This is a genomic window from Colwellia piezophila ATCC BAA-637 (assembly GCF_000378625.1).
Taxonomy (GTDB): domain Bacteria; phylum Pseudomonadota; class Gammaproteobacteria; order Enterobacterales; family Alteromonadaceae; genus Colwellia; species Colwellia piezophila.
In genome coordinates, this window is record NZ_KB905176.1 from 2,887 (window position 1) to 60,557 (window position 57,671).

The 57,671-nt window shown below is 39.5% G+C and carries 56 protein-coding genes and 2 tRNA genes (1 of these 58 running past the window's edge); 28 read left to right on the top strand and 30 right to left on the bottom strand.

The features are described from left to right. Window positions 1-19: 19 nt before the first annotated feature. The 13 genes from F580_RS0121415 to F580_RS0121475 all read right to left on the bottom strand — a co-directional run bounded on the left by F580_RS0121415 (window position 20) and on the right by F580_RS0121475 (window position 12,076). A tRNA-Lys gene (locus F580_RS0121415) sits at window positions 20-95 on the bottom strand. 95 nt (window positions 96-190) lie between these two features. Then, window positions 191-266: transfer RNA gene (locus F580_RS0121420), tRNA-Lys, on the bottom strand. A 181-nt stretch (window positions 267-447) separates the two neighbouring features. Then, window positions 448-1,245 carry a tol-pal system protein YbgF gene (gene ybgF / locus F580_RS0121425; protein WP_019029813.1) on the bottom strand — a complete coding sequence of 266 codons (798 nt, stop codon included), beginning with the start codon at window positions 1,243-1,245 and terminating at the stop codon, window positions 448-450. Between the two features lie 36 nt (window positions 1,246-1,281). Then, complete coding sequence (pal, locus tag F580_RS0121430) at window positions 1,282-1,842, bottom strand: peptidoglycan-associated lipoprotein Pal (protein WP_019029814.1); 561 nt, start codon at window positions 1,840-1,842, stop codon at window positions 1,282-1,284. Window positions 1,843-1,904: 62 nt separating this feature from the next. Next, window positions 1,905-3,254 (bottom strand): Tol-Pal system beta propeller repeat protein TolB, encoded by a 1,350-nt coding sequence (tolB, locus tag F580_RS0121435; RefSeq protein WP_019029815.1) that lies wholly within the window; start codon window positions 3,252-3,254, stop codon window positions 1,905-1,907. Window positions 3,255-3,355: 101 nt separating this feature from the next. Then, the gene (gene tolA / locus F580_RS0121440; RefSeq protein ID WP_019029816.1) at window positions 3,356-4,294 is read right to left on the bottom strand and encodes a cell envelope integrity protein TolA; all 939 of its coding nucleotides are present in this window, start codon (window positions 4,292-4,294) and stop codon (window positions 3,356-3,358) included. Between the two features lies 1 nt (window position 4,295). Next, window positions 4,296-4,721 (bottom strand): protein TolR, encoded by a 426-nt coding sequence (tolR, locus tag F580_RS0121445; protein ID WP_019029817.1) that lies wholly within the window; start codon window positions 4,719-4,721, stop codon window positions 4,296-4,298. A gap of 2 nt (window positions 4,722-4,723) precedes the next feature. Then, window positions 4,724-5,416, bottom strand: a complete 693-nt coding sequence (gene tolQ / locus F580_RS0121450) for a protein TolQ (protein WP_019029818.1) — start codon at window positions 5,414-5,416, stop codon at window positions 4,724-4,726. Then, window positions 5,406-5,840 carry a tol-pal system-associated acyl-CoA thioesterase gene (gene ybgC, locus F580_RS0121455; protein ID WP_019029819.1) on the bottom strand — a complete coding sequence of 145 codons (435 nt, stop codon included), beginning with the start codon at window positions 5,838-5,840 and terminating at the stop codon, window positions 5,406-5,408. The genes tolQ and ybgC overlap by 11 nt, the downstream gene beginning before the upstream one ends. A 197-nt stretch (window positions 5,841-6,037) precedes the next feature. Next, the gene (locus F580_RS0121460; protein WP_019029820.1) at window positions 6,038-7,852 is read right to left on the bottom strand and encodes a DEAD/DEAH box helicase; all 1,815 of its coding nucleotides are present in this window, start codon (window positions 7,850-7,852) and stop codon (window positions 6,038-6,040) included. Between the two features lie 421 nt (window positions 7,853-8,273). After that, on the bottom strand, window positions 8,274-8,879 hold the full coding sequence (locus tag F580_RS0121465) for a hypothetical protein (RefSeq protein WP_019029821.1): 606 nt from the start codon (window positions 8,877-8,879) through the stop codon (window positions 8,274-8,276). Between the two features lie 115 nt (window positions 8,880-8,994). Next, entirely contained in the window at window positions 8,995-11,412 is a 2,418-nt protein-coding gene (locus F580_RS0121470) for a Lon protease family protein (protein ID WP_019029822.1), read from the bottom strand. Window positions 11,413-11,590: 178 nt separating this feature from the next. After that, window positions 11,591-12,076: a zinc ribbon-containing protein gene (locus F580_RS0121475; protein WP_019029823.1), complete on the bottom strand. Its 486-nt coding sequence runs from the start codon at window positions 12,074-12,076 to the stop codon at window positions 11,591-11,593. A gap of 389 nt (window positions 12,077-12,465) precedes the next feature. Between F580_RS0121475 and leuS the strand changes: the two genes are divergently transcribed. From leuS to lipA, 13 genes are all read left to right on the top strand, one after another. Continuing rightward, window positions 12,466-15,060 (top strand): leucine--tRNA ligase, encoded by a 2,595-nt coding sequence (gene leuS / locus F580_RS0121480; RefSeq protein ID WP_019029824.1) that lies wholly within the window; start codon window positions 12,466-12,468, stop codon window positions 15,058-15,060. 30 nt (window positions 15,061-15,090) lie between these two features. Continuing rightward, complete coding sequence (locus tag F580_RS0121485) at window positions 15,091-15,609, top strand: LPS-assembly lipoprotein LptE (RefSeq protein ID WP_019029825.1); 519 nt, start codon at window positions 15,091-15,093, stop codon at window positions 15,607-15,609. Window positions 15,610-15,669: 60 nt separating this feature from the next. Beyond that, on the top strand, window positions 15,670-16,734 hold the full coding sequence (gene holA, locus F580_RS0121490; RefSeq protein ID WP_019029826.1) for a DNA polymerase III subunit delta: 1,065 nt from the start codon (window positions 15,670-15,672) through the stop codon (window positions 16,732-16,734). Continuing rightward, a complete protein-coding gene (gene nadD, locus F580_RS0121495; protein ID WP_019029827.1) occupies window positions 16,727-17,452 on the top strand; it encodes a nicotinate-nucleotide adenylyltransferase in 726 nt (241 codons plus the stop codon). The genes holA and nadD overlap by 8 nt, the downstream gene beginning before the upstream one ends. Window positions 17,453-17,546: 94 nt before the next feature. Then, a complete protein-coding gene (gene rsfS / locus F580_RS0121500) occupies window positions 17,547-17,867 on the top strand; it encodes a ribosome silencing factor (protein WP_019029828.1) in 321 nt (106 codons plus the stop codon). 190 nt (window positions 17,868-18,057) lie between these two features. Beyond that, entirely contained in the window at window positions 18,058-18,528 is a 471-nt protein-coding gene (gene rlmH / locus F580_RS0121505; RefSeq protein ID WP_019029829.1) for a 23S rRNA (pseudouridine(1915)-N(3))-methyltransferase RlmH, read from the top strand. A 63-nt stretch (window positions 18,529-18,591) separates the two neighbouring features. Continuing rightward, window positions 18,592-20,550: a penicillin-binding protein 2 gene (gene mrdA / locus F580_RS0121510; protein WP_019029830.1), complete on the top strand. Its 1,959-nt coding sequence runs from the start codon at window positions 18,592-18,594 to the stop codon at window positions 20,548-20,550. After that, the gene (gene rodA / locus F580_RS0121515) at window positions 20,550-21,665 is read left to right on the top strand and encodes a rod shape-determining protein RodA (RefSeq protein ID WP_019029831.1); all 1,116 of its coding nucleotides are present in this window, start codon (window positions 20,550-20,552) and stop codon (window positions 21,663-21,665) included. The genes mrdA and rodA overlap by 1 nt, the downstream gene beginning before the upstream one ends. Before the next feature lie 35 nt (window positions 21,666-21,700). Continuing rightward, window positions 21,701-22,561, top strand: coding sequence for a septal ring lytic transglycosylase RlpA family protein (locus F580_RS0121520; protein ID WP_019029832.1), 861 nt, complete (start codon window positions 21,701-21,703; stop codon window positions 22,559-22,561). Between the two features lie 168 nt (window positions 22,562-22,729). Then, window positions 22,730-23,929 (top strand): serine hydrolase, encoded by a 1,200-nt coding sequence (locus F580_RS0121525; protein WP_019029833.1) that lies wholly within the window; start codon window positions 22,730-22,732, stop codon window positions 23,927-23,929. A 205-nt stretch (window positions 23,930-24,134) separates the two neighbouring features. Continuing rightward, complete coding sequence (gene ybeD, locus F580_RS0121530) at window positions 24,135-24,398, top strand: DUF493 family protein YbeD (protein ID WP_019029834.1); 264 nt, start codon at window positions 24,135-24,137, stop codon at window positions 24,396-24,398. 52 nt (window positions 24,399-24,450) lie between these two features. Beyond that, entirely contained in the window at window positions 24,451-25,158 is a 708-nt protein-coding gene (gene lipB / locus F580_RS0121535; RefSeq protein WP_019029835.1) for a lipoyl(octanoyl) transferase LipB, read from the top strand. After that, window positions 25,151-26,137 (top strand): lipoyl synthase, encoded by a 987-nt coding sequence (gene lipA, locus F580_RS0121540; protein WP_019029836.1) that lies wholly within the window; start codon window positions 25,151-25,153, stop codon window positions 26,135-26,137. The genes lipB and lipA overlap by 8 nt, the downstream gene beginning before the upstream one ends. A gap of 98 nt (window positions 26,138-26,235) precedes the next feature. On the opposite strand, the gene F580_RS0121545 is transcribed toward lipA, so the two are convergent. The 5 genes from F580_RS0121545 to F580_RS0121565 form a co-directional block, all read right to left on the bottom strand. Further along, a complete protein-coding gene (locus tag F580_RS0121545) occupies window positions 26,236-28,893 on the bottom strand; it encodes a DUF5011 domain-containing protein (RefSeq protein WP_019029837.1) in 2,658 nt (885 codons plus the stop codon). A gap of 137 nt (window positions 28,894-29,030) precedes the next feature. Next, window positions 29,031-29,225, bottom strand: a complete 195-nt coding sequence (locus tag F580_RS0121550) for a VOC family protein (protein ID WP_026301600.1) — start codon at window positions 29,223-29,225, stop codon at window positions 29,031-29,033. After that, window positions 29,215-29,466 (bottom strand): VOC family protein, encoded by a 252-nt coding sequence (locus F580_RS0121555; protein ID WP_157443211.1) that lies wholly within the window; start codon window positions 29,464-29,466, stop codon window positions 29,215-29,217. Before F580_RS0121555 ends, F580_RS0121550 begins: the two co-directional genes overlap by 11 nt. Before the next feature lie 80 nt (window positions 29,467-29,546). Next, complete coding sequence (locus F580_RS0121560; RefSeq protein ID WP_019029838.1) at window positions 29,547-31,412, bottom strand: protein kinase domain-containing protein; 1,866 nt, start codon at window positions 31,410-31,412, stop codon at window positions 29,547-29,549. Window positions 31,413-31,472: 60 nt separating this feature from the next. Next, window positions 31,473-33,083: a sigma 54-interacting transcriptional regulator gene (locus F580_RS0121565; RefSeq protein ID WP_019029839.1), complete on the bottom strand. Its 1,611-nt coding sequence runs from the start codon at window positions 33,081-33,083 to the stop codon at window positions 31,473-31,475. Window positions 33,084-33,401: 318 nt separating this feature from the next. Between F580_RS0121565 and megL the strand changes: the two genes are divergently transcribed. After that, on the top strand, window positions 33,402-34,643 hold the full coding sequence (gene megL / locus F580_RS0121570) for a methionine gamma-lyase (RefSeq protein ID WP_040357833.1): 1,242 nt from the start codon (window positions 33,402-33,404) through the stop codon (window positions 34,641-34,643). 271 nt (window positions 34,644-34,914) lie between these two features. On the opposite strand, the gene F580_RS0121575 is transcribed toward megL, so the two are convergent. The 3 genes from F580_RS0121575 to F580_RS0121585 form a co-directional block, all read right to left on the bottom strand. Next, the gene (locus tag F580_RS0121575; RefSeq protein WP_019029841.1) at window positions 34,915-35,349 is read right to left on the bottom strand and encodes an HIT domain-containing protein; all 435 of its coding nucleotides are present in this window, start codon (window positions 35,347-35,349) and stop codon (window positions 34,915-34,917) included. A 66-nt stretch (window positions 35,350-35,415) separates the two neighbouring features. Beyond that, on the bottom strand, window positions 35,416-36,348 hold the full coding sequence (gene ylqF / locus F580_RS0121580) for a ribosome biogenesis GTPase YlqF (RefSeq protein ID WP_019029842.1): 933 nt from the start codon (window positions 36,346-36,348) through the stop codon (window positions 35,416-35,418). Between the two features lie 99 nt (window positions 36,349-36,447). Continuing rightward, a complete protein-coding gene (locus tag F580_RS0121585) occupies window positions 36,448-37,365 on the bottom strand; it encodes a helix-turn-helix domain-containing protein (protein WP_019029843.1) in 918 nt (305 codons plus the stop codon). 152 nt (window positions 37,366-37,517) lie between these two features. Between F580_RS0121585 and exaC the strand changes: the two genes are divergently transcribed. The 6 genes from exaC to F580_RS0121610 all read left to right on the top strand — a co-directional run bounded on the left by exaC (window position 37,518) and on the right by F580_RS0121610 (window position 42,372). Then, on the top strand, window positions 37,518-39,038 hold the full coding sequence (exaC, locus tag F580_RS0121590) for an acetaldehyde dehydrogenase ExaC (protein WP_019029844.1): 1,521 nt from the start codon (window positions 37,518-37,520) through the stop codon (window positions 39,036-39,038). Between the two features lie 171 nt (window positions 39,039-39,209). Next, on the top strand, window positions 39,210-40,028 hold the full coding sequence (locus F580_RS0121595) for a ribonuclease H family protein (RefSeq protein ID WP_019029845.1): 819 nt from the start codon (window positions 39,210-39,212) through the stop codon (window positions 40,026-40,028). Between the two features lie 85 nt (window positions 40,029-40,113). After that, window positions 40,114-41,382, top strand: a complete 1,269-nt coding sequence (locus F580_RS0121600; RefSeq protein ID WP_019029846.1) for an MFS transporter — start codon at window positions 40,114-40,116, stop codon at window positions 41,380-41,382. A gap of 245 nt (window positions 41,383-41,627) precedes the next feature. Next, entirely contained in the window at window positions 41,628-41,804 is a 177-nt protein-coding gene (locus tag F580_RS26150) for an amidohydrolase family protein (RefSeq protein WP_245560671.1), read from the top strand. Window positions 41,805-41,900: 96 nt separating this feature from the next. After that, entirely contained in the window at window positions 41,901-42,137 is a 237-nt protein-coding gene (locus tag F580_RS0121605) for a hypothetical protein (protein ID WP_019029847.1), read from the top strand. 43 nt (window positions 42,138-42,180) lie between these two features. Continuing rightward, window positions 42,181-42,372: a hypothetical protein gene (locus F580_RS0121610; protein WP_245560669.1), complete on the top strand. Its 192-nt coding sequence runs from the start codon at window positions 42,181-42,183 to the stop codon at window positions 42,370-42,372. 10 nt (window positions 42,373-42,382) lie between these two features. Here F580_RS0121610 and F580_RS0121615 read toward each other — a convergent pair whose 3' ends face one another. Together F580_RS0121615 and F580_RS0121620 are read right to left on the bottom strand one after the other, a co-directional pair. Then, window positions 42,383-42,727, bottom strand: coding sequence for a YajD family HNH nuclease (locus F580_RS0121615; protein ID WP_019029849.1), 345 nt, complete (start codon window positions 42,725-42,727; stop codon window positions 42,383-42,385). A gap of 100 nt (window positions 42,728-42,827) precedes the next feature. Beyond that, window positions 42,828-43,238, bottom strand: coding sequence for an acyl-CoA thioesterase (locus F580_RS0121620; protein ID WP_019029850.1), 411 nt, complete (start codon window positions 43,236-43,238; stop codon window positions 42,828-42,830). Window positions 43,239-43,529: 291 nt separating this feature from the next. Between F580_RS0121620 and F580_RS0121625 the strand changes: the two genes are divergently transcribed. The 6 genes from F580_RS0121625 to F580_RS0121645 all read left to right on the top strand — a co-directional run bounded on the left by F580_RS0121625 (window position 43,530) and on the right by F580_RS0121645 (window position 46,248). Beyond that, the gene (locus F580_RS0121625; protein WP_019029851.1) at window positions 43,530-44,021 is read left to right on the top strand and encodes a hypothetical protein; all 492 of its coding nucleotides are present in this window, start codon (window positions 43,530-43,532) and stop codon (window positions 44,019-44,021) included. Between the two features lie 10 nt (window positions 44,022-44,031). Beyond that, window positions 44,032-44,289 (top strand): uracil-DNA glycosylase family protein, encoded by a 258-nt coding sequence (locus F580_RS26155; protein ID WP_281167236.1) that lies wholly within the window; start codon window positions 44,032-44,034, stop codon window positions 44,287-44,289. Window positions 44,290-44,426: 137 nt separating this feature from the next. Then, complete coding sequence (locus F580_RS0121630; protein ID WP_019029852.1) at window positions 44,427-44,906, top strand: helix-turn-helix domain-containing protein; 480 nt, start codon at window positions 44,427-44,429, stop codon at window positions 44,904-44,906. Window positions 44,907-44,925: 19 nt separating this feature from the next. Next, window positions 44,926-45,324: a hypothetical protein gene (locus F580_RS0121635; RefSeq protein ID WP_019029853.1), complete on the top strand. Its 399-nt coding sequence runs from the start codon at window positions 44,926-44,928 to the stop codon at window positions 45,322-45,324. Continuing rightward, window positions 45,314-45,883, top strand: a complete 570-nt coding sequence (locus F580_RS0121640) for a nucleoside/nucleotide kinase family protein (protein ID WP_019029854.1) — start codon at window positions 45,314-45,316, stop codon at window positions 45,881-45,883. Before F580_RS0121635 ends, F580_RS0121640 begins: the two co-directional genes overlap by 11 nt. A gap of 59 nt (window positions 45,884-45,942) precedes the next feature. Then, window positions 45,943-46,248, top strand: coding sequence for a DUF1330 domain-containing protein (locus F580_RS0121645; protein ID WP_019029855.1), 306 nt, complete (start codon window positions 45,943-45,945; stop codon window positions 46,246-46,248). 159 nt (window positions 46,249-46,407) lie between these two features. Here F580_RS0121645 and F580_RS0121650 read toward each other — a convergent pair whose 3' ends face one another. From F580_RS0121650 to F580_RS0121660, 3 genes are all read right to left on the bottom strand, one after another. Next, window positions 46,408-47,061, bottom strand: a complete 654-nt coding sequence (locus F580_RS0121650; protein WP_019029856.1) for a LiaF domain-containing protein — start codon at window positions 47,059-47,061, stop codon at window positions 46,408-46,410. 541 nt (window positions 47,062-47,602) lie between these two features. Then, window positions 47,603-48,175: a tRNA-(ms[2]io[6]A)-hydroxylase gene (locus tag F580_RS0121655; protein WP_019029857.1), complete on the bottom strand. Its 573-nt coding sequence runs from the start codon at window positions 48,173-48,175 to the stop codon at window positions 47,603-47,605. A 139-nt stretch (window positions 48,176-48,314) separates the two neighbouring features. Next, the gene (locus F580_RS0121660; protein ID WP_019029858.1) at window positions 48,315-48,950 is read right to left on the bottom strand and encodes a sulfotransferase; all 636 of its coding nucleotides are present in this window, start codon (window positions 48,948-48,950) and stop codon (window positions 48,315-48,317) included. Window positions 48,951-49,178: 228 nt separating this feature from the next. Between F580_RS0121660 and F580_RS0121665 the strand changes: the two genes are divergently transcribed. Then, complete coding sequence (locus tag F580_RS0121665) at window positions 49,179-51,035, top strand: GNAT family N-acetyltransferase (protein WP_019029859.1); 1,857 nt, start codon at window positions 49,179-49,181, stop codon at window positions 51,033-51,035. A 183-nt stretch (window positions 51,036-51,218) separates the two neighbouring features. Then, window positions 51,219-52,178 carry a histone deacetylase family protein gene (locus tag F580_RS0121670; RefSeq protein ID WP_019029860.1) on the top strand — a complete coding sequence of 320 codons (960 nt, stop codon included), beginning with the start codon at window positions 51,219-51,221 and terminating at the stop codon, window positions 52,176-52,178. A 144-nt stretch (window positions 52,179-52,322) separates the two neighbouring features. Here the strand turns inward: F580_RS0121670 and F580_RS0121675 are convergent, their stop codons facing one another. The 4 genes from F580_RS0121675 to F580_RS0121690 all read right to left on the bottom strand — a co-directional run. Then, window positions 52,323-53,591, bottom strand: coding sequence for a hypothetical protein (locus F580_RS0121675; protein ID WP_019029861.1), 1,269 nt, complete (start codon window positions 53,589-53,591; stop codon window positions 52,323-52,325). A gap of 4 nt (window positions 53,592-53,595) precedes the next feature. Continuing rightward, window positions 53,596-54,405, bottom strand: coding sequence for an outer membrane lipoprotein-sorting protein (locus F580_RS0121680; RefSeq protein ID WP_019029862.1), 810 nt, complete (start codon window positions 54,403-54,405; stop codon window positions 53,596-53,598). Window positions 54,406-54,514: 109 nt separating this feature from the next. Continuing rightward, entirely contained in the window at window positions 54,515-56,857 is a 2,343-nt protein-coding gene (locus tag F580_RS0121685; RefSeq protein WP_019029863.1) for an efflux RND transporter permease subunit, read from the bottom strand. 176 nt (window positions 56,858-57,033) lie between these two features. Then, window positions 57,034-57,671, bottom strand: partial view of a TetR/AcrR family transcriptional regulator gene (locus F580_RS0121690; RefSeq protein ID WP_019029864.1) — the 3' portion only. The gene runs 130 nt beyond the window's last position; only the last 638 of its 768 coding nucleotides appear in the window; its start codon lies beyond the right edge, outside the window; the stop codon is at window positions 57,034-57,036.

Consider the following 57,671-nt stretch of genomic DNA (forward strand, 5'->3'; position numbering starts at 1 on the left):
ACGATAAATAGTCTTGAATTGGTCGGCCGTGAAGGATTTGAACCTTCGACAAATTGGTTAAAAGCCAACTGCTCTACCAACTGAGCTAACGGCCGATTCAAGCTTTCTATTTCTCTATTTACTTGCTCCACTATCGATTACGATAAGAAGACTTTTATTCAAACTCAAAGTTATACTTTAAGTTAGAAAGTGGTCGGCCGTGAAGGATTTGAACCTTCGACAAATTGGTTAAAAGCCAACTGCTCTACCAACTGAGCTAACGGCCGACATTGCATTGAGTCACTGCCTCAACGCGGGGCATATATTACTCATTATATTTTTAAGTGCAACAATAAACTTAATTTATTTGGCTTTTATTTAGCTTTTATTTACTGTTCGAGCGAATTGTCAGCAAAACGCTAGTTTTATCAGCAATAAATCCTAAAACCAAGCTAATTGATAAAGATTTTACTTAGTTAAACTGTCTAAGCGTGGCTTGGCTAATTTGGCCGCCGTTGATTCTGGATACTCTTTTAATAACTGCTGATAGCTAGCTATCGCTTTTTTATTATCATTTAACTTTTGAGCAACCATGGCAATTTTTAATAAAGCATCAGGCCGCTTAGTTGAGTTTTTATGTTTGTTCACTACAATTAAAAACTCTTGATTAGCTTGAGCAAGTTCACCTTGATTAAAAAGTAACTGACCTAACCAATAGTGGGCATTAGGTGCATAGCTAGAACTTGGGAAACTTTTATTAAACGCTTTAAACTCAAGTATAGCCTGCTGATAACGTTTATCTTTAAGAACAAGGTTTAATGCTCGGTCATATGCTTCGTTTTCAGTTAAATTGTCACTATACCCCGTAGCAGTAACAGCAACAGCTCTGCTTGGGCTAGGGCCTGCAACCTCAGGAACCGCTTTCGCTGTCATTTCTAGCACTTCATTGACTCGTCTATCAATTTCTTTATAGAGCTCTCGTTGGCGGTCTAGTACTTGGCTTAATTGGTGAGTATGTAATTCTGTTACACCACGAAGTTCATTCACTTCGTCTTGTAATTGTTCCAACTGGCGTTGAATCTTTATTTGAGCCTTATTACGTGAGTCTAATTTACGTGACAAGGTATTTAATTGCTGTGTTAACACGCTAGTATCGAATGTATTACTATTCGCGTTAACATCAATGACTGGCGCTTTAGCTACAGCTAACGCAGTGACTGCGCTAGCTGTAAACATCATGCCAAATAAAACTTTATTTAGTTTCATTCAGTTTCCTGCTTAGAAGAGACGTATTAGTAAGTCTTAGTAAACTAAAACGGCACGACGGTTTTTAGCGAAAGCATCTTCGCTACGGTCTCTAACCATTGGCTTTTCTTCACCATAGCTAACGACAGTAAGTTGGTCAGAAGAAACGCCCATATTTTCTAAATAAGTCACTACTGATTTAGCACGACGTTCGCCTAAGGCTATATTGTATTCTGGAGTGCCATATTCATCAGTATGACCTTCAATCAAGACTTTAACATCCGCATTAGCGCTTAAGAATGCAGCATGAGCGTCTAAGATAGTCGTATTTTCTTCCGATACATTTGAAACATCAAAATCGAAGTAGACAATGTGTTCTGCACGTAATTTGTCTATTTCTTGACGTTTTTGTTCTTCAATTTCAGCAGCACGTTTTGCAGCTGTTACTTGAACTGCCGCTGCTTCTTCTGCTCTTTTAGCCGCTTCTGCATTTTGAGTAACTTGAGCGTTAGTATCTACTTGGCTTTGCTCGTCTGAATCTGACACTGAGCTACAAGCTGATAAAACAGTTAGAGGTAAAGCAATTGCTAGGCATTTTACTATGTTATTAAAGCGCATTTTATTTCCTTTGATCAAAAAATTATAAGTTAAATATTTATAGGTTGTTTTGTATGTTTTTATTATAAAAATGGTGACCAAGCTGGTGCTTTCACTTGGCCATCAAGTGCAGGCAACCGTGCTTTAAAGCGACCATCTACCGACACTAACCCCAACACTTGTCGATTATTATGCAAGGTACTGTATATGATCATACCACCGTTAGGTGACACACTTGGCGACTCATCTAGACGAGTATTTGTTAACACTTGAAATAAACCCGTGGCTAACTCTTGCTTCGCTAAACGGTATTTACCCCCAGTTCTATTAACCATAATCAGTTGTTTACCATCGGGAGTGACCGAACCTCCAAGGTTCATTTCACCATCAAAGGTTAAACGTCTTACTTTCCCCCCGGCTAAATCTACGCGATATAGCTGCGGTTTTCCACCCCGTTCTGAACTAAATATCAATGATTTACCATCAGGGGTCCAACTTGGTTCGGTATCAATGGCCCTATTTCGTGTTATGCGTCGTACTTTCATGGTCGTTAAATTCATAACATATATGTCAGGATTACCATCTTTTGATAATACCATGACCATACTTTTACCATCAGGTGAGAAGCGCGGCGCACTATTTATGCCTTTAAAAGAACTGATGAGCTTTCTTTCACCACTGTAAATATCAATAGTATGAATTTGCGCTTGACGATTCTCAAAAGAAACATAGGCTAACTGCTCGCCATTTGGGCGCCAAGATGGCGACATTAACGGCTCTTTAGAACTTAACAACACATGTTCGTTAAAACCATCATAATCGGCAAAAGCTAGCTGATACGGGTACTTTCCTTGATCGCGAACAATAATATAAGCAATTTTACTTAAAAATGCGCCTTTACTGCCGGTCAATTTTTCATAAATAACATTACTGATACTATGTGCATAACGCCTGGCTTGGTTAAGTTGAATATTGGCACTACTCTGCGCCAATATATGATCTTGGGTCTTTACCAGTTTGCCATTACTGAGCATTGACGTTTCACCGCCGGTGATTTGTCCACGAATAACATCTACCAATTGATAGCTCACTTTAAAGCGACCAGGGGCTATCTCATCAATTTTCCCTATAACGACGGCTTCAGCCCCTAAACTTGCCCAAGCGCTGTAGTCAATACTTTTAGTATCGGTAATAGTTTGCGGGAATTTATCATGGTCAATAGGGCTAAATTTCCCACTACGCAACAAGTCATCACTGATCACTTTTGATAATGACTCTGGGCGTTCACCTGCGCCATTCCACTGAAAAGGTACAATAGCAATGGGCCGAGCACTATCAACGCCTCCTGTAATGACAATTTCTAATGCTGCCATGACTTTCGTTGAACTTAGCGCAATAACGGCACTCAATAAGACGCTTGATAATAATTTCATATTTTTGTTATTTTCCTGTAAATAGCATTATTTTTCGCTATTAAAATTTACTGTTTAACTTTTGTAAACTCAAACCAGATAGGTGAAGAGTTACTGCTACATTAAAACTCTGGTATTACTGTTACCGCCAACTTACGCATTTCCTTAAACACTTCAGGGTCTTTAGAGACAGGTAAGTTACCTGCTTTGCCAACCGCTATTTTAGCGGCGTCACAGACGACTTTATCACCTTGAGCGACGTTTACGTCAATAACAAAACCAGAAGGTGCAAGCGTGATATTTAATTTACAAGATTTTCCCGCCATCGTGCTTCTATCGCTAAGCATACGCTGGGTAATGCTTTGCTTAATTAATGCAGCATAACGTTCAACTTCTGTCATCACTTGTTGGTGTCTGGCTTGATTACGACTGGCCATCTCATTAGCCATTTGCTCAGCTAACAACGCATCCTGCATAGCCTGCTCTTTCGCCGCAATATCTAAACGCTTACGTTCTTTTTCAAGGCGTACTTGTTCCGCTTTCTTCTCTGCTGCTTCTTCTTTTAAGCGCTTACTTCTTGCGGTGGCTGCTGCTTTTTCAGCGGCCTGCTTTTCTTGTTGCTTTTGCTTACGTACTTTTTCAGCTTTAGCCGCTTTTGCCTTAGCTGATTTTGCCGCGTTATCGGCTATAATTTTTTCTTGTGCTTTTTTCTTGCGCTGATTTTCTAGCTTTTTAATACGTGCTGCTTCTCTCACTCGACGTTTCTTAGCATCATTAGCACGCTTTTCGGCGGCTTTAATGCGTTTTTTCTCAGCATCCGCTTGTTGACTCTTTTGTCGCTTTATTTTATTGATTGCTTGTTCATATTTTGCTTTATCTACCATCACTGCCTTAATAGGCTCGCCGGCTTGTTTAGCCGGGGTTGGCTTTGGTTTAGGTAAAGGAGAAGAATATCCGGCAAATAAGCCGACAAGCAAAACAAGATGCAAGGCGACACTTATCCACAAAGCTTTAATAAACGGTGATTTCATATTAAAACGAGAAATAAATTGCGGGTTCACACTATTCCTCCACCGAATCTGTCATTAAACCTACCGATGGCACACCTGCGACGGTTTGTAGTAAAACCATTAATTGTATGACCGTATCATATGACACTGCACCATCACCATTAATCAAAACTGGTGTGCCCGGTTCAACCGCTAGGTGTGCTTTAACTAATACAGCAAGTTCTTCAGCTGACATAGGCTCTTTATCATTGGCCCCTACCGTTAAGTAATAACGGCCTTGCGCATCGACACTGGCAACAAGGGGGAGTTTACTATCATCATCAAGCGGTTGAGATTCTGCTTGAGGCAAATCAACTTTTACCCCTTGGGTAATTAATGGCGTGGTAATCATAAAAATGATCAGCAATACCAACATTACATCGATATAAGGTACAACATTAATTTCAGCCACTTTGCGGCGTCTAACTCTTTTGTACATAGTTATGCCTTACTTGCAGATTGCTCAGCAGCAGATTGACGCTGTAAAATGCTTGAAAATTCATCCATAAAGTTGCCATAGCTGTTCTCAAGTTTTTCTACTTTATGACTAAAGCGGTTAAATGCTATAACCGCAGGAATGGCGGCGAATAAGCCCATTGCAGTAGCGATTAGGGCTTCAGCAATGCCTGGGGCGACCATAGCAAGTGTCGCCTGTTTTACCGCACCGATAGCAATAAATGAAGTCATGATGCCCCAAACTGTACCGAATAAGCCAATGTATGGACTAATAGAACCAACTGTAGCCATAAAGGGCAAGTGTGTTTCTAAGCTATCTACTTCCCTTGATAATTCCACACGCATAGCTCGATGAGTTCCGTCGACAATAATTTGTGGATTATCGATATGACTTTTTCTTAAGCGTGCAAATTCTTTAAAACCGGCAACAAATAAGCGTTCAACGCCTTGGACCTGAGGTTTTGCACACGTTTCACTGTAGAGTTTACTTAAGTCAGCACCACTCCAAAATTTATCTTCAAAAACCTTTAATTCTGAAGCTGCGGTGTTCAGTACTTTGCTGCGCTGAAAGATCATCGCCCAACACATAATTGAGAAAATGAGTAAGATAAGCATAACAAATTGCACTAATATACTTGCATCCATGACTAAGTGGAAAAAAGAAATTTCAGTTGACACGTTTAAACGCTCCTAGAATTGATTCGGGAATTGCACAGGGTTTATGTTGGTTAAAGTCCACGCAAGCAATACGTACTTTTGCAGTACATAGTATTTGTTTGGCTTGATTAGTTATTTGCTGTTGAAACACTAAACTGGCGCGTTTCAAGGTGATAATTGTTGAGCTTACCTCAAGTAAATCATCAAGTTTTGCCGAAGCAAGGTTATCCATTTCAACCCTTCTGACCACGAAACCTAAGTTTTGTTGCAAAAAGAATGCTTGATTAATGCCTATTTCTCTAAGCCACTCCGTTCGAGCACGCTCAAAAAATTTCAAATAGTTCGCATAATAAACAATTCCGCCCGCATCAGTATCTTCGTAATAAACACGAATAGCAAAATTATGCACTGTCGCTGCGGTTGATTCAGGTAGTTCTTTAGACATGACTATTAGTATTTTATGAAATTGAATGATTACTTAAGTTAGGTAGCCCTATAGTAATAGATAAAGTGATAGGCAAACAAGGTGGCGACGGTAATATTTTACAATTTTAACTAGAAAAGCCACTAAAAACGCTTTTCTTATAACAAAAAACAAAAAAAGCGCCCTAAGGCGCTTTTTAATTAGTGCTTACACATCAATTAACTATGACGTGGTGCACGTTCAGTACGACGAGGCGCACGCTTTTGGCTAACTACTGCTTCATCTGAAGTGGTAATAGCAAGCGGTTGACGACGAACACGCACGCTTTTCAACTTGTCAAACAAGTCAGCAGGGATACCTTTAGGTAACTGCACGAAACTATGTTTCTCGTGCAAGTTAATCGCACCGATATAGCTGCTATCAAGTGAAATTTCATTAGCGATAGCGCCAACGATATCACCAGGACGTGCACCATGCTCTTTACCTACTTCAAGACGGTAAGTCTGCCAATCAACATCGTTACGGTTTACTTTTTCTTTACGAGGTCTTTCTTCACGTGTACCGCGGCTATTTCGATCATTACCACGACTATTACGGTCATTACCACGACTGTTACGGTCATTGCCACGGCTATTACGATCACCACGGTCATTGCGGTCGTTACGCTCACGTGCATCACGACGTGGCTTAGGATCTTCTTTTGGTTGCAGTGGCTGCTTCATTTGTTTTTGGAAAAGTAAGGCAGCAGCAAGGTCAACCATAGAAACTTCAGACTCTGCAGCCATCGCTTCAACAATTTCGCGCATGCTTGAGATATCTTTATCGGCAACTATTTTAGCAACTTCAACACGAGTACGCTCAATACGTATTTTACCAATATCTTGAATATTTGGTAAATCGTAGTTAAGCACTGTACCATTCGTTAAACGTTCATAATGACGAATTGAGTACATTTCACGTGGGCGTACGAAAGCTATTGACATACCTTCACGACCAGCACGACCCGTACGACCGATACGGTGAACGTATGCTTCGTTATCACCAGGTAAGTCATAGTTAATAACTAATGAGATGCGTGGTATATCTAAACCACGAGCAACAACATCAGTAGCAACTAAAATAGATGATTTACCTGATTTCATTTGGTCAATACAACGCTCACGTTGTGTTTGATTCAAATCACCATTTAGTGCTAATGCAGGGTAACCGGCACGCTCTAATTTTTCTGCAATATCAACAGTATCGTTACGAGTACGAACAAAGATAATCATTGCATCGTATTCAACCACTTCAGCAATACGCTCTAACGCAGTCATTTTAGTGATGCCACTAACTTTCCATGCGTACTGAGTAATATTAGCTTTGGCTTTTTTAACAGCGGCAACTTTAATGTGCTCAGGATCTTTTAAGAAGCGGTTAGCAATTTTACGAATCGCTGGTGGCATTGTTGCTGAGAACAAACACATTTGTGCAGTTTTTGGTATGTGATCCAAAATCCACTGAATATCTTCTAAAAAGCCCATGTTTAACATTTCATCTGCTTCATCAAGCACACAAACACGTAATTCATCTAATTTAAGGCTTTTGCGACGTAAATGGTCCATTAAACGACCAGGAGTACCAACAACAACTTGTGCGCCACGCTCTAGTTGTTGAAATTGTGGTCCATAAGATTGGCCACCGTATAATGTAGCAACACGTAAACCTTTCATGTCTTTACCGAAAGACTCAATTGCTTCAGCAACTTGCATCGCTAATTCACGTGTCGGTGCTAAAACCATTAATTGTGGTTTTCTAATTGATGTATCAATTTTTGCTAATCCAGGTAAACCAAAGGCAGCAGTTTTACCTGTACCTGTTTGTGCTTCACCTAATACGTCTTTACCGGCAAGTAATGGCGGTATGGTGAGTGCTTGAATATCGGTAGCAGATTCAAAGCCAATAGAAAGAACGGCGGATAATAAGTTTTCAGGTAAGCCTAAAGAGGCAAAAGCTACAGTTTCAGTTTCAGTTTCAGTTTTTTGATCAGTCATAAATAATTTTCATCTTCGCAAGGCAGGCGCATTACTTGAGCATAATTACTTGGGGGTAATTATAAAAATCAATCACCAAGCCGCCGCCTAATTAACGGATGTTAATTAGCTGCACTTAATAGCATTTGATTTAAATTGCTAAGTCTTAACCTGCGTAAAATATATACGAGGAAACCACCAGGAAGACTTTAGGCGCATAGCGTACTATTGACGCTATATTTCTTGCTAATTCTAGGAATGAATTAGCAGGGCAAGTCTATTGGGCGGTAAAACCCCACTCATCTCGATGTACTTATACATCCATTTAACTATTTGATAGTTGGTATAAGTAAGTCGCTTTCCAGACTAACTTCGGATGAAAAGCATCCACCCTGTTATCGAGGCGCGCATTATACCCAAACAGAAGTAATTAGCAAGAACTTTATAAAATAATATCTTGATAGAGCTTGGAGTATTTCTTTTTGTGTGAGTTAAATAAGAACTTTCTTAAGGACTCTCGCCCCTCTTGTAAGTTTTTAAATTTAGCCGCTATAACATTTTCATCATGTCGTACTAATTCGAGATCGAGCTTTAGCGGCTCTTCGCCAGCTAGCCGCATCTCTAATGAAGATTGTTGTAAATCTATATCATTGCCTTGTGAATCAGGAAACTTTAATGTTAACCCCGTGGTAGACAGTGACAGCACCTCAATTTTTTGATCATGAAATACATCAATAAGGGCGACATTTTTAGGCGTATTAACCCGCCAACTGCGTTCATGGCCCCTAACGTCTATAATTTCTGGCGTACCTAATTGAGGGGCAAAACCTCCCTGCTCGTTAATTGCCAACGTAACAGGAAACCATAATTGATAATGCATGATCTCTGCTAGTAATGTTAATTTACTGCCCAACAACACTTGTTTAAGATAAGAGGGTACCTCTGTTTGTACACTTAATTGGTGCTTTACCTCACTAACGGTACTGTCTGTTGGTGGTTCAGTAAAAATATTATTGAAAAAATCCAGTTCTTCTGTTGAAAATTCCATTTGAAAAATATGCCGTTAGTTATTTTTATCTAAACCACCATAACAAAGCTAACACAATCGTGCAATTACCAAACGGTTACCGTTGTATTTTTAATCTTGATATTCAATGAAATAGCTAATCCTCATCGCCATTAAGTATATTGGCAAAGTTTTCCAGTTTATCAAGCGCCAAACCATGAATCGATTTACGTGGATAACGACCCGTTTTATTCATAGTTCCGGCATCTACGTTCGTTAGTAATTCCAACGCTTGATCGATAGTTTCAACGGCATGTATGATAAATTCGCCGCGAGCAACGGCATCAATCACACTATCATTAAGCATTAAATTAATGACATTTGTTTTGGGGATAATAACGCCTTGTTTACCTGTTAAGCCCTTGTCTTGGCATAATTGAAAGAAACCTTCTATTTTTTCGTTAACACCGCCAACTGATTGCACTTCTCCGTGCTGATTAATGGATCCGGTTATGGCTAAGCTTTGCTCAATAGGTAATAGTGTAATCGAAGAGATAAGCACACACAGCTCAGCTAAAGAGGCACTATCACCATCGATATGACCGTAGGACTGTTCTATAGCGATATTAGCGGAAATACTTACGGGGAAATTTTGTCCATACTTATGACCTAAATAGCCCGTTAACAGTAAAACCCCTTTTGAGTGAATTGACTTGCCTAAATCTACTTCACGCTCAATATCAGTAACCCCTTCACTGCCGGCATAAACAGTTGCAGTTATACGTGCCGGGGTACCAAAGACACTATCGCCTATTTCGAGTACCGTTAAACCATTTATTTTACCTATATATTTCCCTTCAGTGCTGATTAACACTTGTTGCTCTTTAATTTCGCTAAGCCACGTTTCACTTAATCGACCAATACGACGTTTTTTAGCCGCTTGCGCTAAAGCGATATGCTGCGCGGTTAAGAGTCCTTTACCTCCCTGTTTTTGCCAGCAATAATTTGCTTCATCTAATAAATCATTTACCTGCACTATATTAGCGGAGACTTTATGTTGATGTTCACTACGTCTAAGAGCATAACGAACTAACTCTAATACGGCTTCATTACTCACTTGAGGGTAATTATGTTTATCTGCACGTTGGCGAATTAATTGGCCAAAGGCAATTAAGTTACTATCGGTTTTATCGAAGTGACGGTCAAAATCAGCCAACACTCTAAATAATTCCGTAAACTCTTGATCATAATCTTGTAAAGTATAATAAATTTCAGCATCGCCAAGCAGTACCACTTTAACTTGCAAAGGGATTTTTTCAGGCTGTAAGCTATAGCCACTTGATTGACTATATTCCGAATAAGGGTTTTCAATGGTTATTTGTTGGGTTTTTAAAGCGAGTTTTAATCGAGACCACACCATAGGCTGACTTAATACTTTATCAGCATCTAACAATAAGTAGCCGCCATTTGCCTTATGTAAAGCGCCAGGTCTAATTAAACCATAACTGGTATAACTGCTGCCTTGAAAGCTTGCAAAGTCGACATGACCAAATAAGTTTTGATAAGTAGGATTCTGCTCGTAGACAATAGGAGCGGCATGTTCTTCATCACGTGGCACAAGTAAGTTGGGCAGGAATCGCTCAACCATTAGTTTTCGTAGCTCTTTGTCTGTTGGGGTATCATCAGACTCAGGCACTAAAATGTCTAATACTGCATCCACCACATGGTTTTTAACCTTATTTAAATATTTGAGTACCCCTTGGTTATGACTAAACTCTTTTTCTAATTCAGTTATATAAGGTTTGATAGCCTGTTCAGCGGTATCATTTTTCAATTTTCTTAATTGATCAAATGACACGCGTTTCCACAGTGGTAATTCTAATAATTGCTCTGCTAGCACAACCTCTAGGTCACTCAGTAATAGGTAAAACTTGGCTCTATCGGCTTCATTTAACTTAGCGAACTCTTTATCATTTAAGGGCTCACCTTTAACTAAAGGAGAGAAGCCCACTTCACCATTTTCTTCATACAAAACTACGTTATCTTTTAACGCTATTTCTTCAACAGCGCCAATTGCTTGGTCGTACTTTTTATTAAATTCTCTATCAATGGCTGATTTTTTTCTTTGGTAACCGGGATTATCAAAAACCTCGGGGAATAGACGCAGTAGAACATCGATAAACTTATTCATGCTAAGTAAAAGCTTTTTACCATCTCCAGGTTTAAGGGACAATGTTAAGGGGATATGGCTTTCATCGAAATTATTGGTATAACACCACTCATCAGGGGCCATTTTTTTAGTGGCAAGTGAGGTTAGCATTTGCTTGATCAATGTTTGTCGCCCAGTGCCATGTTCGCCCATGGCAAAAACATTAAAGCCTAACGCCGACATCGACAAACCAAACTCTAACGCCTCTTTTGCACGCTCATGACCAACGAAGCCTTGCACACCTAAACCTTCCTTCTTACTCATTGATTTTTTAACGGTAGAAAATAATAAAGCTGACAAGGGAGAAGTAAGATAATCAACACTAAGGCGGGTCTGTTCTGCGAGGCTAGTAAGCGTTTTGGTCATGTAAATCCTTTAAGGGGTTATTGAATAACAAAGCAAATTAATTCAGTCTCGACGTTAACGTATGAAATAAAGGTATCTAACTAAACTTTCTAAATAAACGTGCGTATCTAAATTTTGACGCTAGTGTACTTGCTAACATTTTAGCTAACAAGTTGATTATCTGGCTAAAGGAATAAACTTATGGGTCAAGGGGCAGACGAATAAAATCACTGGCACCACAATGAATACAATCGCTAATTTCACTAAAGTGCATAATAGTGATTGTTTCATCACATTGCTCACATTGCAGTTCACCAAAACCGATGAAATCACCACTTTTATATATGCCATCATGCTCAAAGTCATCTATAAGCTCTGCCCATTCTACTTGAGATTTATCGGTTAACTTGGCAAGGTTATCCCAAAGGGTTTCATTTAATAAACCTAAGTAGACAGAATGCTCAACTTGATACCTGTTTAACTGATAAAAGTCATGCAGGTCATATTTAAAATTATCAGTAAATTGTTGTAATTTTTCCTCAGACATAGTTTCAGCTGCACTGGCGTATAATTTAGCTTGTTTAATAAACTCATCAATATGTGGTTTTTGTTCAGCTTTCACTTCAATCAACCAATCATTGAGCTTTTTATAAATATCAGCAAAGTAATCATTTTGTTGTGACATCACTATTCCCCTTGGTATTACCTTAACTATATACCCAAACTACATGAAGATGCAGGTTTCAGCTGAAATTAAAAACGCCTTTAGGCAAGGTATTGATTGAAGAGAATGGTTATTCAGGAGAGTGTGCTCCTGCACTCTCTAATAAGCTACATCCATGCAGCGTCCTTGTTGAAATCAATGACGCTACATGGATGTAGCTTGGGTATAGGCTTAACTGTCGGTTTAACTAAAGGTAAAGTTATAATTTAAGCTTAATTATACTTGTTGTTACCCCGCTAGATAAGGTATTCTACAGCGATAATTTAACGTCGATTTTTAACCGTTCATGCGAATTTTCATGAGAAAGTAGCTAAATCGATAACACCTTAAAAGCATTCGAGAAAACCTTAATGGAAGCCATTTATAATCCTCAAGCGATTGAAGCCACAGTACAAAAATTTTGGACTGATAACAACACCTTTCAAGCTATTGAAAACCCAGATAAAGAAAAATTTTATTGCTTAGCTATGTTCCCCTACCCTAGTGGTCGATTACACATGGGACATGTACGTAACTATAGCCTAGGTGATGTTATTTCTCGATACCAGCGTATGCAAGGCAAAAATGTTATGCAACCTATGGGGTGGGATGCTTTTGGTTTACCTGCTGAAAACGCGGCCATTAAAAACAAAACCGCGCCAGGAAAATGGACCTATGAAAACATTGATTATATGCGTAATCAATTGCAATCACTTGGTTTTGCTTATGACTGGAGCCGTGAATTAGCGACTTGTAAGCCAGATTACTATCGTTGGGAGCAGTGGTTCTTTACTAAACTTTATGAAAAGGGTTTAGTATACAAGAAGAATGCTACGGTCAACTGGGATCCGGTTGATCAAACAGTATTAGCAAACGAGCAAGTAATTGACGGTCGTGGCTGGCGCTCTGGTGCTCTAGTTGAGCGTAAAGAAATTCCACAATGGTTTATCAAAATCACCGCTTACGCCGAAGAATTACTTGACGATTTAGACACGTTAACTGAGTGGCCTGAGCAAGTTAAAACCATGCAACGTAACTGGATTGGTCGCTCGCAAGGTGTTGAGATGACTTTTGTTGTGGCAGATTCAGACGAAAGTTTTGATATTTATACCACGCGCCCTGATACCTTAATGGGTGTTACTTATGTTGCGCTTGCCGCGCAGCATCCATTAGCATTAGCAGCAGCAAAAGATAATGCCGAGTTAGCCAACTTTATTGCTGAATGCAAAAACAGCAAGACCACTGAAGCCGACATGGCTGTAATGGAGAAAAAAGGCGTTGATACCGGCCTTAAAGCTATTCACCCTCTTACCGGAAAACTAGTGCCAGTATGGGCGGCCAACTTTGTGCTAATGGATTATGGCTCAGGCGCTGTTATGTCAGTACCTGGTCATGATCAACGTGATTATGAGTTTGCCACTAAATATGGTTTAGCCATAGAGCAAGTTATTGCTGGTCAAGAGTCTGATGATATTAGCAAAGCCGCTATCACAGAAAAGTCGACGCTAATTAATTCGGGTGAATTTGAGGGCTTAGATTTCGAACAAGCTTTTAAAGCTATCAGCGAAAAATTAGTCAGCGAAAACAAGGGTAAAACTACCACTAACTACCGTTTACGTGATTGGGGTGTTTCCCGTCAACGTTATTGGGGTACGCCAATCCCAATGATTAACCTAGCTAACGGTGAATCAGTTCCAGTACCGGAAAGTGAATTACCGGTACTATTACCAGAAGATGTAGTAATGAACGGCACTACATCACCGATTAAAGAGGATCCTGAGTGGGCAAAAACCACTTATAACGGTGAAGCAGCATTACGTGAAACTGATACTTTTGATACCTTTATGGAATCTTCTTGGTATTACGCTCGTTATTGTTCACCTAATGACGATACCCAAATGATTGACCCTGCCAAAGCAAACTATTGGCTGCCGGTAGATCAATATATCGGCGGTATCGAACATGCTATCTTGCATTTACTTTATTCACGTTTTTTCCATAAATTATTACGCGATGTCGGTTTAGTCGATTGTGACGAACCTTATAAAAAGCTGTTATGTCAAGGCATGGTATTAGCTGAAACTTATTACCGTGAAGCTGACAACGGCGCAAAAGATTGGATTGCACCAACAGATGTTGAAGTATTAGAGCGTGACGATAAAGGTCATGTTACTTCAGCAATAAGTAAACTTGATGGTCAGCCAGTATTATCTGCTGGCATGAGCAAAATGTCTAAATCGAAAAATAACGGTATTGACCCACAAAAAGTCATTGAAAAATATGGCGCTGATACTGTGCGTTTATTTATCATGTTCACATCACCACCAGAGCAAACGTTAGAATGGTCTGACGCCGGTGTTGAAGGTGCCTATCGTTTTGTTAAGCGTGTTTACAAATTGGCTCATGATTTTGCCGAAAGCACTGAGAATACTGTGCTAGCAGATATTTCAGGCTTAACATTAAACAGTGATCAGAAAAAATTACGTCGTGAGTTACATAAAACCATTGCCAAAGTAACCGATGATATCGGTCGTCGTAATACCTTTAACACCGCGATTGCTGCCGTTATGGAGTTAATGAATCACTTAAGCAAAGCTAAACTGAACAGTGATGAAGATAAAGCGGTAATGCAAGAAGCTGTTCGCGCTGTGGTATTAATGCTAACGCCTATTACCCCTCATTTATGTCATCACTTATGGCAAGCGGTTGGCGGAAGTGACTTAAATGTTGAAGATGCTAGTTGGCCTGTTGTTGACCAAAGCGCATTAGTTGAAGATGAAAAACTTATTATCGTGCAAGTTAACGGTAAGTTACGCGCTAAAATCACCGTAGCTGCTGATACCAGTAAAGAAGAAGTTGAAACACTGGGCTTAAAGGATGAAAGTGTATTGAAATTTACCGACGGTAAAACAGTACGAAAAATTATCTATATCCCCGGCAAGTTACTTAACATCGTAGCTAACTAACGTGTCTTCGCAACTAAGGGTAAATAATAAATGTATAAATTAAGCGTTATCATTAAAAGCTTAAGCTTTTCACGTTTAATTATTGCCCTGTTAACCACAAGCTTATTATCCGCTTGTGGTTTTCAGTTACGCGGTGATTACTTACTCGATGATGAACTACAAACACTTTATGTTAGCTCAACGGACGTTCACGGTGAATTGACCCGTTTAGTGAAACTCAATTTAACGCGTAATCAAGTTAAGGTATTAGCACGCTCTAAAGCAGATATACCTGAGTTGCGTATTATTGCTGACAAACTTGATAGGCGGACTCTTTCACTTTTTTCAAATGGCCAAGTGGCAGAATATGAGTTGATTTACTCCGTAGAATATCAAGTACGATTCTCCGGTGAAGATGCGCAAAATTTTCGTTTTGAGTTGTATCGGGATTATCAAGATGATCCTAACCTTGCGCTAGCTAAAAGTCGTGAGTTATCATTATTATTAAGTGAAATGAGAACCTCAGCCGCAGATAAAATACTTCGTGACTTGGCGAGAATCCAACGCTAGTTATTAGTTAAAGACTTGGGTTAGCATCAACTGTTACTGAAACATTTATATAAGGTTTTCATGAAAATTTATCATAACCAACTAGACAACACCTTACGACAAGGCTTCAAGCCTGTTTGGTTGGTTTTTGGTGATGAGCCTTGGCAAAAAAACAACAGTTTGGCTGCGATAAAAAATCAGGCTAAAAGCCAAGGATTTAGTGAAGTAATTCGCTTTAGCAGCGATACTAGCTTTGATTGGCAACTGTTACTTGATGAATACCAAGCGTTAAGTCTTTTTGCCAGTCAACGTATTATTGAAGTTGAGCTAACTACGGTAAAGGTTGGCGATACTGGCAACAAAGCGCTGTTAGCACTAGCAGAACGACTAACACTAGATGCCAAAAATACTGATGCGCCACAAGATGTTATTTTTATCTTTCACGGCGCAAAACTTGATGCGGCCAGTGCCAATCGAAAATGGTTTAAAAGTTTAACTCAATTAGGCTGTTACCTGCCATTATATGACATTGAATTAAAGGCTATGTCCCAATGGCTGAACAATCAAGCCAGACAACGACAACTCAATGTATCTCCTGAATTAAATGCACTGCTTATTGAAATGTTTGAAGGTAATTTACTTGCTCTAGCCCAAGAGCTCGATAAACTTGTACTCCTCTTTGGCTCACAGCACATTAGTATTGAACAAGCCGAGCAGTTAATCCTTAAACAGGCAAAGTTCAACCCTTTTCAAGTTATCGATGCGGTACTTAAGGGTGATTGTGCTAAATGCATCACTATGCTTGATCAGCTACAACAAGAGGGAATGGCACCCGCGCAATTAATTTGGGTTTTCCATAAAGAAATAAACCAGTTATATACCATGCTCAATCAGCTGTCTCAAGGCGAAAGCATTGCCAATATTTATAAACAATACCGTATTTGGGATAAACGCAAACCATTATACCAACATGCACTCACCCACATTAAGCTCGAAAACGTCAAGCGTGCCATGAGTCGTATTGCTGACATTGATTTATTGAGTAAAACCAGCAGTGAATTTAATATTTTTATATTATTAGCTGACTTGTGCATTACCTTGTATCACGGTGAGAAAACAGCTGCTTTTAGCCTTAACTATGGCTAATTTAACAATGGCTGAATTAGCGATGAAAAAATCGAATATTGCGAATAAAAACCTAACAATGTCATCACCCAACCTAGGTATAGGAATTTTAGGCGGTACGTTTGACCCTATCCACTTAGGGCATACCCAATCGGCCCAAGCGGTTGCCAATCAACTAGGTCTTGATAAAGTACTGCTCATACCGGCACATATCTCCCCTCATAAAACGTCTGTTGAATTAGTGCCCCATGCTAGTGCTGAACATCGCGCAGCTATGGTTGAAATTGCCTGTCAAGGCAATGAATTATTCAGCTGTGACCAACGAGAATTGAAGCGTTCTGGGCACTCTTACACTGTTGATACCCTCAAAGAGCTAAAACAACAATACCCAGAGCAAACCTTATATTTTATTATCGGTATGGACTCTCTCATGACGTTTACCCGTTGGCATAAATATCAAGATATTTTATCTTTATGCCATTTAGTGGTAAACGCTCGACCTAACTACCCTACTGAGCGATTAGATACCGCCACTAAAATGTTACTAACCCACCATCAAGCTGCCGACATTACTGAGCTTAAAGAAGTTAAATCCGGTCGGATATTTTTTACCCATGGCTGTGATTTTGATATTTCATCAACAAAAATCCGTCAAAAACTAGCCGATAAACAGACCTGCCAGCTGCAACTATTGCCAGCAATAAAAGAATTTATTCACAAAAACAAGCTTTACCGTTAACCCTGCGCGTAAAAAGTGTTAATATCGCACTATTATTTATTTGTGCTCCTTAAAGAGCACATCAAAAGTTACGATTAACGATAGGAATAGCCCCTTGCAAACTGAACAACTTAAAGCATTTGTCATAGAAAAACTTGAAGACATGAAAGGCAGAGATATCATCGCCCTTAACATTAGCGACAAAGCAAGCTTTGCTGATTACATGATCATTTGTTCAGGTAATTCAAACCGCCATGTAAAGTCGATTGCACAATCATTAGCGATGGAGTATCGCGCTCAAGGCCAAGAACCACGTGGCATGGAAGGTAATGATGTTGGTGAGTGGGCATTAGTCGACTTAGGCGATATCATTGTTCATGTGATGACTGATGAACAACGTGATAAATATAACCTAGAGCAGCTTTGGGCTGAATAAATTACTTGTTACTTATGCTTATTGAAAGTACGAGAGCTGCGTTGGTTTAATTCGCAATAGCGGACAATTCTCTATCAACCGCCTTGCTCTTGTTACTTTTTTCGCGTAATTTCGATCTAGCCAACGTCAATCTAAAAAGTAATGCAATAACCTTTGCAATGATAATAAACCTAATAATCAAAATATATTTATGAAACTCACCTTATATGCCGTTGGCAGCAAAATGCCTGCATGGGTTAACTTAGGTTTTGCTGAATATAGCCGTCGTTTCCCCCGTGATTTAAGCTTCCATCTAGTTGAAATACCTGCTGGAAAACGTGGTAAAAATGCCGACATAACCCGTATATTAGCGAAAGAAGGTGATTTATTACTTGCGGCCATCCCTAAGGGAAATCGCATTGTCACTTTGGAAGTAGAAGGACAAGCTTGGACCACGCCAAAACTTGCCAAACAACTAGAAAGCTGGCAACTTGATGGCAGAGATGTTGCTTTACTTGTTGGTGGCCCAGAGGGATTATCTCCTGCCTGCATTAAAGCTTCTGAGCAAAAATGGTCATTATCGGCGCTAACACTGCCCCACCCTATGGTCCGAATCCTCATTGCAGAGAGTCTATATCGTGCGTGGAGTGTTAACACTAACCACCCATACCATAGAGAATGATTTTTTGATAACTACTTTAGCCATACTTTTAGTCAATAGTATTATTCTTTGTAGAGTGCGCTAATGCCCCCACGTCGTATTATTATTCGCAACCAAACTGCTGAGGCTAACTTATTTGCCCGACGTACCTTTATTGCTTTTTGTGGCGTTGTCGTTGTTTTATTGGTGTTATTAGCTAATGTGTATACTTTACAAGTTCAATCTTTCGAAAAATATCAAACACGCTCTAATTCCAATCGCATTAAATTACTCCCAGTTGCGCCAAATCGCGGTTTAATCTATGACAGGAATGGTGTTTTACTCGCCGATAACAAGCCGGTATTTAGTTTAGAAATCATCGCCGAAGACGTTGAAGATATTAAAAGCAGTATTGAACAAGTCAGTAAATTACTTAATATCAGCGCAGAACGTCAAAGTAAATTTTTCAAATCAATGAAGCGCAAACGTCGATTTAAACCCGTAGAGCTACATTCTCGTTTAAGTGATCAACAAGTTGCTTTATTCTCGGTAAATCAGCACAAGTTCCCAGGTATTTTTGTTAACGCTCGCTTAAAACGCTATTACCCTTTTGCCGAATTAACCACCCATACCCTTGGTTATGTCGCCCGTATCAATAGAAAAGACGCTAATAAATTAAAAATATCAGGTAAATCTGAAAACTATGCTGCCACCTATGCTATAGGAAGGCTCGGTATCGAAAGATACTACGAAGATATGCTACACGGCACTATTGGCCATCAAGAAGTTGAAATTAATAACCGAGGCCGGGTAATTCGCACCTTAAATTACACCCCGCCGGTACCCGGTAAAGACCTCACGTTAACCTTAGATATCGAATTACAAATGATTGCCAAGCGTGCCTTGTCGGGTAAACGTGGCGCCGTTGTAGCGATGGATCCACGTACCGGTGGTATTTTAGCTATGTACTCAAACCCCAGTTATGACGGTAATTTATTTGTTCATGGTATCAGTACTAAAAACTATAAAAAGTTATTGCAATCAAAAGACTTACCGCTGATTAACCGAAGCGTACAGGGATACCCTCCAGCCTCAACGGTAAAGCCTTTCCTTGCTTTAACGGGTTTGGAAGAAAATATTGTTACCCCGAGTACCGAAATTTTCGATCCTGGTTGGTACAAACTTAAAGGTTTACCTAATAAGTATCGCGACTGGAAGCCAAGTGGGCACGGCATAGTTAATTTAACCAAGGCTATAGAACAATCCTGTAATATCTATTTTTACGATCTAGCCTTTAAACTAGGGATCACTAAAATTAGTACTATGATGGAAAGGTTCGGTTTTGGTGAAAGAACGGGTTTAGATATCCATGAAGAAAGCAAAGGCATTATGCCAAGTGTTGCTTGGAAACGTGCTCGTTATAATCAACCTTGGTACACAGGCGAAACGCTTTCGGTGGGCATTGGCCAAAGTTTTTGGACCGTAACGCCATTGCAATTAACCCAAGCGTTAACGACCCTAGTCAATCGAGGTGAACGAAAAATCCCGCATTTATTAAAAGCAAACAGTGAGTTAATTATCGAAAGTAGTGGCAATGCTTATCATCAAATAACGCCAACCGTTTATGAACCACAAGCGCCTTTAAAGCTTAAAAATGATCACCATTGGGATACCGTGCTAAAGGCGATGCATAATACTGTGCAAAAATTTGGTGCCACAGCGAATAAACCGTTTAGAGGGTCTACCTATGATGCCTCAGGTAAAACGGGGTCGGCCCAAGTAGCTCGGATCAAACAAGATGAAAGATATGATGCTAAATCGACCTCAGAAAACAAACGTGATAATGCCATGTTTATTGCTTTTGCTCCTTTTAATAAGCCCGAAATTGTTATTGCGGTAGCCATAGAAAACGTGGCAAAAGGGGGCGGTGCTACCAATGCAGCTCCGGTAGCAAGACAAATTATGGATCAGTATTTTGGTAATAGAGTCATTACCAGTCAAATCAGTAGCATAAAACACCAAGTCCCTACGGCTATTGCTATGACGTCCAGAGAGGCTGGCTGATGCGAAGCACCGGAGCAGATCAACAAAAAACTCACAACATTTGGCAACGCCTACACATTGATGTCCCTTTACTGCTAGGTATTTTATCGTTACTCGCACTAGGACTCTTTCTTGTCTACAGCGCGGGTGGGCAAGAAACGGCTGTTGTTTTTCGTAAAGCGAGAAGTATCATTGTAGCCTTGATAGGTATGTTTATTGTCGCGCAAATCCCACCATTAATGTATCGAAAATGGGCGGTCCCTGTCTTTGTGCTAGGTTTATTATTGCTCGTTGGGGTATTACTCTTTGGTCATGTCGGCAAAGGTGCACAGCGCTGGCTTGATTTAGGTTTTATTAAGTTTCAACCTTCAGAAGTAATGAAGCTTATCGTACCTATCATGATTGCTTGGTTTGTTAGCCAGGATAGTCTGCCGGTAAGAATCTCTACGGTGATCTTCGCTTTTATTTTAGTGTTATTGCCAACATTACTTATTGCTAAACAGCCTGATTTAGGTACCTCATTACTTATAGCGAGTTCAGGGATATTTGTAATTTTTCTGGCCGGAGCGAGTTGGCGGTTAATTGCAGTTTGTGTTGGTTTGGCCTCAGCATTTGTACCTATTTTATGGATATTTTTGATGAAGTCTTATCAAAAACAGCGCGTTATGACCTTTTTAAATCCAGAGCAAGACCCTCTTGGCTCGGGTTATCACATTATTCAATCAAAAATTGCCATTGGCTCTGGTGGTATTGATGGTAAAGGCTGGTTACAAGGAACTCAGTCACAGTTAGAATTTTTACCTGAACGTCATACTGATTTTATCTTCTCGGTATTTAGCGAAGAATTTGGCTTGATTGGTGTTGCCATCTTGCTTGCCTTGTATTTATTCGTGGTAATGCGCGGTTTATGGATTGCGGTCAATGCCCAACACGCTTTTACCAAACTACTCGCCGGCAGCTTAACATTAACCTTTTTTGTCTATGTTTTTGTAAATATAGGTATGGTATCGGGGTTACTTCCTGTCGTAGGAGTGCCATTGCCTTTGGTAAGTTATGGTGGTACTTCAATGGTGACGTTAATGTTAGGTTTTGGTATCTTAATGGCTATTAGTACGCACCGACGTGTCCATGCTTAACATAACAACACCTTTTTAGTAGCATTTTGAAACTTATGAACCAACGACTTATTCTGCTCAGCCTTATGGCAACAATATTACTTTTAAGCGCCTGTAGCTCGAGCCGTTATAAACAAAAGCATGATAGTACACCAACACGCATACCTAGTCAGGCAGAGCTAAAAGATGCTATCCCCCGTGCACAAGCGCATAGCCGTGGCGGCAATAGAGATTATCAAGTTTGGGGCAAACCCTATAAAGTAATGACTTCGGCTCAGGGCTTTGAACAAACAGGTCTTGCTTCTTGGTATGGTAAGAAGTTTCATGGTCACCTCACCTCAAATGGTGAAATATACGACATGTATGCCATGAGCGCTGCACATAAAAACTTACCGCTACCCACGTATTTAAAAGTAACAAATATTGCTAATAATAAATCAGTTATCGTTCGCGTGAACGACAGAGGCCCCTTTCATCAATCGCGTATACTTGATTTATCTTATAGTGCGGCTTATAAGCTAGATATGTTAAAAACAGGTACTGCTGAGGTTAAAATCACCGCCATTACTGATTTTGATAAAAAAACAGGAAAGATGAAATTCCCAGCAACAACGTTATCACTAGGAGTTAGTACGGTAAAAACCACACCCGTGAAGACTATCACTCAAAGCAATAAAACTACCATGGGTATCACCACGCCATATATTCAGGTCTTTGCCACGAGTAAAAAAGCACTCGCGATAAGCACGGCAAGCAAACTGAAAATGCAATATAAACAAGAAAGCAGTTATCATGAAAAACAAGGTATCTACCGCATTCAAATTGGTCCTATTGGCGATCTTGCCACCTTAAATGCATTGTTATTGTCATTAAAAGCAAATGGCTACCCTAACGCTTACCCCAGAACGGCGCCATAAAGTACTAAAATTTCTTAATCCAAATAGATAAAAAGTAATTTTATAAACACTGTTACATTTTAAAGATTTTTATGCGCTATTATTGATAATTTTCCCATAGCCAAGTTTTCCAGAAGTGGTATACTTTCGACCAGTTGATTTTCCTTACTTTTCACACACGACTAAACTATGACTCAAATAAAAAGACTTTCTGGTAAATTTACCAGCAACAAATTAATAACGCTTTTCAGTAGCGCTCTTTTTAGCGTTGCCGTTGTTCTTACCCCATCAGCACATGCAATAACCATTATCCCAGATGCGCCGCAAATTAACGCCAAAGGTTTTATCTTAATTGACTACACCACAGGTAAAATCATTGCCGAAGAAAATGCAGATACCCTATTAGCGCCAGCAAGTTTAACCAAAATGATGACCAGCTACATTATTGGTAAAGAACTAGAGAACGGTAATATTAAAAACACTGATAAAGTAATGATCAGTGAGAAGGCTTGGGCTAAAAATTTCCCAGACTCCTCGAAAATGTTTATTGAAGTGGGTACTGAAGTATCGGTTAGTTTGTTAAACCAAGGCATTATCGTTGCCTCAGGTAATGATGCTTGTGTTGCTATGGCCGAGCATATTGCTGGTAGTGAAAGTGCTTTTGCTGATTTAATGAATGCTCATGCCGAGCAATTAGGTATGTCGAGTAGTTTCTTTGAAAATAGTCATGGTTTAGACAGCAGTTCTCATATGACTACGCCAAGAGATATGGCAACACTCGCTATTGCGCTTATTCGCGATGTACCTGAAGAATATGCACTTTATAAGCAAAAGTCGTTCACTTATAATAATATCAAGCAGTATAACCGCAATGGTTTATTGTGGGATAAAAGCTTAAACGTTGACGGTATGAAAACCGGTCATACTTCAAATGCTGGCTACAGTTTAGTAACCTCAGCCACTAAAGGCGATATGCGTTTAGTTACCGTGGTTATGGGCACAGCAAGTGAACGCGCACGTAAAGTTGAAAGTAAAAAATTACTAAACTACGGTTTTCGCTTTTTCGAAACAATCACACCTTATAAAGCCGGCGAAAAGTTTATTTCCAACCGTGTCTGGATGGGAGACCAAGAGAATGTCGATTTAGGTATTATCTCAGATACACCAATTACGATTCCACGTGGTCAGCGTAAAAACTTAAAAGCAAACTTTGAGCTAAACCAGCAGTTAACGGCACCTTTAGCTAAAGGCACGATTGTTGGCACTTTATTTTTACAGCTTAATGATGAAGATATCGCTCAATACCCGTTGGTTACTTTAGCCGAAGTTAATGAAGGTAGCTTATTCAGCCGTTTAGTGGATTATGTTAAGTTGCAGTTTGTTAATTAAACGCGAGTAAAAATCCAACGATAAGAGCCTCTTTACTGAGGCTTTTTTATTCTTAGCACAAAAATAATGTCCCTCTTAAACAAAGCTTTTACGGCCCTAACTGAAAAACGTCTAAGGCAGAGAATAAAAACAATATCAGCCCATGATAATTGATGGTAAAATGCCGCCAAAGTACAAACCTCGCAAGATAAAGAAGTAAAAGACCATGAAAACCCATTTTGATGAATTATTAGATTTCCCAACGGTATTAAATTTTAAAGTCATGGGCCTTGCCTGTGACGAATTGCCTGATTTAATTATTGCCGAGTTGCAAAAACATACTCCTGGTGATTATGTGCCAAAAATAAAAGCCAGTTCAAAAGGTACTTATCATTCGGTTTCTATTGCAGTAACCGTTACCAGTAAAGAGCATATTGAAACTATCTATAAAACCTTAATGGCTATTGAGCAAGTACGATACGTTTTATAACACGCTTTAACACCATCCGTTTTCAAGACCCTAGATTAACGAGGTTTGCCTAGTGCAGCAAAATTCAACCGTCGAGCAAGAGTTTATTAACCTTGCTGACTCATTAGTTATCCGACAATTAGATACCATGGATTACAGCCAAGTCTGGCATGCCATGAAAAGCTTTACTGATAATCGTGATGACAGTGTTGCCGATGAGTTATGGTTAGTAGAGCACCCGCCTGTTTTCACCCAAGGACAGGCCGGTAAAGCTGAGCACTTGTTAGTACCTGGTGATATTGAAATAGTAAAGGTAGACCGAGGTGGTCAAGTGACTTATCACGGCCCAGGTCAACAAGTGATTTACTGTATGATTAACCTGCGCCGTAAAAAAATTGGTGTTAGGCAATTAGTTACTTTGATAGAAAATAGTATCGTGGCAGCCTTAGCGGATTATAATATAGCCGCTTATCCTAAGGCCGACGCCCCCGGTGTTTATGTTGATGAGAAAAAAATTGCCTCATTAGGGTTACGAGTACGCAAAGGCTGCTCTTTTCATGGTTTAGCCATCAATGTCAATATGGATTTATCGCCATTTTTACGTATCAACCCCTGTGGTTATGCGGGTTTAGAAATGATACAAACGGTCGATTTACAAGGCCCAAAAGATACCGCCAGCGCAGGTACTGCGTTAGTAAAACATTTAATAACCTTACTTGCCGCTAAGAATGTTAGTTATCAAGCAGGTTTACCAAACGAGATGAACACGCATCATGAGTAGTGATTTGACTTCAGCAACAAAAACAGCCAATCGTGCAGCCGGCGAAAAATTTCGCGATGCCGATAAATTAGCTCACATTCCCATTAAAGTAGTCAGCTCAACAAAAGCTACTATGTTACGTAAACCAAGTTGGTTACGCATTAAATTACCTCGTTCGAGTGAACGTATTGATGCCATCAAAGCTAATTTACGTAAGCACAACCTGCACTCGGTATGTGAAGAAGCATCATGCCCAAACTTAGCAGAATGTTTTAATCACGGTACGGCTACCTTTATGATTTTAGGTGACCTATGTACCAGACGTTGCCCATTTTGTGATGTTGGCCATGGCCGCCCACTACCGCCCAACAAAGATGAACCGAAAAAACTTGCCCATAGTTTAAAAGATATGGGCTTAAAATACGTAGTTATTACCTCGGTAGATAGAGATGATTTACGTGATGGTGGCGCACAACAATTTGCCGATTGTGTAAAAGAAATTGGCGAGCAAGCGCCAAACACTAAAGTTGAGATTTTAGTGCCAGATTTTCGTGGTCGTATGGACAGAGCATTAGAAATACTTAATCAACATCCGCCGCATGTTTTTAACCATAATATGGAAACTGCGCCGCGCTTGTATACCAAGGTTCGTCCAGGTGCTAACTATCAATGGTCATTAGACTTACTGAAACGTTTTGGTGAAGCTAACCCTACTGTGCCAACTAAATCTGGCTTAATGGTCGGTTTAGGTGAAACTAACGAAGAAATTTTAGCGGTTATGCAAGACTTACGTAACCATGGCGTTACTATGCTCACTATCGGTCAATACTTACAACCAAGTAAAGACCATTTAGCGGTAGAACGTTATGTGCATCCAGATGATTTTGCCATGCTCGAACGTGAAGCTAAAAAAATGGGCTTTGTTCATGCTGCTTGTGGACCACTAGTACGCTCAAGTTATCATGCTGACAAGCAAGCTGCCGGTGAAGAAGTTAAGTAACTTCAACACAGACATGTTAGTGAATAAACCTAAAAAGCCAGTCGTATTGCAATAATACTACTGGCTTTTTACCTAGTTGAAATGATGACTAATGCTTATTAGTTATCCCAAGCATCCCAATCAAAGTCGGCATCAAGGGCATACGATCCGGTATGTAATTCACCACCTTGATGAGCTTTATCAATTTTATCGCCATCGGACTCAGCCCAGTCATAAAACTCCCAAAGAATAACAGCGGTATAAACCGTTTTTCCCTGGAAAATTTCACTGCCTTTCACTCTGATCAAATCACGACCAACAATGTCTCCACCTGGAGTAAATGAAAATGACAGCTCAATAACATTGGTAGCATAATCAGCTACTGTGCCATAAAAGGTTTCATCGTCCTCATTGCCTAATACTCCATCGTCACCATAGGTAGTAATCACGAAAGTACTTGCTGTTGAATCAAAGGCAATCCGTTCATCATCAACATACCAAGTAAGTCCCTCTAAGTTAGTTTTAGAAAAATCAGGAAGTTCTGCTTGGTTGGCACAATCTGCGACCGCGGCTTCAAAGTCATTAATCGAATAAAATACCGTTGGTTTATCGTTATCATCATCCCATGGCGATTCGGTATTACACATTATATTTGCAGTACCATCACCAGGTTCACTGGTACCATCAAAGTTTCTGCGATAGTCAGTAGAATGTGTTTGCCCGGTTGCCGGCACTATCGAGTAAATTCGCACTAACAAGGTCATGTTTGTTTGATCAAAATTAAGGTCATTTAACAAGTCTTGTGAAAACACCGATGAATCAACGGTCGTGCTGCTTGCATCTGGCGCAATGCTTTCATCTTCAACATCATAGTAGTTACCTTGGTTATCACTGATTTCAACCCTAATAGAATCAATAACAGTGCCCATTTGTAATGTCCATGAAACAGTTAAATCTTCATCTAAAGCAAAGTTATCAAAAGCAGTAAGGGCCTCAGCGGTTAATGCTGGATAGCGGCCAGTAGTTTCAGGTAAGTGCATTAATATTTTATCAAACATTGCCACTTCATTCCCGGTACTAACCATAGGCTGACCAGGTACAGTTAGGTCAAGTTGCTCGGTATATAATTTATAACGAATAATGTCGCCAACGACAAAAATCGTCGGGTCTACCTCCCCGGCAGATTCACCAAAGTCTGCATAATCCCCCTGATACATCTGCGATGTTTGATTATAGACTTGTAATTCACCTGCGCCTATGAATTCAGGATTACCTAAATAAACAATATCTTTCACGGTTTCGCCGTCGGTGCCGTCAATAATCGTCATGGTTCCAGAAGCTAATGGCGCATCATTGGTGCCATTATTTGTGAAGTCATTATCATAAAAGGAAACATTTAAGCCACAACCACCTGTCGTTGAATCAGTACCATCAAAGTCGTTACAATGGAAACTCAACAGGTCAGCTTCAAAGAATTGTTGATTACCTAAGAACTGCCAGACTAACTCACTGTTTCTTTGTAGTTGCCATGTTTCAATTTCGGCCTCAACGATGCCATGAAAACTCACGTTAAAGTCGACTGTCGCTGTACCTGCCGTTGAGTCAAGATCGCGCACTGATATGCTAGAGAAGTTAATACCTATGATACTAGGGTCGGTAGTAATGTCGGTTAAAAACTGACTCTTAGCTTGGTCTTCATGAAGAAATGTTTCCCCGAAAAAGTCACCAATGCTTGCCGACGTTGGTAAACCATCAGAAAATACTGCAGTGAAACTATTAAATAATGCCGCGATAGCTTGAGTGTCGCTGACTGCAGTAATCAAAGCAGCAGTGTCTACTACGATAACCGATTGGTTGTCATCCGGATCAGTAATATCATCTTCGATACTTGAGCCATCTAATATATTTTGTATTGTGGCAATATGCGTCGTTGGGTCTGTTTCAATTTGAATAATATCTAACGCGGCATCTAAACCAGAATGATCGGCACTAAAAGTCGTGGTGAGTAGGTTAATTGCTGAATCTAATCCAAGGGCATCAAATACCGCTTGTAGTTTTGCTTGCAGGGCATCTTCTTGGGCTGCAAGTTCTACTGGGTCTAGGTTTGTCGGCGAGGTTTCATCAAAAAAAGCTTCAGCTATTTGATGAGCAGCATTAGCAATGATCAAGTCGGTAAATGGCGTTATATTTACCGTACCATCTAAGGTCGCCTCTTCTGCATAGGAATGAAGTTTATAGGTTTTTCCGCCAACAGTGCCCTCGGCGCGTAATCTAAATGGTGGGGTTAAGTCCGTCACATCAACCGAGTAAGTACCATCTGCTTCGATTAATTCAGATATTGTTACCCCTAAGGAATCTTTAATAGTGACAGTACCAACAATAGCAGCTCCGGCGGCGGCCGTACCAGTTAGGGTTGGCGGTACCACAGTGACGGTACGAGTTAAAGTGCTAACATTACCAGCGTAGTCCGTGGCAGTAAATGTTAGGGTATAAGGACCTGCCTTCATGGTATCAACACTGCCCGTGATAACTACGCTAACTGCCCCGTCGACATTATCATTTGCTGTTGCCCCTGCATCGGTATAACTGCCATTGAGTAAAAAATTAACTTCAGCTTCCCCAATTAAAGTGATTATCGGAGCAACGGTATCAGCGGTCACTTTATCATCATCACCATAACTACTACCACCACACCCCGACAATAACAAGGTTAAAATCATTGCTGATAATAAAATAGCGCGAGGTTTTTGCCCCCAAAACTTAGATATTTTACACATAATAACCTTCATTTATTTTATAAGAGTGAAATAAATATAGGCTACTAACTAAGATTTCGCTACCAAGAGAGTTATCGCGTAAATGGTCATGGCTAAAAGGCTCTAGCGAATAATTAAAGAAATAATAATAATATCAATTAAGCTTTATGATAAATTGCCGCCGTGGCTCCTGCAGGATTGTTGAAAAAAACATATCGGTCTGTACCAACATTTTTAATATTAGTTACTAACCTTCCTCCGTGTTCATTAATTTTTTCGATTGAATGATCAAGGTCTTTAACAAAAAAATACGGTAACCACACCGCTGGCATATCTTTATTTTCACCTTTCATGACAAATACCGGTAGCGAAAGCTTGTCCAGTGGCTGGAGCCTTTTCTGATTCATTGTTATCTGCTGCACTGTCTGTTTTGGGTGGGGTCATAACAAAATCATGATAAGTTTCCCCATCAAGGCTCATTGGCATTGGCTCACTATTCCAACCTAAAACGCTTTGATAAAATCGACTCACCGCCTGTGCATCCGGTACAGATAAATCCATCCAAGCCATTTCTCCCAGTTTTTCTCCATACATAATACGGTCTCTCTCTACTAAATGAAGCGAGAAAATGGGCTTGTAGTTAGTGGAATATACGCCCCTGAAAACCATAGTAGCTAACCATCGATACTTTCACTGGTCGGCATACTCAACTTAGGATTTTTCGGGTAAAACTTATCCGGCATACAACTAATATGTTCAAAAAATCGGGTGTCTTTATACGGTAGTTTCATAAAGCCTGAAATACCAATGCCATTGATGATCGGTAATAAGGCTAAAATTTTAGCTAAGCACTGCTTAAATTCCGTCTCTTTTTCATGGTTTAACAGCCTTAAATAACTGTGGATTTTTAAATGTTTCGGTAAAACTTCAAAAATAATACAGCCGGTATGGTGAATAAGGTTTAGCTCAGCTAGCACAGCCATCAATTCATCGGGAAGGTATAAATACTCATCGGGATCCTTACCATCTTCAAAATAAGAGTGTAAGCGGGTTACATCATCAACATCAGGTACATCACTGACTTCAAAAACTATGGCTTGGTTACTGTCAGCAATAAAAGCTTGATTCTCACTAAGACGTTCAACATGCAACGTATTACGGGCGTTGAATAAACAACTTTTAAAAACACCAACACGGAATATCCCTTGGGCTAAATGAATAATATTATTTACCGCACTGGTAAAAGAAATTTTTAATGCCTCGTCAAATAAGGTTAAGTTTGAATCAATATAAACCCCTTCCTTGGCCCAACGAATGGCAATACCGCCAACGACAGGGAAATTCCCTAATCGGCTTAAGGCCGCAATAAAGGCTTTTTCATTATCCCCCATGCCCATAAGATAATTCTTATAATATTTATCTAGTTGCGCATCATCAATGCCCGATAAGCTATCATAATGGGTTTGCTCACGTAAAAATGACTTTCTTGAGCCATACACTACGGTATCTATTTGCTCACTTTGAGGTTTCACCCATACTGGGATCTTTGCAATAGCCTTTATTGTGGTAGGTTTATCCGCCAAGACAACTTGTTTGAGGTAATGAAGGTTGTTAAAAAAGTAATCCCCTGCCTGGCTGCGCAACCTTTTATCATCACTTAACATGCCGGTTAATACTTGCGCGAGTAACTTGGGCAAGCCTAAAGAATTCACTGGTATCACTTTTACGCCATAACGGCATGATTGTCCCGATGCTAATGCATACAAGGTTGCAGCTAAACCTTGTTCATCAAATCGTGGCGTTGATAAGCCGCCATTTAGTTGTTCCGGGCCAATAAAATAGACATCACCTAATCTGGCATTGCTATGCTGTAAGTCACTGCTCATAAGTTCCATTACGTTGGTGCTCGTGCTCTGTTGATTACAATCGAGCTGTGCACTCACCGATGATCCCCAATCAATAAGCTGTACTTTACCCGTACTTTTATCATAAACCAGATTCGACGGTTTGATATCACCATGGACGATAGGCTTTAATTGTTTATGGTTATCGGCCTGACGTAAATACAACAATATATCCGCTAATTGTAAGGCGATACTTACTACCAACTCAGGTGGTAAGGGTCCCTCTTGCAGCGATAATTTTTCTAAGTCTAACCCTGGGGCTCTACCCATTTGCAAGATAGATTGCCGCTTAATCTTCTGGTACTCAATCACCTTGGGGATTTGTGGGTGATCGAGTTGACCTTGAATATCCGCCTCTTCTGCTAAGCGGTCTTGAACGTGCTGAGGTAAGTTAATACGCGAGAATTTAAAAACAACGGGCAACTCGTCCTTTAAATCGTCTTTGCCCTTGATACCAGAAAAAACGAAGCCATACGCGCCTTTACCTAACAGTGCTACCTCTTCAAAGCCAAGTTGCTTTAATTGTTGCTGACAAAGTTCAACCCATTGTTTTAATTTAGTCGCATCTTTATGACTAAGTAAGTAAATTGATTGCTCTTGAGCAATATAGAAATGCTGTAGTTTTTTATTGGTCACTTTTATTGCTCACTGCTGTTTGCCACTTTCGTTTAACACTCGTTTTAACCGCTCAAGCTGTTACTTAATACCATGCTCTCTTAGCTTCATCGCTATTTTATTATGAGAAACATTCAAACGTTCAGCTAGTTTACGTGTTGTTGGAAATAATGGATATAAATCCGCCAATAACTTCGCTTCAAAATCGCTCTGCGCGCTAGACCAATTTTTAATGGTTTTTCTGGCAACATCGTTACTTTGGGAGGTATTAGCCGAATGTTTTTTCAGTACTTGTTGTAAGTCATCTGCGCTAATATTGCCGCCGGTATTTAAAGCGACTACGCTAAATAATACATTTTGTAATTGCCTAATATTACCTGGCCAAGGAAATGCCTGTAATAAGGCTAGTGCTTGCCCGGTCAGTTTAGGCTTAGTAAAATTGCTTGCTTGACTGTTACGGACTTGTTTTACTGCATTGTCTATAAATAAATTAGCTAACAGGCTCATATCCGTAATACGATCTCGAAGTGGCGGTAGTTCAATACTAAGCACATTTAGCCGATAATAAAGGTCTTCTCTGAAAGTTTTTTCAACCATTAACTTGGCTAAATTTTGATGGCTAGCACTGACAATACGAACATTAGCCACGAGTTCTTTAGTACCACCAACACGGCGATAAGTTAAGTCTTGTAAAAAACGTAATAACTTAGCTTGTAAATACGGTGACATTTCAGCAATTTCATCTAAAAACAAACAACCGCCTTCCGCCAATTCAACTAAGCCTGGTTTTCCGCCTTTTTTCGCGCCCGTAAACGCTCCACTGGCATAACCAAAGAGTTCACTCTCTAATAAATGCTCAGGCAATGCCGAACAATTAATGGCTAAAAAAGGCGCTTTAGCTCTTGAACTCGCCTGATGTAAAGCCCGGGCAATTAACTCTTTACCGGTACCCGTTTCACCACTAATCAGTACCGGTAAGTCCAATTCAGCAAAACGCCGCCCCTGGTCTTTAATTAAACTGATACTTTTTGATTGACCAATTATATTGTCAAAGCTGTGCTCTTGATGGCTTTGCAATAATGATATTTGTCGACCTAGGGTATTCATAGACCGCAGCAGTAATACTGAGCCATTAACTTGGTTACTCTTATTTAGTGCCGGCTTGGTAGCAGAATTGGAAGAGGTATGAGATAAAACCGGACTTATATCAAGAATGTATGCTTTACCTTGAATGGTAATAGCTTGGCTTGTTGCAGCATTGGAGAGCATAGCCTTGTTTATTTTGCCAATAAAATGGTCAATTGGTTTACCCAAGTAATCTGTCGCCATAAAGTCAGACTTAAGCCCTGCTGCTTTTGGCATAAGTTTATGACTGGCCTTATTCATCGCTAAAATCACCCCTTGATCATCCACATCAATAATAGGCTCAGGCATTTTATCTAATAATGCTTGCAAGTGATTTTCTCGTTGCTCGCTAGGTAATAAATTAATAGGCTCGACACTTATCAGCCCAACGATATTAACTAAGCAATGCTGAATCTTAGCCAAGGTCAATTCATCATACTCAACATGCAAATAAGTAAAACAGCTGATGATTTCTACTGCTTTTAAGTTCCACGCTTGCTTAGCGAACACCGCTAATATTTCTTGTGAAATACCAATTCGGTCATTAGATTCAATAACAATACGCATAAAAGCTACACTTTAAAATAGGCTGTACTATAAATATGACACAGTAACAATAATAGTACAAAGCCATAAGCTATTAATAATCCCTTATAAAATCATACTTAATGGCTCAAATTAGTTAATAAAGCTCGGTTCACAACCCACCACTGTCATAAATATATTACAGTCAAATTAAATACCTCCTGTAAAAAAACCTAACCAACTGAAAAACAATGACTTTTTTAGTTGGCAATAAAATTGCACTAATAAAGCTAAAGAAAAGTTAAAGAGAAGAACACTTCAAATATAACAATAATAATCTAACCTATTATGGAAGACGCTATGACCCAGTTTAAGAGCCAAAATATAGAAACTAAAGCCATTCACGCCGGCAGAATTAATGATGAGCAGTTTGGCTCACTAGCCACGCCTTTATATCAAACCTCTACCTTTATTTTTGATAGTGCTCAGCAAGGTGGCGACCGATTTTCTGGTGAAAGCGAAGGTTATATCTACACACGCTTAGGCAATCCTACCACTCGCCAACTGGAGCAACGAGTTGCTGCTATGGAATGCATGGATGATGCCGCTGCAACGGCTACAGGAATGGCTGCGGTCTCAGCGGCTCTACTGACTAATTTACAAGCTGGCGACCATATGATTTCATCAAAAGCCGTTTATGGCTGTTCATTCGCCTTGATGAATCACATGCTTAAAAAGTTCGCTATAGAAGTGACTTTTGTCGATATGACTGAGCCTGAAAATATCAAAGCCGCGATAAAAGAAAATACTAAGTTAATCTTTTTAGAAACGCCAATTAACCCAAATTTGGTGGTATTAGATTTAGAAAAAATCTGTGCCATTGCCAAAGAGTATAAATTATTATCCATAGTAGATAACACCTTTCTTACTCCTGTTTTACAGCAGCCCGCTAAATTTGGCGCCGATATTGTGGTGCACAGTGCCACTAAATACCTCAACGGTCATGGTGATGTTGTCGCTGGCATTGTTTGTGCTAGTTTTGAGATGATCAACGAAATAAAAATGACCACCTTAAAAGACATTGGCGCAACCATAAGTCCCCATGATGCTTGGTTGATTATGCGCGGCCTTAAAACGTTACCTATACGCATGGATAGACATTGCAGCAATGCTCAAACCGTCGCTGAGTTTTTAGAGCAACATCCTATGGTGGCAGAAGTATATTACCCTGGCCTTAAAAGTCACTCCGGATACAAGTTTATAGGTAAACAAATGAAAGCCGCAGGTGGTGTGATTGCTTTTGAATTAAATACCGACCTCACCGGCGGCACAACCTTTATCGATGCGATGGAGCTTTTCTCCATTGCGGTGAGTTTAGGTGATGCTGAGTCATTGATTCAACATCCAGCGTCCATGACACACTCACCTTATACACCCGAAGAACGAGCAGAGGCAGGCATTAGCGATAGCTTGATCAGAATTTCAGTTGGCTTAGAACATGTCGACGATCTTATTGCCGATTTATCGCAAGCCTTAGCACAGGTGACTAAAGGTAAAGCCGACAATGTTACCTGTATTACTAAAGCATCTAGTGCTGCTTAACTAATATTAGTTATGATTAGTGACCATTAATTATGATGTGCAGTAGTCATTATAATTTGGCATTTATATCGCGGCTGAATGCTAACGTTAGTGCCAGTGTTAGATGTTAGATGTTAGATGTTAGATGTTAGATGTTAGATGTTAGATGTTAGAAAAGTCTAACAAAAAAAAGCCTCAATATGTGAATAACATATTGAGGCTTTTTAATTAATCTCTATGGTAATTTATTACCTGAAAGCTATTTATCAGCAAAAATCACTTATCGGCAAAACTATTTCTCCGCGAAGATAATCGCTAATTGTGGCAATAACTTATCTTTTAGCACGGTTAGTTCTTCAGCTGAATAAGGCGTTAAAGCTTGCTGACCCCAAATAGGTTTTGGCCATTGTGCGTCATCTTTAAAACGAACCACATGATGAACATGTAGTTGCTCGACCACATTACCTAGTGCGGCAACATTCATTTTATCGCCGCTAAAGACTTGCATAAGCAATTCACTCAATAAGCTCGATTCATTGAGTAATTGTTGCTGTTGCAGCCAATCTAGCTGGTAAATTTCACTGATATCAGCAACTTTCGGTACTAAAATAAACCAAGGGTAAGCACTATCGTTACATAGTAGTAATTTACACAAGGGAAAGTCGGCCAACTCAATACTATCTTTTTCCAACTGTGCATGTAGGGTGAAAAGTGTCGTTTCGCTCATATCAAAACCTTATTAATCAGTGCTTTACAAACAATCTATTATCAACAAATGTACTACCGATAAAAATTAACGTTTATTCTTACGTCCACGACCACGAGCAGTCTTTTTAGCTTCTCGTGCAGCAATACGTTTCTCTTCTAATTCGGCAAAGTGCAGATTCTCTGCCACTACGATATCTGGTAACTCAAAAGAAATAGGCCCTAGGGTTTTATCACGAATTTCATTGATCAAAATTACCGACGCTTTGTATAAATCTACTCGGCCACCACTTTTAACACAACCGCGTCTTCTGCCAATAGCTTCAATTAGGTCTTCTTCATGCTCAGGTAATTCGTCAAGCTCATAACGATCCATTAGCCGTTTTGGATAATTCTTCAGTAAGTAGTCTGCGGCAAAGTAGGCAATATCGTCATGATCAAAGGCTGTATCTTTCACCGCACCCGAGACCGCTAAACGATAGCCAGAGTTTTCATTGTAAATTTTAGGCCACAACATGCCAGGCGTATCGAAAAGGTATAAACCTTCTTCAAGACGAATACGCTGCTGACCTTTAGTGACTGCGGGCTCATTACCCACTTTAGCTTTTGCTTTACCGACTAAGGTATTAAGTAATGTGGATTTACCAACATTAGGTATACCCATTATCATCGCGTTAATTTGTTTACCTTCTTCATCTTTATTAGGCACCATTTTTCTAATTAAATGAATAAGGTTTTTTGCGACGCTCGGCTGCTCAGTGGTTAAAGCAATCGCTTTGACATTATGCTGAGATTCTAAATAATCTAACCAAATTTTGGTGACCGCAGGATCGGCTAAATCACTTTTATTCAGTATCTTTATCAGTGGTTTATCGCCTCGGATCTCAGTGATCATGGGGTTTTCACTACTAAAGGGTAAACGCGCATCACACACTTCAATAACCACATCTATTTGCGGTAATATCTCTTTTATTTCTTTTTGCGCTTTGTGCATGTGGCCTGGAAACCAGTTAATCGCCATGAAAATCCTAATTTAACTAATAAATAATAAATAATGCGCTAATTTTAACAAGTTTTTAGCCAAGGTGGCTAGCCATACTGACAATTTAGTTTAAACAAGCTATAGCAAACGGCTTAAGTAACGCTCTTTGTATTGACGGGGACTGATACCGTAGAGCTTTTTGAAACATCGACTAAAGTGACTGGTATTACTAAAACCTAAAGTAAAGCACGTTTGCGTTATCTGCTGCCCCGTCTTTAATAGACCTGCAGCTTGTTTAAGTCGTCTTTGTAATTGATAGGCCATAGGACTACAGCCTAAGTGCAACTTAAATTCATAGAAAAACTTGGTCCTGCTCATACAAGCAATCCGCGCCAAGTCATCAATATTTAGATGTTCAGCTAAATTCAGTTCAAGGTGGTTTAACGCGGCATTTAAACCATTGTTATCTGGCTCTTGCTGTGAAAATGCCAAAATAAAATCACGGGTTTTTTGATGTAATAATCTAATGGTCAATTCTGATACCGCTAGAGCAACCATGGCACTGCGATCAGGATGGTTTTCGGTATAGATATGCACAATACGGTTTAATACACTTTGTGTTTCACTATTATGATGGGTATGCACAAGTTTATTGTCATATTGCCAATGACCAAAGACCTGATTTAACGGTTGCTGCTGGTTTAACATGGCTGAAACTTGCTGCACCCGCTCCCTTGATATCTCTATCGCTAAACACGTGGTCGGCTGGGAGATTTGTGCAATGGGAAAATCAATTTCTACCGAGCTGCCCGGCGCCATAATAAAAGATTCATGGGGTAAAAATTCACCATGAAAATCATTTTGCGTGCTATGCATCACTTTTTTACCCGTCACCATAGCGCAAAAAAGCAGTTGATCCGACTGTAACTTAACCTTCTTGGCTTGTTGATAAGTATCATAAATACTCAATTCAGACTCCGGACCGGCAAAGCTGATTTTATTTTCAACCAGTACCTTAGGAGGGTGTCTGACACTATCTATCGCTTGTCTGATCATAAAAGTTTATCCGCTAATTTGAACTAGTAGGCAAGTTTTCTGAATTTACAGCACAGTTAAGCATTCGCTTATTGACTAAGGTAAATAAACTTGACCAAAAATACAACAATAAAAACTATCGACCCTAGTAATTACACTTCAGAGGAAATATTATGATTTATGCAAATCCCGGCTCAGAAAAGGCTCTAATTACCTTCAAAAAACGTTATCAAAACTTTATTGGTGGCCAGTGGGTTGAACCTCAAAATGGAAAATACTTTGATAATATTAGTCCAATCAATGGGCAAGTATTTTGTCAAATCCCACAATCTGATCACCTTGATATTGAACTTGCCCTCGACGCGGCACATAAAGCAAAAGATGCCTGGGGTACTACATCGGTAACTGACCGCTCAAATGCTTTATTGAAAATTGCTGACCGCCTTGAACAAAACTTAGAATTACTTGCTGTTGCCGAAACGTGGGATAACGGTAAAGCAATAAGAGAGACCTTAGCGGCAGATATTCCTCTGGCCGTTGATCACTTCCGCTACTTTGCTGGCTGTTTACGCGCACAAGAAGGCTCATTAGCTGAGTTAGATGAGAAAACTGTTTCTTATCATTTTCATGAACCTTTAGGTGTGGTTGGTCAAATTATCCCATGGAACTTCCCCATCCTTATGGCGGCTTGGAAGTTAGCGCCCGCATTAGCGGCAGGTAACTGTGTCATATTAAAACCTGCAGAGCAGACCCCCGCTTCAATTTTAGTATTGATGGAGTTAATTGAAGACATTTTGCCGGCAGGCGTACTCAATATTGTTAATGGTTTTGGCGCTGAGGCAGGAGCAGCATTGGCTAGCAGTACACGCATAGCTAAAATTGCTTTTACGGGTTCAACACCTGTTGGTCAAAAAATAATGCAAGCCGCGGCAAAAAATATTATCCCGTCAACGGTAGAGCTTGGCGGTAAATCGCCAAATATTTTCTTTGAAGATGTGCTTGATCATGAAGATGAGTATTTAAGTAAATGTATTGAAGGCGCTGTACTTGCCTACTTTAACCAAGGTGAAGTATGTACCTGCCCATCACGTTTATTCGTTCAAGAAGATATTTATGATAAATTTGTCGAAAAAGTCATCGAACGCACTAAAGCGATAACTCGCGGTAACCCCTTAGATACAACAACCATGGTGGGCGCACAGGCATCAAAGCAGCAGTTTGATAAGATCTTAAGTTATATCCAAATCGGTAAAGATGAAGGCGCGGAAGTACTTATGGGTGGTAACGTTGAACAATTAACCGATGAACTTAACAGTGGTTTTTATATTCAACCGACCTTACTTAAAGGTACAAATGATATGAGGGTCTTTCAAGAAGAAATTTTTGGCCCTGTTATTTCAGTCTGCACTTTTAAAGATGAAGCTGAAGCACTTGAGTTAGCAAATAGTTCTGAATTTGGTTTAGGTGCGGGTGTTTGGTCACGTGATATGAATCGCGCTTATCGCATGGGACGTAAAATTCAAGCGGGCCGTGTTTGGACTAATTGTTACCACATCTACCCTGCCCATGCTGCCTTTGGTGGTTATAAAAAATCGGGTGTGGGTCGTGAAACCCATAAAATGGCGTTAGAACAATATCAACAAACCAAAAATTTACTGGTAAGTTACGATATTAACCCTCTGGGTTTTTTCTAACTCAGTTAATCCAAACTAGGCTAAGCCAAACGAGTTTAAATACATAAGTATTTACATAATGCCCATATCACATTAGTGATATGGGCATTATTTTTCTGGCTAACCGCTAGCTAATTGCTGATAATGCTAATCATAAACCTTCTCTATCATTCAAGAATTAGCTATAAATTTATGAGTAAAAAATTTTACGTCATCTGGAAAGGTGCAAAAACCGGTGTTTTCACTACTTGGCCTGAAGTACAGCAACATACTGCCGGTCGCTCTGATGCACAATACATGGGTTTTGAATCAAAAAGTGCCGCCGAGCAAGCGTTTGCTTCAACTTATACCAAAGCATTAATGCAACGTTCTTTAAGTAAAAATAGCGGAGCAAGTGCTGCGTCACCCTCTAGCCGGAAAACTACGAGCAAAACAGCGAGTAAAAGTACTGGTGCTAAAACGGCAACTATAAGCCCTAATGGCCCAAGTGATATTGAAATATATTGTGATGGTGCATGCTCACCTAATCCTGGAAAATCAGGCACCGGCCTAGCGGTTTATGAACTAGGTAAAGTTACCTCTTTGTATTACGGTTTGTATCAGCCAAACGGTACCAATAATACTGCCGAGTTAAACGGTTTACTTTCTTCATTTCAAATAGCGCAGCACTTTATTGATAAAGATAAAGAGCAAAGTATTTGTATCCTCTCTGATTCAAAATATTCAATTGACTGTATCACTAAGTGGGCAAAAGGTTGGCAAGCCAAGGGGTGGACTCGTGGAAAAGGCGAAGAAGTCAAAAACTTAGCGCTAGTACAACAATGTTATGCGCTTTATAAAACCATGCACACTAAGATCACTATTCGTCATGTTAAAGCCCATGCCAATATAGAAGGTAATGAATTGGCCGATAGAATGGCCGTATTAGCCAGAAAAAAACACCAAGAAGCTATGATACGTTATAGCGAGGAAATTAACATCAAAGCTCTTCTTGCCCTCGAATCTGGTTAAATGGTTCTGAAACTAAGCCGTTCACAATTTAAGCGAGCCTAATTAAACTTATTTAAAACTAAACTGACTTAATACTAAGCTGACTATGCCCATTAATATCCTGATTACTCTCGCGCTTTTATTGTTAACGGCCTTAGTGCTTTCGCGAATATTTACCCTACCGAGAAATATCTGGTTATTATTTATTTCTCAGCCGCTAGTGATGTCAGCTTCGTCCATTATCGTTTTTATTGGCGGTATATTATCGAGTAAGATGGCCAGCGATCCCTCTCTGGCCACCCTCCCCTTAACACTCATGATTCTAGGTGTAGCCGCCGGCTCTATTCCTGCGGCTATGTTAGCAAAAAACAAAGGTCGAAAGTTTGCTGTTTATACCGGTTTAAGTTTTTCGTTGACGGCGGCTATCATAGCGATATTTGCGGCAAAATTGGCTGTGTTTGAACTATTTTGTTTTGCTAGTTTACTGATTGGTGTCGGTGGATCCTTCGGTCAACAATTACGCTTCGCCGCGATTGAAAGTAGCTTAAAGAGCGACGATGTACCTAAGATATTATCTATTTTGATGCTAAGTGGTGTTTTCGCCGCCTTTTTAGGCCCTGAAGTAGCCGTAGTGGGTAAAGATTTACTCAATTCTCCTTTTGGTTATGCTGGTTCATTTTTATTACTCGCAGTGCTGACTATTTGTTCCATGGTAATAATGTCGGCTTTTAAAAATCCGACAATCAATGAAGATGAAACCGTTGGTGAAGCAAGGCCGTTAAGCGAAATTGTTAAACAACCTATCTTTTTGATTGCCATCGGCACTGCCACCATTGGCTTTGCCCTGATGAGTTACTTAATGACGGCAACCCCTATTAGTATGCATAACATGCAAGGCCACAGTTTAAATGAGACCAAGTGGGTTATTCAAAGCCATATTGCTGCCATGTACTTGCCGTCGTTATTTACCCCTTGGTTAATAAAGTACATCAAATTAAAAGGGCTTATGTTCATCGGTACTTTAGTTTACGGGGTAGTCGCCTTTATCGCACTTTCTGGTCATGAAGTGATGCATTATTGGTGGGCCTTAGTATTACTAGGCATAGGCTGGAACTTCTTATTCCTAACAGGTACTTCACTGCTACCACAAAGTTATCACGCCAGCGAACGACATAAAGTACAAGCGACCAATGACTTTGTTTTATTTGGTTTTCAAGCCGCAGCATCACTGTTAGCAGGTTGGGTATTATTTAACGCTGGATGGCATTGGGTAGTAATAACCAGCATACCTTTTATCTTGGTACTTTGTGCGGTGATAGCCCTTTATCATAAACACCAAAAATCGATATTGCTAAAGTCAGCAGAAACAAATTAACGTTATAAAAATTTAGTTTCCCTATTCCGTACAATTAATTTATCACAGAGAAAAAATGAAGCTTTCAGAACAAGTATTTTCATTGCTAATTTCCAGCGCTGTGGCCGTGATTTGGCTTTAACAGCCAAGCGGCTGAGCATGCAGCTAACGCTGGCGTGGACCGCAGTAAATCGAGTAACCATCAACGGTAATAAAACATAGCCGGAGAAAAGTTCACGGTTGATGAGGCGCTTCGAGCCATAACTATTGATGCCGCTTGGACTAAGCGTTGGGAAGATAAAATAGGTTCTATTGTCGCGGGTAAAAATGCTGATTTTGCTATATTAGAACAAGACCCCTACCAAGTAGATCCTAAAAAGCTTAAAGATATTAAAATTTGGGGTACAGTGTTTGAAGGTAAAAAGTATCCAGTAAAGCATTAAGCAGCTATATTGCTAAGAACAATTGACTAATAACTAATATTTTGAGTTAATCTTTGAGCGTTAAGCACGCAAAACAAAAATAAAAAGGAGATAATTATGAGTGGTACAACTATGGTGGTTGTTATTGTCAGTGTCGTTTTTGGCGTTTTATATAAGATGTATAACAAACATCTCGAATTCAAAGCTAAAACAATTGCCCACAATCATGATGCTGATGGTAAAAGTGATGGTCTTAGCAAAGAAATACAAGCCCTAACCGAACGTGTACAAGTACTTGAAACTATTGTTACTGATGAGGGTTACCAAGTTAAAAAGGACATTGATCAACTGTAATTTTTAAGTAGACCAAGAGAGTATTCAAGCGATGAAGTTAATTATGAAAACTGAGTTTGATAACCTTAGGCTCAATAGTAAGCATGATTATGAAACCGACAGCAACGGTGATAAACAAGTCGTTAAGATTTATTGCGGAGAGCTATTAATTGCCAAAAAAATCAAACAGCATAAGTCTATTCGTTTTTTTGGCATTTCCGGCTACGAACAATATCTCACCCAAGAAGCGGTTTAGAAGCAGTTCCCTACTTCTTCAGCATTGATTTTAAATCGGCGAACGGGTTATAGGTGGCGGTATCTTGATTGGTATCGCCCGCTTTTACTTCCGTTTTATAGTTCGCATGGTCAGTATATTTAGCATGTTCATTGTCATGACAGTAAATACACAGTAATTCCCAGTTACTACCATCGTTAGGGTTGTTGGTATGATCGTGATCCATATGATGTACGGTTAATTCTCTTAAGTTAGAAAACTCAAAAGCACGGGCACAGCGACCACATACCCAAGGGTATAATTTTAATGCTCGGTCACGATAACCTTTTTCTTGTTGTTTGTAGTTGGCACTAGTGCCAAAGCGATCAGTGGACATAGGATTTCAGGACATAAATGAGTGAACAGTAACACTAGTGTATTGCTAAGCACTTTACTTAGCAATAGCGAGAGTTAGCAATAGCGATTACAAAGCAGTACTACATATTGAGGGTATCTATTTCAACTTTAGTTTGCTGCTCTAATACTTCCAAGGTTTTCCCATGTGGTATAGGTAAACGAGTTTCCGCATCAACTTGCACAAAAACGATATCATCGGCTAAACAGATAGTCTTTTTAGTGGCTTTATTACGGACTAAACAAGTCACGGTAATAGAAGTACGACCTACTTTTTTAGTTTCTAAACCAAACTCAACCACATCTCCTTGCATAGCAGCAGATTCAAAACTAATTTCACCAATATGCTTGGTTACCAAACAGTTGGTTTCTAATTGGCAGATAGCGTAAATGGCCGCCTCTTCATCAATCCATTCGAGCGCGCGACCGCCAAATAAAGAATTGGCGTAATTTAAATCGTTGGGCATCACAAGACGACGAGAAAGAAAGCGCATAATAGACCTTTGGGTAACATATTTATTTAAGTGGTATGACCTATTATAGCACTATTAATACTAGTTATTGAGTATTAGCTCTAAGAATAGGTTTGTTAGCTAATTCGCTTGTTAATAGACATAGCTTTGTCATTAAAATAACAAAACATTCTTAAATAATTTCAGGGAAGCATTTGGTTTTAAATAGTAGACTTTCATTTTAACTTACTTTGATGTAGGCTAAAAAGTAACCGATAACTCTAGAAGTACAGAGTCTTTATACCATAGTATTAATAACTTGGAGATTACCCGATGAGATGGAATTCACTTTGTTTTGTATCACTTTTTGTAGGAGCTACTGCGTTCGCTGAAATCCCTAATACTTTAATTTCAATCCAAAGTGTTGAACTAAATAACAAAGATAAACCGATTATGAGAACTTACCAAGAAAGGTGGAACGTCTACCAAATAATTAATGAAAAAACACAAAAAATAAAGTCAATCAATCAAAACGGCAAAGCAAAAGCGATCTACTTAGAGCCGGGGAGTTATTGCTTAAAGTCATTTAACTTGTCTGATTCAGATAAAGTTAATATATTAAATCCCCATTGCTTTAAAGTTGTAGTAAATGTGATATCAAATACCGGGACTTTTGTCATAGGAACGAGAGTAGGTAATGATAAAGGTAGCGCTAGCAGGTTTGCTCTATTGGTTGACATGAAAGACAACTATTCAGAGTTAGAGTCTATTTTAGCGGTGACTAATTCCGTACCCGCGGTTATATATAAATCCGAAGCTAACTAGGCGGGAAAAAATCCTTGCCCAGCTTAAACACATAGAACTCACTATTGTACTGGGCAGTTATGCCCAGAAGTATCATTTGGGCAAGGCGAACGCTTCAGTGACTGACTTGGTAAAATCCTGGCAAAGCTACTGGCCAAATATAGTTCCGCTGCCACACCCTAGCCCTCGAAATAACTTCTGGCTTCACAAAAACTCCTGGTTTGAGACCGAGCTACTCCCTATACTTCGACTTCGTGTTGCCGAGTCATTAAAAGATAGTAATACCTAGAATATAAACTTTCCCTTGGTTTAGATGTGTAATCAGCCAATGTCGGCTGCAAGTCGGGCTAATGTCAGGTAGAAATCGTCACCGACAATAACAAAAATAATGAATACTTGTGATTCAAAAGTACAGAGGTAAATTTAATGATTCTCAAAGAACTGCGTATTAACCGTCACTTCTCACAAGAGCAATTAGCTCAAATGTCTGGATTAAATGTTAGGACAATACAACGTATAGAAAGCGGAAAAAAGGCGAGCTTAGAGTCTCTTAAATGTATTGCTGCTGCACTTGATGTTGATGTAACAACCTTGAATCAGGAGAAATTTATGATAGATAAAAAATCAGATAACTGGAAGAATTTACCTTTGTTATTAAAGTGCTGGTTTGTTTTTAACTTTTTACAAACCAGACCCAGTAGAAAATCAGCCTATCGCATTGAAATGATTGGCCATATAAGTGGCTTTATATTTTGCTGTTTAGGTCTTATTAGTGAAGCTGCACTCGTTGGCGGTCTACTTATGCTTGCTACGGCTTATTTATACCACGGATTGATATGGCACGGTGATCAGCATGGTATTTGGTATGATCATGAACCAAGCCACCCCCCTAAACTTAACCAGTAGATGTAATGAGTAAGTGTAAATGCGTATTACTTTTGTCTTTTTACTTTTCTTCATTTCACTTTACGTGAATGCAGAAAACATTAAACCCTTCACTACAGACGGCTGTAGTGTATTTCCTGATGGCACATTTAAGCAAAATCAATTATGGCTATCGTGTTGCACTGCTCATGATTATGCTTATTGGCAAGGTGGCACTTACCATGAAAAACTGCTGGCTGATAAAAAACTTCACCAATGTGTTGCTCAAGTAGGAGAGCCTCACATCGCCAACCTTATGCTAGCGGGTGTTCGTGTCGGTGGCAGTCCATATCTGCCTACATCATTTAGATGGGGTTATGGTTGGTCGTACCCTAGGTGGTACAAGATATTAACAGATGCAGAAAAAAAGCAGATAAAAGCGATGGAATATGACAAATAACAAACCACAAGTAATCGCGATCAGCGGAGTATCTGGCGCAGGTAAAACTACCGCGGTAAAATTTTTGGCAAAGCACTTTACTTGCCCCTATTTACTTTTTGATGATCATACCGATAGCCATACTTACCCCCAGGATATGAAACGATGGCTTAACCATGGCGCTAACCTCGATCTTATCCAAACACCAAAATTTGTTAGTGCATTACAAAAACTAATATCGACGGATAACAGCAGTTTCATTTTTATTGAAGAGCCTTTTGGCAGGGAGCGAGACCCAATGTCTTTATTAGTTGATTATGTCGTTTTGTTGGATCAACCATTAGAGTTATGCCTAAGCCGCATTATCAAAAGGCATACTGCTAACCTCACTGGTGATAGTTCAGCTTCGTTAAGTTCAATGGTGAACTTCTTGGATAAATACCATGACCACTTTAGAGAAATTTACATCAGTTCCGCTAACAAAGTTCGCCAAAATTGTGATTTAATCATCTCGGGTAACCGCTCTACTAAAGAGACCACAAGTGCAATTATTGACTGGTTGAAAACAAAGGCAAACTAACTTTTAACTCAAGTAAACAAAATATCGCTATTTATAAATATTAACGTTAAGGGGATTATATGTCGTATGAAATACTCGTCGGTTTACATGTTTTAGATGATCTCAAATATGAGCATTACCGCAAAGCCATGAAACCAATACTTGCAGATTATCAAGGTTATTTTGGCTATGATTTTAAAGTATCCGAGGTGTTAATTTCACCCGAAAATAGTGATATCAACCGAGTATTTACTATAAACTTTAGCAATAAGAATAAAATGGAAGGGTTTTTCTCAGACGCTCAATACCTAGTGGTTAAAGAGCAGTATTTTGTTGAGTCGGTGGCGAGTGCCACCATCATAGCAAGTTATGAAAAAGAGACTTAATAAGACTCTTCATAACATAACGACTCAGGGATTTTAGGCTGAAGATTCCTAGCTTACACTTCTGTCATTAATGTTGAGATTAGCTGCTTGAACCTTAAAATCGCTAAAGAGAGCAACAGACATAATCTCATTATTTATCATTCACTCAACAAGTAGCAGTTAAGAGAACATTTTTTTAAAACTATCAGCCATCTTAACGAACTTCTCTTTCATTGTGCGCTTTAAATCGATATCGACACTACTAAATATTGAAAATCCTTCAATAATAATGGTTGGTGTCGTAGCACTTACATGGCTAGCGACATTATTAGGGGCTGAGTTATCAATACTGGCAAAAATACAAAAAGCTTTAGACGCGACATTAATATTTTCCGGCACATAAATAGTATCACTACTAAATAAGCTAAACATTATTATACGGACTTCTTGTTGACTAAATATGGCATCAGTAAAGTCGATTTCAGTACTACTAAACAGACTAAAATAACGTATCTGCTTGGCAACCTTAAAGGCACCGCCACGATTGCTGCTACTAAAGATATTCACCATGGTATCGACTTCTTCGGCCTCACCGGCAACATAGTTCGGCGCTAAGTCTTGCTTTTTGCTTTCAACAAACGCTTTATCTACCGCCAGGGGTAAATCGTTAGTTAGCTCAACAAGCGCTTGATGATTAGCCAATTCCATCGCTTGATCTAACCTGCGTTCAAACGCCTCATATGATATTTCACCGTGGCTATAGTTCATGATTAATTGATCAATCACTTCGCTACGGACTGTTTCAATGGGTCTATCTGCTAGGGTAACGGTCATTTTACTTTCCTTGTTCTTATACAAATCCCACTAACTATGTGATCATTTCTACTTGCTAAAATTACCAACTACTTCGTTATTTAATAATTAACGCTGCATGGATGCAGCTTGTTAGACAATGCAGGAGCATATTGTCCTGAATAACTAGTTATCAAAGTAAACGTCTTGTATTTGGCAGTTTTTTCTACGTATAAAATAGATCACCTAATTAATGGAACTGGTATATAAGCTTAAATTACTTATTTACATATGAGTAACACTATAACAAAGGTAGTAGCAATGACAGTGCCAAAAACATTAACTATAAAATACAATTAGTTATATAAAAATAAAAAGTAAGCAATTATATAAATACAATTAACTGGTTATTTTGACTAAAATCAGGGGGATATAGCAGGAAAGAGCTTAAAGAAAGATTGTAAGATTTAGGACGAGTATACGTGTAGGTGCAAGTATAAATAAAAATCACTCATTGACGAGAAATGACATGAGTCAATAAGTGATTTAGCGTTGTGTAATACACCAAGAGAATAAGTAACGATTAGTGAAGGACTGCGCGAATAGGTAAAGCTGCACAAATCTTAGCTTCAGCAATTAAAATTTCTTCTAAACGTAGATCAACTTCAGCTTTGTCACAATACTCGTACGCCAGCTCAACAAATAAGTTTTTATGCTTTTCTTCTGACTTAGCAATAGCGACATAAAGATCTTTGTCTTTACCTTCAGGCAGGGCTTGTGAAACTAACCAAAATTTCTCATAACCGCGCGCTTCAATCACTGCGGCAACCAGTAATCTATCCATCATAAAATAGCTGGTGCCATTACGGAACAAGGCACGGAGCTGGTTAATGTAAGGGTCTTTTTTATCTTGACCTAAGGTGACATCGCGGGCGACAAGTAACTTTAATACTTGCTTGAAATGAATAAGCTCTTCAATAGCTAAGTCTGTCATCGCTCGAACCAATTTAGCTTTGTCTGGATAATGAGACAACATGGCCATTGCCATACCTGAAGCTTTCTTCTCGGCTGCGGCATGGTCTTGCAAAAATAGGTTAAAGTCAGCCATAACAGCATCAACCCAATCTTGGCCAGTGTGGTGTTTTAATTCAAACATATTTACTACTCTCTAAAACTTTATTTACTTAATGAAAATCACACGTTTTAAATAATGCAATTTACTCAATACAATTGGCGTGATTTTACCTGTGAACACCGATTAGGACAATAATTAATATGCCTAGAGTTGATCTCGCTTAATAAAGCACTTTATCAATTTTACCTTTATTAGTCGATTCTACTTTTAACTTGTTATGAAGCCCTTGCCAGGCTTTTACTTTACCGCCAAGGTTAATTTGTTTAAAACCGCCCTCTCTGGCGTTGCTGCTATCAATATCAAGGAAAGCTAACATGGTCAGGTAACTATTTTCATCACTGACATCTATGGTAAGTAAATCTTCTGCTCGGTCTTCAAAATAAACTTCAATGCCTTGTTGATGACGGTTATAACAGCTAAGTAAAAACTCGTCACTGTTAAGGTTTTCGTCGTTAAGTGGCGAGAAGACTTCATTATAACAACGTTTTAAGTGAGGGTTAAAACCACCATCAGTGCGTTGTAAATTGACTATCATGCGTTGTAATAATTGCTTGATTGACGGCAGCCATTTTTCCGGAGGCCGAGTCAAATAAATAAACTTACTGTTAGGGAAGTGTTTATCCAACTTTTGATAATCACAAAATATCGGCGTATCGGCTAGTACCTGCGCCTGAGAAAAAGTGTCTTGAGTATAAGCATTATGTGCGGTTTTAAAACCTTGCTCTAACATTGCTAAGCAAACACTGGTGGTTGCGGTTCTGGGTAAACCTATGATAAATATTTTCTCTTGTGACACTGAACTAAACCCTTAAAATATGAAAAGACATAAAACTGATACATCTGTGAAATAGCAGTAAAATCAGACAAAATTACGTTAAAAACAGCTAATTATAACTTATTTCATCATTTAACAAACACACAATTGACAGTGATCAATAAATACCTTATTTATGAGAGCATACTGAGTTCATAGCAAGCACAAACCTAGTCCATTCTGAGAGTAGGCAGTAGCCAAGGAAATTTCATGACAGCACAAGATGAGCAGCGCGATAGTGTTAACTGGGCTGATTACCTAAAATCTGGCAATCGCATTTTTATCGGCTCCAATGCCGCGGTACCTAATGCCTTAATAGATGATTTAATTGCCAATAGCCAAGGCTTGCATGATATTGAAACCGTCCATATTTTAACGCTTTCCGAAAATGTATGGGCCAAGCGTGAACATAAAGACTTATTTAAGGTAAATAGTTTATTTATTGGCGGTAAAAATATTCGCGAAGCCATTGCCGAGGGGCGTGGTGATTATACCCCTTGTTTTATTTCCGATGTGCCACGGTTATTTCATGAAAATATTTTACCCCTCGACGTGGCACTTATTATGGTCAGTCCACCCGATGAGTATGGTTACTGTTCATTAGGCGTGAGTGTTGATATCGTTTCTTCCGCAGTAAAAGCGGCTAAATATGTTATTGCCCAGATCAACCCGAAAATGCCACGCACTAACGGTCATAGTTTTGTGCATGTAAATCAAATTCATGCCTGGATAAACGTTGCACAAGATTTACCGCAAGTAAAACCACCCGAAGTGGATCGCCGCAACGAACAAATTGGTCAATATGTTGCTATGTTGGTTGAAAATGGCGCTACCTTACAAATAGGCATAGGGAAGATACCCGAAGCGGTTTTACGTTATTTAGGTAATCATAAAGACTTAGGTATTCACAGTGAAATGATCTCCGATGGCGTGGTTGATTTGATGTTAAAAGGGGTTATTAATAACCGCCGAAAAACCTACCATAAAGGTAAAGCGGTAGCGACTTTTTGTATTGGCAGCCAAAAAGTATATGACTTTGTTGATGGTAATCCTCACATAGAATTTTACCCATCAGAACATATCAACTCACCGGTAAAAATCGCTAAAAATGACAACATGGTGTCGATTAATAGTGCCATTGAAGTCGACTTAACCGGCCAGGTAGTTTCAGACTCTATTGGTTATCAATTTTACAGCGGCATTGGCGGACAAGTTGATTTTATTCGTGGCGCATCGCTGAGTAAAGGCGGTATGCCTATTATTGCCCTGCCCTCAACTACCCGAGATGGCAAAATATCACGTATTGTTGCCCATATCACTGAAGGTGGCGGCGTAGTAACTTCGCGCGGCCATGTGTCCTATGTGGTGACCGAGTTTGGTATTGCGTCTTTGCGCGGTAAGAGTATTAGAGAGCGTGCCTTAGAGCTGATCAGAATTGCTCACCCTAAATTTAGGGATAAACTACTTGCCGATGTCCGCAAACATTATTGGGTGCCGGAATACCAAGAAAGCTCACCTAGCTCGGTACCTGAACTCGGCTCAATTGAAATGAAGCGCTTTAATTTTGCCAATATTAATTATATCTTAAGACCATTAGCGCCGGCTGATGAGCGAAAGTTACAAGAGTTTTTCTATTCCCACAATAAAGAAACCTTGATGATGCGCTACAACCATCACATTACCCAGATGACTCGGGAGAAATCTTGTAACTTGGTCAGCGTGAACCAACATGTAGATCTTGCTTTGTGCTTTACCAAGAAAGATTCTTTAGGTGAAGCGATTCAAGCTGTGGCTCGATATTATTACATTGAAAGTATTAATAGTGGTGAGGTTGCCTTTGTTATTAAAGAAAGTTTACGTGGCCGCGGTATGGCAAGTACCTTACTTGGTGAAATGATCGCCATCGCTAAAATTCGAAAACTTGATAGCTTAGTGGCTTGTGTACGCAGTGATAATGGCTCTATGTTGAAAGTATTCGAACGTTCCGGTTTTGTCCGTCAAGCCAGTGAAGATTTTGATGAAGTGAGTTTAAAGCTGACCTTGATTGAAGAGTCAGTAGAAAGTTAATCACTATTTGATAGTTAAATTTTAAACGACTTAAATATCCAGTGACTGTTCAGCTTTAAGCGTTACAGCTCAAGTAAAAGGAAAAAGCACGGAGTTGACGTTAGTCAATGAGTACTTTTGACGCCTTAATTGAACTTTAACGAGACAAGCTGAATATTCACTAGCTAAAAAAAGAGAATAACTATGCCAGTTGGAATTATAGGCCACTACAGATGTGGCGAACATGACATGGGTGAGCATCACCCTGAAAATGGAAAACGCTTAACCGCTATTTCAGACCAATTAATTCGCAGTGGCTTAGATTATGTCGTCCGTCAGTTTGACTCAAAGCCTATCGATAAAAGCTTACTCGCCTTAGCGCACACGCAAGAATATATTGATTTTGTTTTTGATAATGCCCCTACGGAAGCTAAAGGCGAACAATACTTTATCGTCGGTGAAGACGCAGTGATGAATAGCAAAACACTGACTTCTATTTTGTATGCCGCCGGTGCTGCGGTTGATGCAGTCGATTTAGTCATGGATGGTACTTTAGGTTCAGCTTTTTGTGCGACAAGGCCGCCAGGTCATCACGCAGAACATGATAAAGGCATGGGTTTTTGCTTTTTTAATAATGTCGCCATCGCTGCCGCTTATGCCAAACAAAAGTATGCTTTAAAACGTGTGGCCATAGTCGACTTTGATGTCCATCACGGCAATGGTACAGAAGACATAATAAAAAACCATTTTAATGCCACACCCAAGGATGACAAAGGTTACCTGTTTTGCTCAAGTTACCAAGACCCACTGTACCCGTTTGAAGTTGAAGAAAGCAATACACCACCTATTATCAATACCCCATTAGCGGCGACAACAAAGGGTGAGCAGTTCCGCGAAAAACTAACCGCGCACTGGTTTCCAGCATTACACAAATTTAAACCAGAATTAATCATTATCTCGGCAGGCTTTGATGCCCACATCGAAGATGATATCTCACAGGTGAGCTTAACTGAGTCCGATTATCGCTGGCTCACTGATGAGCTTAAAGTTATCGCCAATGAATACGGTGGAGGAAAAATTGTTTCGGTACTTGAAGGCGGTTATGCCCCTAGCGCGTTAGGCAGAAGTGTCGTTGCTCATATTAATGGCTTGATTGGGAATTAATGGTGATTAAATATTAACAAATCGCGCGATTAAACCCCCACCTACCATAGGCGGGAATTTATTCGCGCTTTCCGTTAAGAGAATTTATTCGCGCTTTCCGTTAAGGGAATTCATTCGCGTTTTCCGTTAAGGATAAAGCGAGGTTTAGAAATACAAAGCTAAAGATAGTTGTGCATGATCATCATTACTTAAGGTATAGAGTAAGTCGTTTTCATCATTACTCTGCAGCAATCTAACATCAACACTGACAATAACGTTATCACCAAATCGACGATTGGCTTCGATAAGGAAACTAAAGGCATTGTGATCTAAATCACTGCCTATGCCCATTAACAATTCACTACTTTGCATGTCGTTAAAGGCCAACCTAGCGCCTAAAAACAAGTCATTTTGCATCAGTGAACCTTGCGCGCCAAGTGCAACTTCACCGCGTGAATCCCAGCTGTGCTCCATCAATAAACCTAAGTCGATATTCGATTCAAATACCCCAATAAAGCTGTATTCAAAACCTGCTTGCGTTGCCCAAAAATCTTCCAGACTAGTGCTGCGATGTATGCCCTCAAATTTCCATAACCAGTCGCCTAAGGTGGCTTGCACATCTACACCCAATTGATCCATTTGAGCATAGTATTGTTGTAAGGTGTTTTGCGTAGCAGGTGTTAGGTAAGCTTCTCGGTTAGTACCATGAAACCAATACGCACCTAAGTCAAAGTCACCAACACTGTGAGCCCAACGCAAGGCCACATCAAGATGTTGCTGTCCCGCAGACGATTCATAACTGACATTTTCTTCATCAACCACTAACGGTCCACGTAAGCGCCCTTCTGCACCCGCATAAGTTCTTTCTCTAAAACCTGGCAGTAAAAACACATCTACAATGCCCCAATCATTAACCACAGATAAGTTAACCATTTGTTGGCCAAGTTTATCTTCACCATCAAAGTCTTCAACACCATCGGTTTGGTTGATCACATCAACAAGATGTTGAAACTCAGTAACGCCCCAAAACTCTTTACGAAATCCAACACGCAGTTCCCAATCATCACTGGCATGGACATAAGCGAGTTCACGAATATCACCATGAGTACGCTGCGAGTCTTGGCTATCGACTCGATAAAAAGGCGTAAAGATAATGCTATCGTTGCCACCATTCCATTGCCAGTAGAGCTCGGTCTCTATTGATAGTGACGTTTGACTATGACTCAACTGTTCAGGATAAAGCGCCTCTTTAAAAAAATAACGCTGCTCTATAGCAAGATTACTTGATGCTTCAAACTCAACATCACTAGCACCCTCACTAGCAAAGAGAGGGTTACTAAGCAGTAAGCTTGCGCCTACTGCCATACCTATTAGTGAGCCGGTAAGTTTTTTACTTGACGACTTATTTAAAGACTTTTTAAATGATAAGGACATCGACTTAACGCGCACGTTTTAATGAGTTACGGTTAAAGTCACTGTCGTTTAAGCCGGTTTTAAAGTTATAATTCGACCACTTTAATTCGGTACTTTTACCATTTTGGTGATTGATCATTTCTTGAATATCAGCACGCCAATGTTTAGCTAAATATTGCTTATAGCCACTAAAGGTTAACGTTTTTAGCAGTGAGTCTTTACGGTCATAAAAATCGATTTTATGAATACGGTACTCTAGGGTATCAAGCCAAACGATACGACGAGTGTAACCTGAATTTTCGTCTACCGGATATTGTTCAACTTTGAAGTTGGTTAAACCGTTAAGTTCTTCAACGCCTAAATATTTGTAGCTGTACTTTTCTACTTCAAAAGAACTTAAATCTTCAAAAGCAAACTCTGAGCCCATAAAAGGCCCAGATTTATTACGTGATGAAATACGTTTAACACGTTTTAATGCCGGTAAAAACAACCATTGTTCATCGGCATCAACCGGATGTGAGAAGCTTAAAAAAGCAGTGCCTTTAACATCACGCGGTTTATTAAAAATAGTTAAACTTTTATCACCATCATCTAATACTTCAAGTGACTTCATCTTAATTTCACGAATACTTTCTTGGCCTTGCTGGTTACGCAATAACATCACCATATCAGCAGTACTATCTTGCCAACCTAGATCGCGTTTTTTTGCTTCCATGGAAATATCTAAGCCTTTTTGCTCTTCTGCGCTTAGGGCAAAAGCAGCATTTGAAGCCAGCGATAAATTTAACGCACTTATCGCTAATAGTGCGCTAATTAAGTTTTTCTTAGTGAACATAGTTAATCCTTATAACTTTTATCAAATTTTTATAAATTCTTATAAATGTATTGAGTAAACTTATCAGCCTTACACCGCTGATAAGTTTACTGGTTAGCTAGTGGCGTAATTAAGCCGCTTCAATCGATTTTTTAATCGGTGTTTCAACTACTTCATCCACGCTTTGTGTCGCTTTTTCCTTATCAAGCAACATAAGTAATGGTGGCAGGAATAAGAAATCAACGATAAGTGCGATAAAGATGGTCAATGCTGTTAGGAAGCCCATATCAGCATTCATTTTAAATGATGATTGTGCCAAGACAGTAAAGCCGGCTACGAGTACAAAAGTAGTGATCCATAGTGCGCGTCCGACATTATCAAAGGCATAGTGCACCGCTTCTTTCGGGTTGGCATTTTTATCACGTCTGGCATGAAGGTACTTACTTAAAAAGTGCACGGTATCATCAACAACAATGCCTAACGTCATACCAATAACAACCGATAAACCAAGGCCTACTTGTCCACTATATAATCCCCAAATACCAAAACCTATCGCCGCCGGTGCTAAGTTAGGTAATAAACTGATTAAACCAAAGCGCCAGCTTTTTAAGGCTACACCTAATAAAATTGAAATTAAGATGAGTGCCAGTGTGGTACCGATAAGCATGCTAATAATATTACGTTGGCCGATATGGGCAAACATTAAACTTGGGCTAGCAAAGTCAACTTCATACTGTGGCGCGTGTTGAGCAAACCAGGCAATCATCTCTCCTTCAATATGAATCAGCTCGTTGCTAGTCATATTTTTAAAGGTCACCACGATTTTTGACGCTGATTTATCAACATCTAATTGGTTATTTAAATCTAAGCCGTAAGGTAGAGACATTTCATACAACAATAAATATTGCGCCGACATCTCTTGGCTATCGGGTAATTTATACCAACTAGGATCATCAGCATGCATATTCTTATTGAGACGCTTTAAGGTATCGGTAATTGTATTAACATGATCCGTTTCAGGACGCTCACGTAACCAATCACTAAAGTCACTAACACTGCGTAAGTATTTCGGATCATTAATGCCGCTTGATTTACCGGTTTTTACCGAAATTTCAACCACCATCATGCCCGATAAGTTATCTTGCATAAAATCAGTTGCCGCACGGTATGGCACGGTTTCATCGAAATACTTAACAAAATCATCATTAAGTTCATTGTTAGGAATGAACATGATTGAGGCGATAATAAGCACACTGGTTAAAGGTAATAAGACTTTACGTTTGGCAATAACAAAGTCTGCCAATTTAGCCATAATGTCTTTTTTACCCTCACTCTGCACTTTAACGCGCACCGGTAATACCGTAAGTAATGCTGGGAAAATAGTAACCGAAAAAACAAAGGCCAACATCACGCCAATAGCGACTAAATTCCCTAAGTCTCTAAAGGGTGGCGAGTCAGAAAAATTCATGCTTAAAAAGCCAATCGCGGTGGTAATACTGGTTAAGAAAATAGGTTGTAAGTTGATTTTGATACTACGGGCAATGGCGGTACGTTTATCAGCGCCTTGTCGCATTTCATAAAACATAGAGGTGAGTATGTGAATACAATCGGCTACCGCTAAGGTCAATATCATCGTTGGCGCTGATGATGATGGCCCAGTCAAATAAAAGCCTAACCAACCGGCAAGCCCCATGGTAGTAACAATACTCATAATAATAACAAGTACCGTGGCGATAGTACCGGTGATAGTTCTTAGCAATAACCCTATGGTGATAATAACCACAAGAAACATTAACGGAATAAGTGTTGTACCATCATTAATTGAAGCTTCACCAAAGGAAGTGTTCATCATAATCATGCCCGACAGATACACGTCTACTTCAGGGTGATCTGCTAAAAACTGTGCTTTAATAGCACGGACACTCGCCGCAACTTCGGGTGTTTCCGCCATAGGGTCAACGCCCGGCAATTGCACGGTAACGTTAACAACTGAAACATGACCTGTTTTAGAGATTATTTTATTAACCAGTAAAGGTTCGCTAATGGCAATATTCTTGATTTTATCAAGCTTGTCATTGGTTAAGTTACCGGTAGACATAACAAGATCTTCAACGATCATGTCGTCTTCTTCAGCGTAGGTATATTGAAAATTAGTGACTGAATCAACCCGTGTTGAATAAGGTACTTGCCAACTTTCTTTAGTTAATGCTTTTAGTGCCGCCAAATGCTCTGCGGTAAAAACATTGCCGTCTTTTGGTACCACGACAAAAGAAACATTATCGCTTTTGGCATAGACTTTTTGCATTGACTCAAAAGCCGTTAACTGTGGGTTTTCTTCACTAAAGAATACTCGGTAGTCACTTTTGAATTCTAACTTTTGTGCCCCCATTCCCGCTATTATCGCGAAGGTAATACACACAAGTATCACCCAAAATGGATTTTTACCAACAAAATTATAGAGTTTGTCTCTCATGGTTAAGCTCCTTATATTCTTAAATTTTCTTAATTAAATAAGTATTTTTTAGATGACGAATCGTCACCTTACAGTTCAAAAAAATGCGGTGATGCACCGCACAAAATTCGTATTAATTTTCCTAACAAATATTGGCTAAAGAACTACTTGCTAAAGAAAGAGTCGCTAAAGCGAGGTTAGCTAAAACTATCAAAGTTTAGCTCACGCCCTTTTGCCTTAATTTTTGCTAATTCTTCAGGAAATAATTCAGCTAAAGCAATTTTCAACTCCGCGCAATGGCTGCTATCTTTACTTAAAGGCTGCCAACCCATGCCGTCATAAAGCAAATTACTAAGGTTAAATAGCTCACGTTCAACAATCAAACTGGTTCTACCGCTACACTGTTCAACTTCGCCAGACAGTAGCGTAATAGCACCATAGGCCATCGACCAGTTGCTAAAGCATAATTGCTGTATATCCATATTCAAAGGCAGTGCTAGATTGCCATCGTTTAGGCCATCTTCGACAATGCCGTGAATTGAAGTCATTAATTTAACTTCTAATCGTTCACCCTCATTAATATGCTTTTCACTTGATTTACCTACGACATTAGGCGATTTAGCGCATAGCACAGTTTGAAACAATGCTGGGTATAACATTGCATAAAGCAGATAGGAAAAATTTAATAACAACATGCGAGAGCGCGCACAACCTTTAAATTGATAGGCGCGATAAAATAAATCGGCTAGTAGACCAATGGCATGATTACTGATAGCTAACAATAAATCTTCTTTACCAATAAAGTGTTTATAGACAGTACCTTTTGAAAAAGGCA

What these genes read in the sequence shown, in the direction of transcription:
- ybgF (WP_019029813.1), bottom strand. Translation starts at nt 1,245, where the DNA reads ATGAAACTAAATAAAGTTTTATTTGGCATGATGTTTACAGCTAGCGCA.
- pal (WP_019029814.1), bottom strand. Translation starts at nt 1,842, where the DNA reads ATGCGCTTTAATAACATAGTAAAATGCCTAGCAATTGCTTTACCTCTA.
- tolB (WP_019029815.1), bottom strand. Translation starts at nt 3,254, where the DNA reads ATGAAATTATTATCAAGCGTCTTATTGAGTGCCGTTATTGCGCTAAGT.
- tolR (WP_019029817.1), bottom strand. Translation starts at nt 4,721, where the DNA reads ATGTACAAAAGAGTTAGACGCCGCAAAGTGGCTGAAATTAATGTTGTA.
- ybgC (WP_019029819.1), bottom strand. Translation starts at nt 5,840, where the DNA reads ATGTCTAAAGAACTACCTGAATCAACCGCAGCGACAGTGCATAATTTT.
- F580_RS0121460 (WP_019029820.1), bottom strand. Translation starts at nt 7,852, where the DNA reads ATGACTGATCAAAAAACTGAAACTGAAACTGAAACTGTAGCTTTTGCC.
- F580_RS0121465 (WP_019029821.1), bottom strand. Translation starts at nt 8,879, where the DNA reads ATGGAATTTTCAACAGAAGAACTGGATTTTTTCAATAATATTTTTACT.
- F580_RS0121470 (WP_019029822.1), bottom strand. Translation starts at nt 11,412, where the DNA reads ATGACCAAAACGCTTACTAGCCTCGCAGAACAGACCCGCCTTAGTGTT.
- F580_RS0121475 (WP_019029823.1), bottom strand. Translation starts at nt 12,076, where the DNA reads ATGTCACAACAAAATGATTACTTTGCTGATATTTATAAAAAGCTCAAT.
- leuS (WP_019029824.1), top strand. Translation starts at nt 12,466, where the DNA reads ATGGAAGCCATTTATAATCCTCAAGCGATTGAAGCCACAGTACAAAAA.
- F580_RS0121485 (WP_019029825.1), top strand. Translation starts at nt 15,091, where the DNA reads ATGTATAAATTAAGCGTTATCATTAAAAGCTTAAGCTTTTCACGTTTA.
- holA (WP_019029826.1), top strand. Translation starts at nt 15,670, where the DNA reads ATGAAAATTTATCATAACCAACTAGACAACACCTTACGACAAGGCTTC.
- nadD (WP_019029827.1), top strand. Translation starts at nt 16,727, where the DNA reads ATGGCTAATTTAACAATGGCTGAATTAGCGATGAAAAAATCGAATATT.
- rlmH (WP_019029829.1), top strand. Translation starts at nt 18,058, where the DNA reads ATGAAACTCACCTTATATGCCGTTGGCAGCAAAATGCCTGCATGGGTT.
- mrdA (WP_019029830.1), top strand. Translation starts at nt 18,592, where the DNA reads ATGCCCCCACGTCGTATTATTATTCGCAACCAAACTGCTGAGGCTAAC.
- rodA (WP_019029831.1), top strand. Translation starts at nt 20,550, where the DNA reads ATGCGAAGCACCGGAGCAGATCAACAAAAAACTCACAACATTTGGCAA.
- F580_RS0121520 (WP_019029832.1), top strand. Translation starts at nt 21,701, where the DNA reads ATGAACCAACGACTTATTCTGCTCAGCCTTATGGCAACAATATTACTT.
- F580_RS0121525 (WP_019029833.1), top strand. Translation starts at nt 22,730, where the DNA reads ATGACTCAAATAAAAAGACTTTCTGGTAAATTTACCAGCAACAAATTA.
- ybeD (WP_019029834.1), top strand. Translation starts at nt 24,135, where the DNA reads ATGAAAACCCATTTTGATGAATTATTAGATTTCCCAACGGTATTAAAT.
- lipA (WP_019029836.1), top strand. Translation starts at nt 25,151, where the DNA reads ATGAGTAGTGATTTGACTTCAGCAACAAAAACAGCCAATCGTGCAGCC.
- F580_RS0121545 (WP_019029837.1), bottom strand. Translation starts at nt 28,893, where the DNA reads ATGTGTAAAATATCTAAGTTTTGGGGGCAAAAACCTCGCGCTATTTTA.
- F580_RS0121550 (WP_026301600.1), bottom strand. Translation starts at nt 29,225, where the DNA reads ATGAAAGGTGAAAATAAAGATATGCCAGCGGTGTGGTTACCGTATTTT.
- F580_RS0121555 (WP_157443211.1), bottom strand. Translation starts at nt 29,466, where the DNA reads ATGTATGGAGAAAAACTGGGAGAAATGGCTTGGATGGATTTATCTGTA.
- F580_RS0121565 (WP_019029839.1), bottom strand. Translation starts at nt 33,083, where the DNA reads ATGCGTATTGTTATTGAATCTAATGACCGAATTGGTATTTCACAAGAA.
- megL (WP_040357833.1), top strand. Translation starts at nt 33,402, where the DNA reads ATGACCCAGTTTAAGAGCCAAAATATAGAAACTAAAGCCATTCACGCC.
- F580_RS0121575 (WP_019029841.1), bottom strand. Translation starts at nt 35,349, where the DNA reads ATGAGCGAAACGACACTTTTCACCCTACATGCACAGTTGGAAAAAGAT.
- ylqF (WP_019029842.1), bottom strand. Translation starts at nt 36,348, where the DNA reads ATGGCGATTAACTGGTTTCCAGGCCACATGCACAAAGCGCAAAAAGAA.
- F580_RS0121585 (WP_019029843.1), bottom strand. Translation starts at nt 37,365, where the DNA reads ATGATCAGACAAGCGATAGATAGTGTCAGACACCCTCCTAAGGTACTG.
- exaC (WP_019029844.1), top strand. Translation starts at nt 37,518, where the DNA reads ATGATTTATGCAAATCCCGGCTCAGAAAAGGCTCTAATTACCTTCAAA.
- F580_RS0121595 (WP_019029845.1), top strand. Translation starts at nt 39,210, where the DNA reads ATGAGTAAAAAATTTTACGTCATCTGGAAAGGTGCAAAAACCGGTGTT.
- F580_RS0121600 (WP_019029846.1), top strand. Translation starts at nt 40,114, where the DNA reads ATGCCCATTAATATCCTGATTACTCTCGCGCTTTTATTGTTAACGGCC.
- F580_RS0121605 (WP_019029847.1), top strand. Translation starts at nt 41,901, where the DNA reads ATGAGTGGTACAACTATGGTGGTTGTTATTGTCAGTGTCGTTTTTGGC.
- F580_RS0121610 (WP_245560669.1), top strand. Translation starts at nt 42,181, where the DNA reads ATGAAAACTGAGTTTGATAACCTTAGGCTCAATAGTAAGCATGATTAT.
- F580_RS0121615 (WP_019029849.1), bottom strand. Translation starts at nt 42,727, where the DNA reads ATGTCCACTGATCGCTTTGGCACTAGTGCCAACTACAAACAACAAGAA.
- F580_RS0121620 (WP_019029850.1), bottom strand. Translation starts at nt 43,238, where the DNA reads ATGCGCTTTCTTTCTCGTCGTCTTGTGATGCCCAACGATTTAAATTAC.
- F580_RS0121625 (WP_019029851.1), top strand. Translation starts at nt 43,530, where the DNA reads ATGAGATGGAATTCACTTTGTTTTGTATCACTTTTTGTAGGAGCTACT.
- F580_RS0121630 (WP_019029852.1), top strand. Translation starts at nt 44,427, where the DNA reads ATGATTCTCAAAGAACTGCGTATTAACCGTCACTTCTCACAAGAGCAA.
- F580_RS0121635 (WP_019029853.1), top strand. Translation starts at nt 44,926, where the DNA reads ATGCGTATTACTTTTGTCTTTTTACTTTTCTTCATTTCACTTTACGTG.
- F580_RS0121640 (WP_019029854.1), top strand. Translation starts at nt 45,314, where the DNA reads ATGACAAATAACAAACCACAAGTAATCGCGATCAGCGGAGTATCTGGC.
- F580_RS0121645 (WP_019029855.1), top strand. Translation starts at nt 45,943, where the DNA reads ATGTCGTATGAAATACTCGTCGGTTTACATGTTTTAGATGATCTCAAA.
- F580_RS0121650 (WP_019029856.1), bottom strand. Translation starts at nt 47,061, where the DNA reads ATGACCGTTACCCTAGCAGATAGACCCATTGAAACAGTCCGTAGCGAA.
- F580_RS0121655 (WP_019029857.1), bottom strand. Translation starts at nt 48,175, where the DNA reads ATGTTTGAATTAAAACACCACACTGGCCAAGATTGGGTTGATGCTGTT.
- F580_RS0121665 (WP_019029859.1), top strand. Translation starts at nt 49,179, where the DNA reads ATGACAGCACAAGATGAGCAGCGCGATAGTGTTAACTGGGCTGATTAC.
- F580_RS0121670 (WP_019029860.1), top strand. Translation starts at nt 51,219, where the DNA reads ATGCCAGTTGGAATTATAGGCCACTACAGATGTGGCGAACATGACATG.
- F580_RS0121675 (WP_019029861.1), bottom strand. Translation starts at nt 53,591, where the DNA reads ATGTCCTTATCATTTAAAAAGTCTTTAAATAAGTCGTCAAGTAAAAAA.
- F580_RS0121680 (WP_019029862.1), bottom strand. Translation starts at nt 54,405, where the DNA reads ATGTTCACTAAGAAAAACTTAATTAGCGCACTATTAGCGATAAGTGCG.
- F580_RS0121685 (WP_019029863.1), bottom strand. Translation starts at nt 56,857, where the DNA reads ATGAGAGACAAACTCTATAATTTTGTTGGTAAAAATCCATTTTGGGTG.